The organism is Streptococcus sp. UBA632, from assembly GCF_002300045.1.
GTDB lineage: Bacteria > Bacillota > Bacilli > Lactobacillales > Streptococcaceae > Streptococcus > Streptococcus alactolyticus.
Genome location: NZ_DBPA01000028.1, coordinates 1 through 42336 on the forward strand (window position 1 = coordinate 1; position 42336 = coordinate 42336).

Below are 42336 nucleotides of genomic sequence, written 5' to 3' on the forward strand. Positions count from 1 at the left end.
TTAAATCATAAACTGCCTCAACCACGAAGGTTGGCCTATAATCGTCTATACTCAAATTCTTCTCCAACAAATATATTCTACTATTCATTTTACCATATTTGACAAAATATAGCGAATTGAAAAAGCTCTTACTATGAAATAGCAGAGCTCATTTGTAATTAATCATAAACAAATTCAAGTGTGCAATCCGGATATACTGATTGAAATAAATTATTATAGTAATTTTCAGCAGATTCTTGAATTGTTTCTTTATATTGTTTTAAATATTTTTTCTGTTGTTTATTAGATAATCCTTTAGTAGCTGCCTCCGCAGTATCTACATCTTTTGTAGAGTAACTAAGAATGCCGTTATCTTTACTGTAAAGTGTGTATGGCTTTTTAGAATCCAATTCTACTCCTATAACTTCGAATTTTGGTATATGAATTGTGAAACTATTCTCACCATTTTCTTGAATTGAAACAGGTTGCTTAATTCCCAGTTTTGCTGAATAGTTTAAAATAATGATTGCCTTTTTTTCAGAATATGGAATTTCCCAACCAAACTTTTTTTGAACATTTGAGATAGTATCCACCTTTTGAATTCCTACATTCAAGAATACAACCTGATTCACCTTTTCAATGTATTTTACCATTGAATATGATTCTGTGGTTTGATTTCCTTTAGAATTACTATTTGAAACTCCAAGAAAGTAAGCTCCAATAAAAACAAGAATAGCAATTGCTATTGCCCATACATAAACGGTGAATTTGAAACCAAATATCTTTTTCAAAATCTTCATCTTATTCTCCTATTTCTTCAAATACCAAATAAGCAACGCCACAACAAGTATTGCTAAATAAGGATTTAGGAATAATAATACTATAGCGACAATAACAGCCAAAGAAGTTACTAACTTTTTCATATCCTACCTACTTTTACTATTGTAATATAGAATGTAATTTGATCTTAAAATAGTATATATTCAAGTCTTTTGCTTGTCAATCGCTTCTGTACATTTTTTGAAAATCCATCAAAAAAAGAGTGACAAAGCACTCTAAAAAATTAATTTTCTTTACCATCAACAACTCTAAATAGGATAATCAATTCAATAACAGCTAAGACAAGCAAAATGATAAAAGCATTTCGTGACCCTCTAGCCGTTGCTTCTGCATAGCTGATACTTGTGTTTGATTGACTGAGCGCAACAACCAAGGATGCAACGGTCGTTCCAACTGCGCCAGCAAATTGTTGCAAAGTATTAAAGATAGCATTGGCATCTGCTCGTTTGTCTGAAGTTACTTGTTTTTGACCATTTGTCATGATATTACCAAAGGCAATTCCAGTACCTGCCATTGATAGAATATAGATAACAGTTAACCAAGTATTCGGTAAATGCAAAGCCAAAATGCTAAAGAGACAAAGAGCAAAGGCAAGCAGACTAACTCCAAAAATAATTGGCTTTTTAGCACCTAAACGATCTAAAATTCTGCCGCTAAATGGTGCAAAGCAGGCACCAATAATTGCTCCTGGAAAGACTAAAAGACCTGCGACAGTTGAACTTGAATGATTTACTAACTGAATATAATTCGGGATAATAAAAGACATTCCTAGATTGACAATTTGAAACAGGAAGAAAGCAATAACATGTCCAGCAAATTTACCATTTTTAAGAATAGATAAGTTAACAATTGGCTGTTCTAGATGTGAAGAACGTTTTACCAAGACAAGAAGACCAGCAATTCCAACTGCCAATCCTCCTAAAACAGGCACACTAAAGAAATCATATTCAGCCAAATTATTAATTCCTAAAATCAACCCAACAAATAAGCAAAGAATAGCTATAACGCTAATTAAATCCAAACTTTCACGCGCCACTTTATTTTTTTGTTCAATAGATATTACCCCTAAAATTAAAGAGATTAACAAAAGCGGGGTAAGCAAGACAAAGATAAAACGCCATCCAAAATGTGATGAAACAAATCCACCAAATGTTGGTCCAACCGCTGGAGCAACAGCGGTAATCAAAGTTCCAACACCCATCATCGTACCGATTTTACTCATTGGAACTTGGTCCAAAATAATATTAAACATCAAAGGAAGCGCAATTCCGACTCCAATCCCTTGAATGACACGCCCGACCAAAAGCAAAGCAAAACTTGGCGCAATGCTATCAATTAACACGCCCAAAATAAACAGTAAGTTAGCTGTCAAAAAGACTGATTTTGTCTTAAATGAACGCTTCAAATACGCTGATAAAGGCACTACTGACGCCACTACCAAAAGGTAGATTGTCGTCATCCATTGAACAGTTGAGGTGGTGATTCCAAACTCTTTCATAAGAGTTGGAAAGGTGATGTTCATCGCTGTTTCAACGACCACCCCACAAAAGGATAACATTCCAGCAGCAATAACTGCTCGAATCACTTTAGGTGAAATTTTTTCTTCTGACATGTTTCCTCCTACTTCTTCTTAACATAATAATCTAAAATCTTCTCAAAAATGGCAATTTCGTCTTCTGAAAAGCGTTCTTCCAACTCTTTTTCTTGGAGTTGAAAATACGAACGACATTCTGCTACTAAATCTTGCGCTTTTTGAGTCAGATGCACCGATTTTTGGCGGGCATCTTTTTGCGAAACTTGGCGGTAAATCAACTCTTTTTTCTCCATGCGCTGTAAAAGCACGGTTGTTGTTGAACGTTGAATATTGAATTCCTTTTCAATGTCTTGTTGAAAATACTCTTCCTTTAATCCATAACTGATAAAGTCAATGATTGACATTTGCATTCCCGTTAGATCAAAGGGTTTTGCAAACTGGTCAAATTCCCGCCCTAGTTGGTTACTGGCTTTTTTAACCAAACGTCCAATATTTTTTTCCATAACAGCACCCCTTTCGTTAGCTAGCTAACTGTTAGGAAGCTAACGAAATATATTGTACTCTTGTTTTGAAAACCTGTCAAGAGATGAAAACAAAAAAGTTAAGGTTTTCCTTAACTTTTCACGTTTTATTCATAGTGCGCCATTGCTTGCGAACCATAAACAAATCACGTAGGGATAGCATTAGCACGGCGACAAGAATGAGAAACATTCCCGTAAAATCAATGGAGTAGAAGATTTCATGCATCACCATTACCGAGAAGAAGACTGAGGATACTGGCTCTATGGCTGCCAACAAACTGCCCTTGACCGCACCGATGATAGCACTGCCTTTAAGGAAAAAGGTGTAAGCAAAGACCGTCCCAACAATAATAATGCCAAATAAGGCAAGCAGGTTGTCAGGCGTCAAAACCAAGGGGTATTGCCAAGAGCGCGTCAAGATGGGAAAAACCACTCCGCCCATGAGCATACCAAGACCAACTACCGTAAAACTCCCAAATTCACGAATCAATTTTGCAGGGAGAACAATGTAAAAAGAATAAGTCACCGCTGAAAAAAGTCCCCAGAAAAATCCCTTGGGTGTTATGGCTAAACCGTCAAAACGGCCATGCGTGGCAATGATAAAGGTGCCCAAAATAGCTAAAAGAATAGCCACACTTTCAGACAAATCTGGCAGCTGCCTCTTTTTAGCAGACACATAAGCCAAAATCAAAATCGGTGCTACGTATTGCAAAACCGTCGCCGTTCCTGCATTGGTGTACTGAATAGCCATCAAATAAGCATATTGGTTCATCAAAAGCCCAATCAAAGCAAAGACTGCAATTTTAGCAAGCACCCTTTTTTGTCGAATGGCCAGTGAGAAGTGCTGGGGCTGATAGACCATGGCCATGACTGTCAATAAAAGACCTGACACAATCAAACGCAAGCTGCTTAGCAAATTGATATTCATGCCGTTTGCCATGAGGTATTGCCCAGAAATTCCTGAAATCCCCCAGGTAATACCTGCTACCAGCACCATGATTGTTCCCTTGATATTTTTATCCATCTCAGCTCCACTCCACAAAAAGTCATTTCGGCTATCAGTATAGCACAATTCCTGCCAAGGCGATATCCCTTTTCTGACAATACTTGTTAAAAAAGGGTAAAAAAAAGCCCAAAATAATTGGACTTTTTGCCCCTTAGTCTTCTTTTAGTTTTACCAATTCTTGTGCCAAGAGTTTAAGGGCAACTTGTGGGTTGGCTTTTCCTTTTGTGGCTTTCATCAAGAATCCTGTAAAAGCTTTGTCGGCATTGCGTTTGCCTGACTTAAAGTCCGCAACCGCAGCTTCATTGTCTTCAAAGACTTGGTGGATAATTGGAATGAGCACAGCTGGATCAGAAATTTGCACCAAACCGGCTTCTTCAACGTATGCACGTGCTGAACCACCGTTTTTAGCCAAATGAACAAAGACTTTTTTGGCGATTTTTGATGAAATGGTACCATCTGCAATGATAGCCAACATTTCAACAAGGTTTTCAGGGGTCAATGAAATCTCTGAAAGGGTTTTGTTTTCGCTGTTTAAGAATTGAGCGACTTCCCCTTGTAGCCAGTTAGACACTTGTTTAGCATCACCGCCAAGAGCCACGGCACTTTCAAAGAAATCAGACGTTTGTTTTGTTGCTGTTAATTGCGCCGCATCGTAGGCACTCAAGCCAAAGGTATTGATGTATTTGGCACGACGGTCTTTTGGAAATTCTGGCAAGGTGCCACGAACAGTATCAATCCACTCATCTGAAATTTCAAAAAGAGGTAGGTCTGGCTCTGGGAAGTAACGGTAATCTGATGACCCCTCCTTGACACGCATCAAAATGGTTTCCCCAGTCGCTTCATCATAACGACGGGTTTCTTGTTGGATTTCACCACCTGAACGCAAGACTTGGGCTTGGCGTTTTTGCTCGTAAATAAGCCCTTTACGCACGTTATTAAATGAGTTCAAGTTCTTCAATTCGGTTTTGACACCAAAAGCCTCTTGACCGTAAGGGCGAAGAGAGATATTGGCATCCACACGCATCGAACCTTCTTCCATTTTCACATCAGAAATGCCTGTGTATTGGATAACTTCTTTCAAGGCGGTCAAATAAGCATAGGCTTCTTCTGGCGAACGCATATCAGCTTCTGACACGATTTCAATCAATGGCACACCTTGACGGTTGAGGTCAACGTAAGAATAACCGTCTGTTCCGTGCGTGTTTTTACCAGCATCTTCTTCCAAGTGCGCACGTTCGATACGGATTTTCTTGGTTGAGCCGTCTTCTAATTCAATCTCAATCCAACCGTTGTAGCCAATTGGTTCATCAAATTGTGAAATTTGGTAGGCTTTTGGATTATCAGGATAGAAATAGTTTTTGCGGTCAAAGTGCATATTTTGGTGAATATCCATGTTCAGAGCCAAAGCAGCCTTGATACCAGCATCAATTACCCCTTTATTCATCACTGGCAAGACCCCAGGGAATGACCAGTCGATAACATTGGTGTTGGCATTTTGCTCATTACCAAAGTGGGCTGAGGTTGGTGAAAAAATCTTTGAATTGGTATTTAACTCAACGTGGACTTCAAGTCCAATGACAGTTTCAAAGTTCATTAGTCCTCACCTCCAAAAATAACAGGTTGTTGTTTGTGATAATCTGTTGTTGCTTCAAAGGCCGCAGCAGCTTGATAAATAGTTTCTTCACTGTATTTTGGACCGATTAATTGCATACCAACCGGAAGGCCGTGGGCAAAACCAGCAGGAATTGAAATACCTGGAAGCCCTGCTAAGTTGACAGGAATTGTTAAAATATCTGCCAAATACATAGCAACAGGGTCATGGTTTAAACTATCCAAATCAAAGGCAACGCTTGGAGAAGTTGGCCCCAAAATCAAATCGTAATCCGCAAAAATATTGTCAAAATCACGGATAATCAAGGTACGCACTTGACCCGCTTTTTTGAAATAAGCGTCGTAGTAACCTGATGACAAGCTAAAAGTACCAAGCATGATACGGCGTTTTACTTCGTCACCAAAACCTTCGCTACGTGTGTTGACATAAATATCGTCAAGATTGTTGTAATTTTCAGTGCGGTAACCATAACGAATACCGTCAAAACGTTGCAAGTTTGATGAAGCTTCTGATGAAGCGATGATGTAGTATACCGCAACACCGTACTTGCTATGTGGCAAGCTCACTTCTTCAACCGTCGCACCCAGTTTTTCAAAGTGTTTCGCAGCGTTAAGAATAGTTTCTTTCACTTCAGGGTCGATACCTTCACCAAGGTATTCTTTTGGCAAGGCAATTTTCATGCCCTTGATGTCTTGACCAATTTTAGCTGTAAAGTCAGCTACTTCACGGTTTGATGATGTTGAATCTTTAACATCGTTTCCAGCGATGACATTCAACAATTGGGCATTTTCTTTGACAGTTGGAGCAAATGGTCCGATTTGGTCGAGCGAGCTACCAAAAGCAATCAAGCCAAAACGTGACACGCGTCCATAGGTTGGTTTCAATCCAACAACACCATTGAAGGCAGCGGGTTGGCGGATAGAACCACCTGTATCAGATCCAAGTGACAAACGCACTTGACCTGAAGCAACTGCAGTAGCAGAACCACCTGATGAACCACCTGGCACCTTGCTGTGATCCCAAGCATTTTTAGTCTTTTTAAAATAAGAAGTTTCGGTTGAACCACCCATGGCAAATTCGTCCATGTTAGTCTTACCGATGACAATCATGTCTTTTCCGTAAACTTTTTCAACAGCTGTCGCATCAAAAATAGGTTCGTAGTTGTAAAGCATTTTAGACGCAGCCGTTGTCAAGATACCGCGTGTTGAAATATTATCTTTGACCGCCAAAGGAATTCCTGACATCACGTTATCAGCGTCAATTCCTTTTTCGTCAATCGCTGCAGCTTGTGCAAGGGCAGATTCTTCCGCCACCGTAATGAACGAATCAACTGCTGATTCGCGTTCTTTAATATCGTCTAGGGTTGCTTTGGTCAATTCAACCGCTGAGATTTCTTTGTTGACAAGAAGATTGTGCAACTCGTCAATTGATTTGCTATTAAATGACATTAAGCATCTCCTCCGTCTTCCAAGATAGCAGGAACTTTAATGTAGTAGTTCTCTGATTGAGGCACATTTTTAAAGAGTTCATCGCGGTCATCACCAGCCACCGCCACATCTTCACGCATAACGGTTTTACGATCCGCCATTGTTGTCGTGACAGGAACCCCATCTGTATCCACTTCGTTTAAGAGTTCTACCATATCGACAATTTTAGACAACGTTGTCGCAAATTCTGATGTTTCTGCTTCAGAAAAGGACAATTTTGACAATTCAGCCACATGACGAACTTCTTCTTCAGAAATTTTCATCTCTTTTCTCCTTGATCAATTAGAATCATAACCTAAATGACAATACAGTCCTTAAAATTATACCATAATTTAAGGTGCTTTTACATGAAAAAAGAAGTGCCTTCCCACTTCTTTCCTTGTTTTAAATCACTTTTGCACCCAAAACATTCTTAAAATGGTTGAGGGCAAACTGATGGTTTTCTTCCGTTAGACTAGCTACGGCATCCGCATAAACTTCGATGTCATACCCCAAATTATAGGCATCAATAGCCGTATGAAGCACACAAATATCCGTCAAAACACCTGTCAAAGCAAGGGTTTTAACCCCGCGTTCGCGCAAACGAATATCCAAATCCGTCCCAGAAAAGGCAGAATAATGACGTTTGTCCATCCAAAAGACACGGCTGTCTTCTTTGATGGTTGCATACACATTGGCTAATTGACCGTATAAATCACGCCCATCGGTTCCCTTGATATTGTGTGGTGGGAACAACTTGGTTTCTGGGTGAAAGACATCACCTTCATCGTGCCCATCAATGGCAAAAAAGATATAATCCCCTGCCTCATAGGCTTCCTTGGTGATGCGAGCAATAGCTTCTTCAATGGCTTGAGCAGGCTTTCCTGCCGTCAATTTTCCATCATCAGCGACAAAGTCTTTCGTGTAATCAATCGAAATTAAGGCTCTTGTCATTAATAGTTATACTCCTTTAATTTGTCAAAAATACCTTCATTGATGACTTTGAGATAAGTTCCCTTCATTCCCAATGAACGGCTTTCAATGATACCTGCAGACTCTAGCTTACGCAAGGCATTTACAATAACAGAACGGGTAATACCAATACGGTCTGCAATGACTGACGCCGTCAAACGACCTTCTGTACCATCCAATTCACCCAAAATGGCTGAAACAGCTTTCATTTCAGAATAAGATAAGGTGTTAATCGCCATGTTGATAGCGGTTTGTTTACGAATCGTTTCTTCTAGATTTTCTGTTTGAAGGTTGAGCAATTGAACCCCCACTACGGTTGAGGCAATTTCGACAAGAATCAAATCATCTTCTAAGAATTCTTTATCGTTACGCCAAATAATTAGCGTTCCAAGGCGCATACCGCCTCCGTATATTGGTGCAATGGTGGTTAGACCATCTGGGTAAATATCTTTTGATTCAACCGGGAAAATCGTTAATTCGTTATCGACAGATAGGTTTGCTTCTGTATCATAGACACGACTCGCCGCTTTTACATAGCCTTCTGGAAATTGTTTGGTTTCAAAAAATTCCTCAACACGGTCAGTATTGGTTTTATACTTCATTGCATAACCAAGAAGGGTTCCTCCTCCGTTGATGATACAAGCATTACAATCAATAATATCAGCTAATTTAGATGCCATAGGATTATAAGGTAATTCAGCATCAAAATGGTCCACTGACCGTTGTAGAATTGATGTAATTTTACGTGTTTTTTCTAATAAATTCGGCATGTTTTACTTCCTTTGCTTTAGTTGCGTTACAATTATATCAGAGGTGTTCTTATTTTGCAAATAATTATCTGAAAATTCCTTTATCTTCTGACTCTTCTCTTTTTTCTCAGCTTTTAAACCGCAAAAAATAAGGTTTTCTCCTCATAATTAAGGAAAAAACCTATACTTTTATTAGCGTCGGTATTGACTTAAGACGCGGGTTAATTTGGCTTGAACTTCTGCTAATTCTTCCACTCGTGGCAAATAAACGATACGGAAATGGTCAGGTTCGGTCCAGTTAAAGCCTTTACCTGGCACGAGCATGACTTTTTCTTGTTTGAGCAATTCCAAGCAGAATTGTTCGTCGTCATCGATGCGGTACATCTCGCGGTCAATTTTAGGGAAAATGTAGAGTCCAGCAGTTGGTTTGACCGCAGACAAGCCTGGAACTTCGTTGACAGCCTTGTAAATAAAGTTGCGTTGTTCGTAGATACGACCACCTGGCATCAATAATTCATCCACTGACTGATAACCGCCGAGTGACGTTTGCACCACGTGTTGCCCAAGAACATTGGCACATAGACGCATATTGGCTAACATATTAAGCCCTTCGATATAACCGCGTACATTGGCTTTTGGTCCTGAGAGCACCATCCACCCCACACGGAAACCACAGATGCGGTGTGATTTTGACAAACCATTCATTGAAACACAGAAAACATCTGGTGCCAAGCTAGCAATAGCCGTGTGTTTTTGCCCGTCCATCACAAGACGATCATAGATTTCATCCGCGAAAATAATCAAATCATTTTGGCGAGCAATTTCCACAATCTCTTTCAACAAGTCCTCAGAATACAAGGCTCCTGTTGGGTTGTTTGGGTTGATGACAACAATGGCTTTGGTATTTGATGTGATTTTTAATTTGATATCATCAATATCAGGATACCAATCGGCTTGTTCGTCACAACGGTAATGAACGGCATTTCCACCCGCCAAACTAATGCAAGCTGTCCACAAAGGGTAATCAGGCATTGGCACCAAGACCTCATCACCATCGTCCAAAAGAGCTTGTAAAGAGATGGAAATCATTTCAGAAACCCCATTGCCTAGGTAAATATCATCGATATCCACATGTGGAAAACCTTTTAGCTGACAGTATTGCATAATGGCTTTACGTGCCGAGAAAATCCCTTTACTGTCTGAATAGGCTTCACTATTACGGGCATTGGCAATTAAATCGCGAATGACCTCGTCAGGGGCTGTAAATCCAAATTCTGCTGGGTTCCCTGTGTTTAGACGGAGAATTTTTTCGCCATTTGCCATCATGCGATTGGCTTCGTCTAAAATGGGACCGCGAATATCATAAGCAACGTGTTCTAGCTTTGAAGATTTGTCAAATGTTTTCATAGAATTTACCTCGTTGCCAATATTATAAACTTTCCGCCTTAAATTTTCAATTCTCTAACGATTCTAAAGGTAAATTTTCTTGTGTGAAAAAGGCTCTGATAAACTCTGCTTTTTCTGAATGGTTTTCTGTTAAGGTAAAAAGAATTCAGAAAAATACTCAAATGCTTTCAATTTCACATGAAAAGGAGTATAATGAACGTGAGGATATTCATAGTTTAGGCCATTTAGGTGCCTATTGTCCTGCATATCATTTTATATCTCATAGGAATGAGGGAAATGTTACCTTTTCATTCTTTGGTTAACATAATTAAGGAGGCAGTTATGTCACAACATTATGAACGAATTATGATTGCGGTTGATGGTTCTTACGAATCTGAGTTAGCTTTTGAAAAAGGGGTAAACGTTGCTTTGCGTAACAAGGCTGAATTGATCTTGACACACGTCATTGACACACGTGCCCTACAAAGCATTGCGACCTTTGACACTTACATCTACGAACAATTAGAAGAAGAAGCTAAGGGTGTTTTGGAAGGTTTTGAAAAGAAAGCCCATGAAAGAGGGGTTGAAAAAGTCAAACAAGTCATTGAATTTGGTAATCCTAAGACCCTTCTTGCTCGTGATATTCCTGATAAAGAAAAGGTGGATTTGATTATGGTAGGGGCGACTGGTCTTAATACCTTTGAACGCTTGCTTATCGGTTCATCATCAGAATACATCATGCGCCATGCTAAAGTGGACTTGTTGGTCGTGCGTGATAGCCAAAAGACTTTCTAAAAGGACAACTGAACTCGGCCTAGTTTTTGCGACTAGGTCTTTTTGCATACGAAAAAACCAAGCTTAGGATGTCTTAGCTTGGTTATTTTTTTGGCGCTGAAAAGCGTGTTGAATTTGTCGATTTAATTTCCGATGAATGGTTGGTTCTGGTGCAAAACGTTCTTCCCAATCATCTGGTTTTAAAATTTTATGAGTGATAGGGTCAAAATGCGCCTTGCCGTCAGGGAAAACTTTGCCCATATTAGCCTCATGAACCGCGTCAAATAACGGTTTAGGGTCAACACCCATCAATACAAATGAACCATAGGTCAAATACAGCAAATCCGTCAAGGCATCCACTTGCCCAACCAAAGGCGTTTCAGGGTGTTCCTTGCTTTCTACCTTGCGTGCCGCCTTGTCAATAGCCGCGTGCAATTTGACCAGCGAATCGTTAAAGATAGCCTCATCTCCATGACTAGCCGCATAGAGAAATTCCACGATTTCTTCGACCTTGAAATCCGAACGGTGATTAGCCTCTTCATTTTCATAGACTCTTGGCATTTCGCAGGTTGTGCCATCCATGACCTTGTGGAACATTTTCACCTTGTTGAAATTTTCGTCTTGGCTATCAAAACTTTCTTCTTGCTCTAGATGAATCAAGCCAAAGTGAGCCAAAGCTTTTGAGATACCGTCGTTATTGTTGGTTTCTGTGGTGTAATGGGCAATGTCTTTGAGAGAAGCTTCCGCATTTCCCATCGCGACACCGATACCAACACCCGATAGCATTTCCTTATCATTGTCAGAATCGCCAAAGGCCATTACCTCAGACAAATCAAAGCCAAATTGATTGCCTAAACGCTCGATGCCGTGTATTTTGGATTGGTTGTAAGAAATCAAATCCGCTGAATAAGGGCTGCTGCGCGTTACCTTAATCTGTGGAAAACGGTTCTGAATGTTTTCCGTTTCGTCCTCGGTCGCAATCAAAACCACCTGATAAATGGGCCGGCGCATCAAGGTCAGCAAGCCATTGACATTTTGCGGTTTGAAACGACGAATGAGGTGTTTAAAACTACGCTCGACTGCTTTTGCCCATTGCTTGGGAACAACCGAACTCACCACTTGCCCAAAACGGCTAGTCCCCATGTCAATAATACGCGAGCCAACCAAGCCCGAAGCTGTCCCCAAAGAAATCTCGCGACGCTTGGCATTGGCATAACGGATAATGCGGTAAACAGTGGACACAGACAAAGGATTTTGGTAAACCACCACATCACGCGTGAAAATATACTGCCCATTATAAGTCACTGCAAAATCCAAGCCCAGATTTTCAAGGTAAGGCTGCACAAAACTTGGTCCCCGACCTGTTGCCACGCCGACAAAAATTCCTTGTTCTTTTAAATTGTTAATGGCTTTTTTTGTGGATTGTTGGACGTTTTTTCGGTCGTTTAACAGGGTGCCATCAATATCAAAAAAGACTGCTTTTATCGCCAAATCAGTTTCTCGCTCTCCATCTTTATGTTAAAATAGATTATAACACATTTTTGAAGGAAGTTTTAGAACAATGAAAAAAATCCTTGTCTTGCACACAGGCGGTACAATTTCCATGCATGCTGATCAAGCGGGTAATGTTCGACCAGATACGGATAATCCTATGAATCATATTGGTGTCAGTCTTGATAACATCGAAGTGACAGCAATTGATTTTTTTAATATCCCAAGCCCACACATCACCCCTAAACACATGCTCCAGCTTTATCAAGAAATCAAGCAAAAAGCTGCGGATTTTGACGGAGTGGTCATTACCCACGGTACAGACACCTTGGAAGAAACGGCTTATTTCCTAGATACCATGGAAATTCCTAATATTCCTATCGTTATCACAGGCGCCATGCGCTCGTCAAACGAACTAGGAAGTGACGGGGTGTACAACTACCTCAGCGCCCTTCGTGTAGCCAGCCATGACGATGCTATTGGCAAGGGGGTACTGGTCGTGATGAACGATGAAATTCACGCTGCTAAATACGTGACCAAGACACACACGACCAACGTATCAACCTTCCAAACACCTATCCACGGCCCACTTGGCATTATCATGAAACACGATATTGTATTCTTTAAAATGGCCGATACGCGTGTTCGCTTTGATTTGACTGATATTTCAGGAACTGTGCCAATTGTCAAGGCCTATGCAGGGATGGGGGGAGATGGTATCATCAGTTTCCTTAACCCTGACAATGTTTGTGGAGTCGTGATTGAAGCCTTGGGAGCTGGTAATGTGCCACCACGCGCTGCCCAAGAAATCGTGCACCTCATCGAGCAAGATGTCCCAGTTGTCTTGGTATCACGTTGTTTCAATGGGATTGCGGAGCCTGTTTATGCCTACGAAGGCGGTGGCGTCCAACTCGCCCAAGCAGGGGTTATGTTTGTCAAGGAATTAAACGCTCAAAAAGCGCGCTTAAAACTCCTTATCGCTCTAAACGCTGGTTTGAAAGGGCAAGCCCTCAAAGACTACATTGAAGGTTAGGCCGCTTATCTTTTCAAAAAGACACTCAAAAAAGCTCAGCTTAAATCAAGCTGAGCTTTTTGCCATTCCATGGGCTTTGGTGTCTTATCATGGGTGTTGTTTTTCCGCTGCCCTTGTCATGTCAAAAAGGAGAGGTCAGCAACTCACCGACCGTAAGCAGGTCTAGGATGAATGGTTTTAGCAAAATATTTGTGATAAGTGACTCTTACTGTCATAAGCCTTCCCCCTCACTTCATTTGATGGTTTTATTATAAGGGAAAAAACTTAAGCATGGCTTGCAAAAAACTTGCACAAAGCTTAATCAAAGGTGTCCTTGTCTTTGAGATGGTCGGAAATCACCTGCCACCTAGCGTCTTTTTGCCAATTATCTTCCGCCACAATCTGGCTTGCCACCCGTCTGGCTTCCTCTAAAATGGGATAATCTTCCACGATATCCGCCACTTGAAATTCGGGAATACCTGATTGGCGAGTGCCAAAGATTTCACCTGAACCGCGCATTTTGAGGTCAGCTTCTGCTAATACAAAACCGTCCGTGGTTTCTGTCATGATTGTCATGCGCTCTTTTCCTGTGTCTGTTTTGGGATTGGCCACTAAGATGGCATAAGATTGCTTATCCCCACGGCCCACTCGTCCGCGTAGCTGGTGCAATTGGCTAAGCCCAAAACGGTCAGCATCCATAATCAACATGATAGTTGCATTGGGCACATTGACACCAACTTCAATGACGGTGGTTGACACCAAAATCTGACTTTTTTGCTGCTTGAAGTCTTGCATGATAGCATCCTTTTCTTCGTTTTTCATGCGACCATGCATGAGGGCAACTGTCGCAGTTCCTGCGAAATATTGGGACAATTCGTCGTGCAAAGCAACTGCATTTTTCAAATCCAAGGCCTCAGATTCTTCAATGAGAGGTGACACCACATAGGCTTGGGCACCTTTGGCTAACTCCTTTTTCATCCAATCCAAGACAGTAGGCAACTGCTCATGCTTGACCCAACGTGTGATAATAGGCTTTCGCCCCGCAGGCAATTCATCAATAATGGAAACGTCCATTTCCCCAAAAGCCGTAATAGCCAGCGTTCTGGGAATAGGCGTCGCGGTCATCATCAAAACGTCAGGGTTATTGCCTTTTTCACGGAAAATACGACGCTGATTGACACCAAAGCGGTGCTGCTCATCTGTAATAACCAAACCCAAGCGGTGATAGGTCACTGCGTCTTGAATCAAGGCGTGTGTTCCCACGACCATATCAATCGAGCCATCCGCCAACGCCGCGAGGGCTGTTTTTTTCGCAGCCGCCTTCATGCCTGACGTTAAAATCGCGATCGATAAGTCTGGAAACAATTGACGCAAACTTTCAAAATGTTGTTCCGCTAAAATTTCCGTGGGCACCATCAAGGCTGACTGAAAACCTGCGGTGTAGGCGGCATACATGGCAAGACTAGCCACAACAGTCTTTCCTGACCCCACGTCCCCTTGCAAAAGGCGATTCATGTGAGCACCTGAACGCATATCGGCTAAAATGGCCTCCAAACTGCGTTTTTGCCCACCTGTCAAGGCAAATGGCAGAGTAGCAATCTTTTTAGCCACTTTTTGAGCATCATAGGCAATCACCTGACCGTTGCTTTCTGCCTTATTATCCGCCTTTAGAACCTGCAAATTCATCTGAAAATAAAACAGTTCCTCAAACTTGATGCGGCGCAGGGCCTGTTTGTATTCGGCGATGTCTTTTGGAAAATGCATGGCAGCGGTGGCTTGAGCACGTCCTAACAGACGGTATTTGTCCAGAAGGACTTGGGGGAGATTTTCAGGTAACCAATTCAAAGCCCCCATATCAAAGGCTGACTGGATAGCCTTGACCAGTGTTTTTTGTGAAATGCCTTGAGCCACGCGGTAAACAGGTTGCATATCATCTGTGACCTGAGCCAAAATTTTCATTCCAGTCACCGTTGCTTTCAGGGCATCCCATTTTCCAAAAATAGCAATATCACTGCCCAAGGTCACCTTATCCGCTAAATAAGGTTGATTGAAAAAAGAAACAGCAACAACTGCTTCGCCCTGCCGAATTTTAAAGGACAGGCGATTACGTTTATATCCATAATACTGCACGTTCGCTGGTGTCACAACTGTTCCGACGATAACCGAACGCTCCCCGTCAACCAACTCAGAAATGCGTTTGCTTTTAAAATCCTCATAACGAAAAGGGTAGTAGAGCAACAAGTCCTCAATCGTATAAATACCTAATTGCTGGCATTTTTCGGCTGTTTTGGCACCGATACCTTTTATTTCCACAATGGGTGATTGTAAGTTCATAAAACCTCACTTTGCTGCTTAATAGCAAAAAGAGATTCTAAATCGCTGCTTTTTCGTCACAGCGAAGTAGAATCCAATTTATTTTGAATACACACGAGGCACACGGTCACTTAATAGACAAAGCACTTCATAATTGATGGTGCCACGTTTTTGGGCTAAATCCGTCGCAGTGATAACTTGGTCGCCGTCTTGTCCAATCAAAGTCACCTTGGTACCAATTGGAAGTTTTTCTGGCAAGCGAATAGTGATTTGGTCCATTGACACACGCCCAACGATTTCACACCATTCCCCATTGACCAACACATAAAAGCCTTGCAAATCACGGGTCCAGCCATCTGCATAACCAATCGGAACCGTCGCAATGTATTCATCTCCTTGAGCCACGTAAGTAGCCCCATAACCAACAGAATCACCAGCTGAAATTTGCTTCACATGTACCAAAGAAGATTCCAAGCTGAGAGCAGGTTTGATCGGATAAGGCAAGGCTAATTCCGTACCGCTTGGGTTAAGGCCGTACATCACAATGCCTAAACGCACCATGTTAAAAATGGTTTCGCTATGCCACAGACTCGTTGCCGAATTGCTGGCGTGAACAAGGGCTGGCGTTTCGCTCAAATGCGTAATCAAGTCTGTGAAAAAGGCTAGCTGTTGATTGAATTTAGTGTCGTCAGCTTCATCAGCCGTTGCAAAATGCGTGAAAATTCCTGCCACATGAGCGCCAGCTTTTTTCAAATCCGCCAACAAATGCTCTGCCTCATCCAGACTTCTCACACCAATCCGACCCATGCCAGAATCGACTTTCAAATGAACATCCAAGTCCGCCAAAGAAATGCCTTGCGCCAAGGCCATGTCCAACCATTCCTGACTAGCCACCGTCAAGGTCAAATGATGCTCGCGCGCTATTTCCACTTCTTCTGGCATAATAACTCCCAGAATCAAAATGGTCTTGTCAATGCCAGCTTCACGCAACTCCAGCGCTTCATCAATATTGGACACGCAAAAGCCATCCACCAAATGCGAAATCGCCTGCGCCACTTGCTTAGACCCATGCCCATAAGCATTAGCCTTTACCACCGCAAAAGTCTGCTTCCCTTGAGGGATATTAGCTTGCACACTTTCAATATTTTGGCAAATCGCTTCTAAATCAATTAAGGCCTTAGTCGGTCTATGTAAACTCGAAATCATGTCATTCCTCCAAAGATAATCATTTATGAGAAGTCGTCTAATGTGTGATTTCTAATCCTTTCAACCAGAATCATCCTCTAAGATAACACTGGCTTGGGCATAATCTCCCGAGTGAGAGATGGAAATAAAAGTCCTTCCCGAAAAAGGAGAGCGGGTAATCACCGGCGCTCCTTGGGAATTATTTAAAATTTCGATATCCTGAAATCGCAGTTTTCCAATGCCCGTCCCCATTGCCTTAGCAAAGGCTTCCTTTCCAGCCCAACGCCCTGCCAAAAAGGCCATTTGGCGTTTTAAGTTGGTATGTTCTGAAAAGCGCCTAAACTCCGCTTCTGTTAAAATGCGTTGAGCAAATTTGGGGTTCTTCTCATAAGCTTGTTGAATTGCGGAAATGTCTTGTAAATCAATACCATGCCCAATAATCATGTGACTCCCTTACCTCAGCTTATCCGCACCTGCTAACTCTCCTCAAAACTAAGGAGCTGAGAGAAATCCCCAGCTCCATTATATGTTAGTGATTAGAAGAGCAAGTCCTCATAGGAATCATGTCGCAATGTTTCATGAATTTCACGGATTAATTGTTCAGTTTTATCCCAGCCCAAACATGGGTCAGTGATGGATTTTCCAAAGACTTCTGGCGTGTCTTGACGACCGTCCTCAAGGTAAGACTCAATCATGAATCCACGCACATAAGCTTTGATTTTCTCATTCCAATCTCGATTGATTAGGGTTTGACGAACAATACGCACTTGTTCTAGGTAATTTTTCCCTGAATTGTCGTGGTTGGTGTCAATCACGATAAATGGATTTTGAAGTCCCATTTTTTCGTACAAGCTGATCGCTTTGAGCAAATCATCGTAGTAATAATTTGGCTCATTTTCACCGTGTTCGTTGGTTGCCCCGCGCAAGATAGCATGAGCTAACGGATTGCCGTCCGTTTCCACTTCAGCATTTTGGTAAATGAAATTTTGCACATTTTGCGCGGCATAAATACCATTAAACATAACCTGTAAGTTACCAGACGTTGGGTTTTTCATACCTGTCGCCGCATCAATTCCTGATGCTACAAAGCGGTGTTCTTGGTCTTCAACCGAACGCGCCCCAATAGCGTGGTAAGAAACCAAATCATCTACTAGCGGTAAATTAGCAGGGTAAAGCATTTCATCAGCCGTAGTCAAACCTGTTTCAGTAATCACGCGATAATGCAAGTGACGAACGGCTGCCACTCCATTAATCAAATCAGGTAATTTTGAGGTATCTGGCTGGTGCATCAAGCCCTTATAGCCGTCACCATTGGTACGTGGCTTAGCGGTATAAACACGCATCACAATAAAGATGCTATCTTTAACTTCTTCTTGCAATTTTGCCAGGCGGCGAGCGTATTCCAAAACAGCCTCTTCATTATCTGACGAACAAGGACCAATCACAAGAAGCAGGCGCTCATCTTCACCTCTGATGATACGAGCCAATTCCTCGTCACGCGCCTCTTTCTTTGCAAGAAAGTCTCCTTCTAATTTTGAGATGGCCTTAACTTTTGCAATGTCAAGCGTTGCACTTTTTTGATGTATTCCCATAATTATTTTCCTAATGTGCCGTAAATTTCACGGATTAATTGTTCCGTGTTGTCCCAACCAAGACAAGGGTCAGTGATTGATTTTCCGAAGATTTCTGGCGTATCTTGACGACCATCTTCAAGATAAGATTCAATCATGAAACCACGCACGTATTGCTTAATTTTAGCATTCCAATCACGATTGATTAGGGTTTGACGGACAATACGCACTTGTTCCAAATATTGCTTGCCTGAGTTGTCATGGTTTGTGTCAATCACGATGAATGGGTTTTTAAGCCCTAATTTTTCATAGTGTTCGATGGTTTCAAGGACATTGTCATAGTAATAATTTGGGACGTTTTTACCATATTCGTTGGTTGCTCCTCGAAGAATAGCGTGTGCCATGGCATTTCCTGACGTTTCCACTTCTTCACCGTTGAATAGGAAAGATTGTTTGTTTTGAGCAGCGTAGATACCGTTGAACATAACGTTCAAATTACCAGATGTTGGGTTTTTCATTCCTGTTGGAACATCGATACCAGATGCTACAAAACGGTGTTGTTGGTCTTCAACAGAGCGTGCTCCAATCGCGATATAAGACACCAAGTCATCCACCAATGGAAGGTTTTCAGGATAAAGCATTTCATCAGCAGTTGTCAAGCCTGTTTCTGAAATCACGCGGTAGTGCAAGTTACGTACCGCTTTGATACCGTTAATCAAGCTTGGTGATTCTGATGTATCAGGTTGGTGCATCAAGCCTTTATAGCCATCCCCATTGGTACGTGGTTTGGCAGTATAGACACGCATCACCATAAAGACGCGGTCTTTCACTTCTTCTTGAAGTTTTGCCAAACGATGAGCGTATTCGAGAACAGCCTCTTCGTTATCTGATGAGCAAGGACCGATGACCAAAAGAACACGGTCATCTTCGCCTTTCATGATCGCTTCTAATTCGTGGTCACGCGCTTCTTTTCTCGCCAAAGCCTCACCAGTTAAGGCAGATTCTTCCTTTAGCGCATCGAAATCGATTTTTTTACTTGTTGCTTTAAATGACATGAATCATCCCCCTTAGTATCGAAAAGTTTAGATTTTTTCTATTATATCACTTTTGGCTCTGTTTTCAATCAACTTTTCTGAATTTTCAGTAGACAGTCTAAAATTGTTTGCGACCGTGACAGTTTTTGAATTTCTTACCTGAACCACATGGGCAAGGATCGTTACGTTTAACGTGAGAGAAATCAATATCTTGTGTCGCTTGGTTTGGTGTTTGCGCCGCAATATTCTTTTCAGCCATTGTTGTGGCGTTTTGTGACGCACGTTCACGTTCTTGTTGGTGAATTTGTGCTTTCATCATGGTTCTTGTTACATCAAATTCAATCGCACCAATCATAGCTTGGAACATACGGAAACCTTCAGATTGATATTCCACCACAGGGTTATTTTGGGCATAACCACGCAAACCAACAGATTGACGCAATTGATCCAAAGCATCAATATGGTCTGTCCATTTATTGTCAACAACCATCAAAATAAGCACTTTTTGGAATTCTTTGACGGCATCAGGTGTTTTCAATTTAGCCATTTGCGCATCGTAAACGACCATCGCACGGTTAAAGAGTTCTTCTTTGATTTCATCAAAGCTCAAGTTTTCCAAATCAGATTGTTGGATAGATTGCTCATCAACTAGGTTGTTCTTAGCAAAATTCAAAATAGCGGCAAGTGCTTCGTCACGATCTGAATGGCTGTGTGCCTCAACAGTACGTTTGATGGTGCGTTTAATCATCGCTTTGATTTCAGGACCTAAATCACGGTCAGCTGTAATCACGTCACGACGTTCTGCATAAATGATTTCACGTTGTTCACGCATAACATCATCGTATTGCAAGACTTGTTTACGTGTATCGTAGTTGTTCCCTTCAACACGTTTTTGGGCAGATTCCACTTGACGTGTCAACATACGCGAACGAATAACCGCATCTTCTTCATCAAGATTCATACGGTCAAGGAAGGCCTTAATACGGTCTGAACCGAAACGACGCATCAAATCATCTTCAAGTGACAAGTAAAATTGTGATTCACCTGGGTCACCTTGACGTCCTGAACGTCCACGAAGCTGGTTATCAATACGACGGCTTTCATGACGTTCTGTTCCGATAACGCACAAACCACCCAATTCACGCACACCTTCACCAAGTTTAATATCGGTACCACGACCAGCCATGTTGGTTGCGATAGTGACTGCACCACGTTGACCAGCGTTCATGATGATTTGAGCTTCTTTAAAGTGGTTTTTCGCATTCAAAACTTCGTGTGGAATGCCTGCATCCACCAAGCGTTTTGAAATAATATCAGATGTTTCAACGGCAACTGTACCAACAAGAACAGGTTGTCCTTTAGCATGACGTGCCTTAACATCTTCAACCACTGCTTTGAACTTAGATTCCAAAGTTGGGTACAAGAGGTCTGGATGGTCAATACGAGCAACTGGTTTGTTCGTTGGTATCGGAATGATACGCATGTTGTACACTTCACGGAACTCTTCTTCTTCCGTTTTAGCGGTACCAGTCATTCCTGCCAATTTCTTATACATACGGAACATATTTTGGTAAGTAATTGAGGCACTTGTTTTTGATTCTTCTTGAATGCGGACGCCTTCTTTAGCTTCGATGGCTTGGTGCAATCCATCAGAGAAACGACGACCTTCCATCGTACGACCTGTAAATTGGTCAACGATTAGAATTTCACCTTCTTGGCTAACCACATAGTCAATATCCAAAATCATGATGTAGTTAGCGCGAAGAGCATTGTCGATATAGTGCGTCAAGGCAACATTTTCCAAATCGTAAAGATTGTCTAAGTGGAAGTATTCTTCTGCCTTGTCAATCCCGTAATCCGTCAAGCTAATGGTCTTAGTTGGCACATCGATGATGTAGTCTGTGCTTGTCAAAGTTTTAACAAAACGGTCCGCACGAATGTACAACTGACTCGTTTCTGAGCTAACTTGACCAGACACAATCAATGGTGTTCTAGCTTCGTCAATCAATACTGAGTCCACCTCGTCAATCAAGGCGAAGTTTAGCGGACGTTGTACCATGTCTTCCTGACGAACAACCATATTATCACGCAAGTAGTCAAAACCAACTTCTGAGTTGGTTGAATAAGTGATGTCACAGTTGTAAGCTTCACGTTTTTCAGATGATGATTTCGCTGACAAGTTGATACCAACAGAGAGTCCTAGCCAGCTGTACACTTCACCCATTTCTGTCGCGTCACGCGTTGATAGGTATTCGTTAACCGTAATAACGTGCACCCCTTCGCCAGAAATGGCGTTAAGGTAAACTGGCATAGTCGCTGTCAAGGTTTTCCCTTCACCAGTACGCATTTCAGGAACATCACCATTGTGCATCACGATACCACCCATAATTTGCACACGGTAAGGGAACAAGCCCAATACACGTTTGGCTGCTTCACGCACAACCGCGAAAGCTTCTGGCAACATCTGGTCGAGGGTTTCGCCGTCCTTGTAACGTTGTTTAAATTCAGGAGTCTTTGCTTTCAATTCGTCGTCTGACAAAGCTGCCATAGCGTCAGCATAAGACTCAACCTTTTTTGCTATTCTTTCTAATTTTCTTATTTCACCTTTATCGTTTTCGATAACAGTCCGTAGAATATTTGCCATTCCAATTCCTTTCGATAAACTTGTCAACCCATTCTATCATAAAAACCCTTTAAATTCAAGAATTCAGCGTACTAGCATCTGCTCAACTGAGGGTGTTAGAAGCGTTTTCCAAACACGCAAAAAGACTGAGGTAACGGCCCTCAGTCCTAACATTCTTATAAGAAATTAACGTTCTGATACTTTCTTAGCCAAAGCAAAATTACCTAGGGTTGCTGAGCCATTTTCGGCTACACCTGGTGTAACAATGTACTCTGCAACATCTGGAACAGGAACATAGCCATTTAACAGGGCGCTAAATTTATTACGAACGCGATGCAGCATATGCTCTTGTGCCATAACACCACCACCAAACACAATGACTTGTGGGCGATAAAGTAAAGTTGCTTGAACAGCCGCTTGGGCGATGTAGTAAGCTTGGACATCCCAAACTTCAGAATTGAGCTCAATCAATTCACCGCGAATACCTGTACGCCCTTCAAGCGAAGGACCTGCTGCCATACCTTCCAAACAGCCCTTGTGGAAAGGACAAGAACCTGTGTAGTCATTAGCAACATCTTGTGGGTGTGGCGCCACATAAACGTGACCCGCTTCGGTGTGTCCGATTCCACCAACAAATTCACCATTTTGGATAGCACCCGCTCCAATTCCTGTACCGATAGTGTAGTAAACAAGGCTCTTAACCCCTTTACGAACAAGGGTTTCACCATATGCAGAGCTGTTAACATCGGTTGTAAAGTAAAAAGGTACTCTAAAATGTTTTGAAATCAATCCAACCAAGTCCACATTTGCCCAATGAGGTTTTGGCGTAGTCGTAATGTAGCCATAGGTTTCTGAATTTTCATCCACATCAATCGGACCAAAAGACCCAATAGCGACACCTGCTAAGTCTTCCTCAAAGCGCTTGAAAAAGGCAACCACTTTGTCAATGGTTTCATAAGGTGTAGTCGTTGGAAATTGCGCCTTTTCCACTACTTGAAATTGCTCATCACCGACAGCACAAACAAATTTCGTCCCGCCAGCTTCTACGCTACCGTATAATTTTGTCATGTTTTTTACCTCAATATATTATATTTTTTCGATTTGTCAGTGAAAGAGAGGTGACAATCACCTCTCTACTGAATCGTTTTTATTTAACGTCTAGCAAGTTATCCCCTTCACGGACGCTACCATCAGCGACTGGTGTTACTTCAGAGTAGTCAGCTGTATTTGTGATGATAATCATAGTCGTATCATCAAGTCCCGCGTCAGCGATTGCTTTTCTATCAAATGTTCCAAGAACATCGCCTTTTTTCACTTTTTGGTTAGCTGATACTTTTTTAGTAAAGCCTTTACCTTCCATTGACACGGTGTCAATACCAATGTGAATCAAAACTTCTGCTCCGTCGTCAGATTTAAGGCCGTAAGCATGACCTGTTTCAAAGGCAATTTGAACCGTACCATCAACTGGTGAGTAAACTGTGTCACCACTTGGTTTAACAGCAATCCCTTGACCCATTGCCCCAGATGAGAATACAGGGTCGTTAACAGATGCCAAGGCAACTGTTTCACCAGCTAATGGGCTAACAATTGTTTCTGCTACTGCTTGAGTGGTAGGAGCTTGACTTGGTGCTGCAGTTGTTGTTTCTGCTTGTTTAGCAGATTCTTGAGCCGCTTGTTCTGCAACTGCTTCTGCTTCGAAAAGACCTGCTTCTCTTGTTTTACCGTAGATGTAAGTCAAAGCAAAGGCAATGGCGAAGCTGATAAGTTCACAAAGAATGTAGAATGGAATAGATGTTGCGTTGATTGAAAGGAATCCAAGGAAACCTGCTGAACCAAGTGATACGGCAACAACTTTAAGCAATCCTGCTACTGCAGCTGCTACCCCTGAACCAATCAAGGCACAGAAGAATGGGAAACGGTATTTCAAGTTAACCCCGAACAAAGCAGGTTCGGTAATACCTAGAAGGGCTGATACCCCTGCAGATGAAGCAAGACCTTTTGTTTTAGAATTTTTCGTTAAGAACCAGATGGCAAATGTCGCCGCACCTTGGGCAACGTTGGCCATAGAAGCTACTACGAAGACGAAATCTCCGTATCCAATACCTTCACGCCAAGCTGAAAGCAATTGTGTTTCGATAGCTGGGAAGGATTGGTGCAGACCTGTCATAACAATCAATGAGTAAGTACCACCAAAGATACCCATACCAATGAATCCAGTTGTGTTATACAACCATACAATCCCATCTGTGATTGCATTTGACAACATCAACATCACTGGACCAATGACTGTGAAGGTTACAAAACCTGTAATCATCACAGACAAGAGTGGTGTGAAGGTAAAGTCAACTGATGATGGCAAACGTTTGTGGAAGAATTTTTCTAAGACTGAAAGCAACCAAACTGCTGCCAAAACTGGAATAACTTGGTAAGCGTAGTTGGTTTGTGCTACATGGTAACCAAAGACATTCCAATATTCGCTAGCCCCACCAAGGTCTGGTGTGGTCATAATCATACCAATGGCAGCCCCTAGGAATTGGTTAGCACCAAAGCGTTTCGCAGCTGAGATTCCGACCAAGATAGGCAAGAACATAAATGGTGCAGCTGACATCAATTGAATCATTGCTGAGATACCCTCAATAGCAGGGTACATCTCTTCAAGTGATTTTGGTCCAAATAAGTCTGGTGAGGTTAAGAAGTTGCGCAATGCCATCAACAAACCACCTGCAACCAGGGCAGGAATAATTGGAACAAAAATGTCTGACAACAACTTAATCAAAGCCATGATTGGGTTAAATCGCCCATTGTTGTTAGCAATTTGTTTTAAATCATCTGTAGAAACTTCTGACAAACCTGTCTTTTTAATCAATTCGTCATACACGAAGTTGACATCCCCAGCACCGATGATAACTTGGTACTGACCGTCAATTTTGAAAGTTCCTTTAACATCTGGATTTTCATCCAATGCTTTTTGATCGACTTTGGTATCGTCTTTCAATACAAGACGAAGACGAGTCGCACAGTGGGCAGCTGCAACAAGATTATCTTTTCCGACCGCTGCAATAACGTCAGAAGCTACTTTTCCATAATCCATTACATTAACTCCTTTTGTCTATTTATTAAGTGTGTGAAAGCGTTTCACTTGTTTACGTTTACATTCTACCACATCTGTCAAAAATATGTCAAGCGTTTGATATATTTTTTTATTTTTTGCCAAAAACAATTGATTTTTAAATAGAAAACGTTTACTATATAGGTATAGATGGATTACTAAAAGGAGAAAGACCCCTATGGATTTACCTAAAGAAATACGATACCGAGCGTATTCCGACTGGAGTACCGAAGAAAGAGCTGCTATTGCAGAAAATGTCAACAAGTCACCTTGGCATGTCACTTATCACATTGAGCCAAAAACAGGCTTATTAAACGACCCAAACGGCTTTTCTTTTTTTAACGGCAAATACACCCTCTTCTACCAAAATTGGCCATTTGGCGCGGCTCATGGCTTGAAAGAATGGGTTCATACCGAGTCAGAAGATTTGGTGCATTTCCATACAACTGGCGCAGAATTGCTGCCTGACACCAAGCACGATAGCCACGGGGCTTATTCAGGTTCAGCCTACGAAATCGACGGCAAATTATTCCTATTTTACACAGGAAATGTCCGTGATAAAAACTGGGTACGTGACCCTTTGCAAATCGGGGCTTGGATGGACAAAGACCACAAGATCACCAAATGCAAAGACGTGCTTATTCAGCAGCCTAGCGACGTGACTGAACACTTCCGTGACCCACAAATTTTCAAATACGATGACCAATTTTATGCTATTGTTGGAGCTCAAAGTCCTGAAAAATCAGGCTTTATCAAGCTTTACAAAGCCCTTGACAACAACGTTGAAAACTGGGAAGAAGTGGGTAATCTTGACTTTGGCGGAACAGGGTCAGAATACATGATTGAATGTCCAAACCTTGTTTTTGTGGATGGAAAACCAGTCCTACTTTACTGTCCACAAGGTCTGGATAAGGCAGAATTGGATTACCAAAACATTTACCCAAATACCTACAAAGTGTGTCAAACGTTTGATACAAAGATCCCTAAATTGGTTGATCCATCAACAATCAACAACTTGGATTATGGATTTGAAGCTTACGCAACACAAGGGTTCAATGCGCCTGATGGACGTGCTTTGATTGTGAGTTGGATTGGATTGCCAGATATTGATTACCCAACTGACCAATACGACTACCAAGGGGCACTTAGCTTGGTCAAAGAATTGTCTATCAAAGACGGCAAACTCTACCAATACCCTGTCGAAGCCATTACAAGCCTGCGTTCAAGCTCAGAACCGCTTGCTGACAAAGCCGAAACAGCAAACATTTACGAATTAGAAGTTACTTTTGCTGCTGACCAAGTATCAGAATTATTACTATTCGCTGACGACAAAGGAAACGGCCTACGTTTGACTGTGGATACTGCCAACGGAAAAGTCATCCTTGATCGTAGCAAAGCTGGCGTGCAATACGCAACTGATTTTGGTCAAACCCGTGAATGTGACATTGAACCAACAGAAACCACTGCCAACATCTTCGTCGATCGTTCAATTGTTGAAATTTTCATTAACAAAGGAGAAAAAGTATTTACCAGCCGCGTCTTCCCAGAAGCAGGGCAAAGCGGTATTCAACTCACAGCTGGGGAAACGACTGGAACATACTTTGAGTTAACAAAGTAACATGGTAGCAAAATTAACAGATGTCGCTGAATTAGCTGGTGTTAGTCCAACCACCGTGTCGCGTGTCATCAATAACAAAGGGTATTTATCTGAAAAAACCAAAAGCAAGGTTCAAAAAGCCATGCAAACCTTGGGTTACAAGCCCAACAACCTCGCTAGAGGTCTGCAAGGCAAGTCAGCCAAATTGATTGGGCTCATCTTTCCAAATATCAGCAATATTTTTTATGCCGAACTCATCGAACATTTGGAAATCGAGCTTTTCAAACGTGGTTACAAGACCATTATTTGCAACAGTCAAAACGACCCTGCAAAAGAAAAAGAATACCTCGAAATGCTTGAGGCTAATCAGGTAGACGGGATTATTTCATCTAGCCACAATCTTGGCATCAAGGACTACAATCGTGTTGAGGCACCCATTGTTTCTTTTGACCGCAATCTCGCGCCAAATATCCCGATTGTATCCTCTGATAATTTCGAGGGAGGAAAAATGGCCGCTAAAACCTTGCAAAAGAACGGTTGCCAGCAAATCATTATGATTACAGGAAATGACAATACGGACTCACCAACAGGACTGCGTGCCCTTGGCTTTTCTTTCCAAATTCCACAAGGAAAAATCTTCAAAGTGCCAAACAACCTCTCTAACATTCGCCGTGAAATGGAAATCAAGTCCATTATCGCCAACAACAAACCTGATGGGGTCTTCGTTTCTGATGATTTGACTGCAATTTTGACCATGAAAATTGCCAAGCAACTCAAACTTCAAGTACCTGAAGATTTGAAAATCATTGGCTATGACGGCACGACTTTCACCGAAAATTTCATTCCTGAACTTACCACGATTAAACAACCGATTGACGAAATTGCTAATTTAATTGTTGATGTTCTGATCAAAAAAATAAAGGGAGAAAAGACCAGCAAAGACTATGTTTTGCCGATTTCTTTACTCCCTGGTGGCAGTATTTAAAAAGCAAAAAAACAAGCTGAACAATCAGCTTGTTTTTTTACATTGTAATAAACTGGCTTAGCAAACCATTGACAAATTTTGCAGATGTGTTATCTGAATATTTCTTAGCAATTTCAATGATTTCATTGACAGCCACGCGACCTGGTGTTTCGTCAAAATACTTGATTTCAAACAAACCTAGGCGCAACAAAGTTTTATCCGTTAGGGTCAAGCGTTCCAAAGACCAACCTGCTTTTAAATGCTCTTCAATTTGCTGGTCAATGTCTGCTTGAAAGTCTTGCACACCTTTGACAAGGCTAAGGAGAAAGACAGGAATATCAACTGTCACTCCTTCATCATCAAGCATGGGTTTGTCGTAAATGTAGGCAAACTCCGCAGCTGACAAGACATCTCCCCCAAATTCTAGGCTAAACAGGGCTTGGAAAGCACGCTCACGAAGGTCACGTCTGGAATTGGTAAAATTATTAGTCATCCAAAAAATCCTCATCAAACAATGCTTTTAAGTCTGGTTTAGGAGTCTTTTCAGGAACAATGCCTTCTACATGAATGTTTACAGATGAGATGGTTACTTCTGCCATGTCATAAACGGCTGCTTTTACCGCTTTTTGGATAGCAATAGAAACAGCAGGGACATTGACACCGTATTGTAAATAGACATAAATATCCGCATTAACTGTTCCATCTTCTTCTGTTTTGAGATAGACACCTTTGCCCAAAACGGTTTTGCTAAAGCTATCTGTCACCGCTTTGTTACGAAGGGAGTGAACACCATCAACCTTAGTTGCAGCAATACCTGTAATGACTTCCAGTACACGTGGTGAAATGACGATATCACCAATATTTTCAGTTGTCATAAGCATTCCTTTCTAAATACATAAAGGTAAAAAAGTAAAGAGTACAAACTGCCTCTCTACTTACTTTACTGGCTATTACGCACGTGATACGTAAGTACCTTCTTGAGTGTTGATGACTAATTTTTGACCAACTTCAATAAAGTCTGGCACGTTAACCACAAGACCTGTTTCAAGAGTGGCTGGTTTACCTGAACCTGTAACAGTTGCTCCTTTGATTGAAGGTTGTGTGTCAGTAACGGTCAATTCAACAGTTGTTGGAACAGTTACACCGATAACTTCTGTACCGTAGAATTGAATTTTAACTTCTGAGTTTTCAAGGATGTAAAGCAATTCTTCTTCAACGTTGGCTACTGGAATTTCGTATTGTTCGTAGCTTTCAGTATCCATGAAGTATGCGGTGTCATCCATTTTGTAAAGGTATTGGGCAGCACGCGTTTCAATGATTGCTTGTTCAAATTTTTCTTCTGGGCGGTAAGTCGTATCAAAAGTTGAACCAGAACGAACGTCGCGGAGTTTCATACGCATAACAGTGTTCCCTTTACCTGGTTTGTGGTGGCTTGCTTCAAGAACTTTGATAAGTTTGCCATCTGATGTTACGAAAGTCATACCTGCTCTAAGCTTACTTGCTTCAATCATTTATTCATTACCTCTTATAAATTAGTTATCGTCTTATTTTACCATAAAATAGAGCATGGCTCAAATGTTTTATAGGGGAATGTCTAGTCAAGGGCTTTAAGCATCTTTTCCCAAATGCACTTCTGGGACGTCATGCTGCACATAAGCCACGCCTTTTTGCTCCATCAGTTCAATGGCAAACGGATGCATGCGGTAAGCCGTCTTGTAGGTGATTTTCTTGATACCTGCTTGTAACAAGGCTTTGGTGCAGTTGATGCACGGAAAATGGGTCACATAGATTTCGGTACCTTTTGTAGAAATGCCTTCTTTGGCACATTGGATGAGGGCATTCATTTCGGCATGAACCGTGCGAATACAGTGCCCGTCCTCCATCTTATGCCCAACCTCATTGCAGTTATCAGTAGCAGACACCCCACCGTTGTATCCTGTGGCGATGATGCGGTTATCCTTGACCAATACAGCCCCAACAAAAGCACGGTCACAGGTGGAACGCTTGGAAATCAGCTCCGCATTTGCCATAAAATAATCTTGCCAAGAAAGTCTATTTGTCATCGTTTCTTCCTCTTATGCTTATCTAACGCTTGTACAGGATCGTTTAAGGTAAGACAATCAATTCTTTTGGTGCCAAGGTCAAGACTTCGCAACCCTCTTCTGTGACGATAAGGTCATCTTCGATACGGACACCAAATGCATTGTCCAAATAAATGCCTGGCTCGTCTGTAATCACCATACCTGCTTCAACCACTTCTTCTGATTGACCAAAGTAAGGAATTTCATGGATATCCAGTCCGATACCATGACCAATACCGTGCGTGAAATAATCACCGTAACCCGCATTGGCAATCACATTACGCGCTGCCTTGTCGTAATCTTTACGAACCATACCTGCCTTAACCGAATCAATCACAGCTTGGTTCGCTTCCAAAACCAACTGGTAAACCTCACGCTCCTTGTCGCTAATGTCACCGATGTGAATGGTGCGTGTCATATCGCTAACGTAATGATTGTAGTAGCAACCAAAATCAAGCGTCAGCATATCGCCAGATTCAATGACCTTGTCACTCGCTACACCGTGTGGCATAGCAGATCGTTTACCTGACGCTACGATGGTTTCAAAGGAAATACCTGATGCCCCATATTCACGCATCCGAAAATCAAGGAAATTGGCGACTTGCAATTCTGTCGTTTGCCCTGCCTTGATAAAGTCCAGCACATCTGTAAAGGCACGGTCAGAAATGGAACAAGCCTTACGGATGGTTGCCATTTCAGAAGCATCTTTAATCATGCGCAATGCTTCCATGAAGTTGGTTTGGGCTTGCAGATGATAACCTGCAAATACCGCTTGCAGATTTTGATAGTAGGCAAAAGACACTTGACTATCAAAGCCAATTCTTTCCAACTTATCTGCTTGGATAACCTTGGCAATCTCTTGCAGAGGGTCACGGCTTTCAATGATGTCAAATCCTTGTACGGATTGTTTCACAATCAAGGTATAGCGGGCATCTGTCACAAACAAACAGCGTGTTTTAGAAATAAAAACCGTCGCTGACGTCCCCCAAAAACCAGTCATGTAGTAAATATTGTTTTGACCAGTCACCAAAAAACCATCAATACCAACTTTGTCCAACTTTTCTTCAAAACGTTTCAATCTTGTCAACATAGGACTCTCCTTTGCAAGTCTTTTCCCCATTATATCAAAATAAGTTAAAAGCAGATACAAGATTTCGGCATATCACGGAAAAAGCCTCTCCAAATGGCATATACCTTGGAAAAGCTTTCTTGATATTATGATAATTTGTCTTTCAAATATTGTCCTGTGTAAGAACCTTTGACTTTGTCGACTTCTTCAGGCGTACCTGTGGCAACGATTTGACCCCCGCCGACACCACCTTCTGGACCAAGGTCAATCAAGTAATCCGCCGTTTTAATGACATCTAAATTGTGTTCAATCACGATGACGGTATTGCCATCATCCACAAAACGTTGGAGAACTTGAAGCAAGCGTGCAATATCATCCGTATGTAAACCCGTGGTTGGCTCATCAAGAACATACAAACTCTTACCTGTTGAACGTTTGTGCAATTCACTTGCCAACTTCATGCGTTGGGCTTCCCCACCTGATAAAGTGGTTGCCGATTGTCCCAAAGTGATGTAGCCAAGCCCCACGTCTTTAATCGTTTGCAGTTTCCGAGCAATTTTAGGAATGGCTGCAAAGAATTCTACCGCGTCATTGACTGTCATTTCAAGAACTTCGGCAATATTTTTATCCTTGTAACGAACTTCTAGGGTTTCACTGTTGTAACGTGTCCCATGACAAACCTCACAAGGCACGTAAACATCAGGCAAGAAGTGCATTTCAATCTTGATAATCCCATCACCCGAGCAGGCTTCACAACGTCCACCCTTGATATTAAATGAGAACCGTCCTTTTTTGTAACCACGAATTTTGGCTTCGTTGGTTTGGGCAAATAAATCGCGAATATCATCAAATACACCTGTATAAGTAGCTGGGTTTGACCGCGGTGTTCTTCCGATAGGGCTTTGGTCAATGTCAATCAAGCGGTCAACGTATTCCACACCTTCTAGGGCACGGTGTTTGCCAGGTTTGGCAGCATTACGATTTAATTTTTGGGCGACAGCTTTTTTCAAAATGCCATTTACCAAGGTCGATTTTCCAGAACCTGACACACCTGTCACGGCAATAAAGGTTCCCAAAGGAAAATCAACGTCAATGTTTTTCAGGTTATTTTCACTAGCTCCCTTGATAGACAAGAAACGCCCATTGCCTTGACGGCGTTCTGTCGGCACAGGAATAGCTTTTTTCCCTGACAAATACAAGCCCGTGATGGAATTGGGGTCCTTGGCCACTTCTTCTGGGGTACCTGAAGCAACGATTTCACCGCCAAAGGCTCCTGCTCCTGGCCCCACATCAATCAACCAATCCGCCTGACGCATGGTGTCCTCATCGTGTTCCACAACAATCAAGGTATTGCCCAAATCACGCATTTTCTTCAAACTAGAAATCAAGCGGTCATTGTCCCTTTGGTGCAAGCCAATTGAAGGCTCGTCAAGAACGTAAAGAACACCAGAAAGGTTGGAACCAATTTGCGTTGCTAGGCGAATGCGTTGGCTTTCCCCACCAGACAAAGTCCCTGCCGAACGTGACAAGGTCAAATAATTCAAACCAACATTGTTTAAGAAAGTCAAACGGTCTTTGATTTCTTTTAAGATAGGTTTGGCAATGACACTTTCATTTTCAGAAAGTTCCAAGTGTTTCAAGTGTTCCAAATGGTCAGACACAGACAAATCAGACACTTGCCCAATGTTCAAGCCATCTTCACCACCCACGCGTACACTGAGGGCTTGCGGGTTCAAACGGTAACCATGACAAGCTGCACAGGTCAATTCGTTCATGTATTCTTTCATGACCTTGCGGGTGAAGTCACTATTGGTTTCATGGTAACGGCGGTTAACATTGTTGACAACCCCTTCAAAAGGAATATCAATGTTGCGTTCGCCACCAAAATCATTGACATAGTGAAAATGAAATTCACGCTCACCTGAACCATATAAGACAAGGTTCTGGTCGTCCTCGCTCAAATCCTCAAAAGGCGTATCCATATCCACGCCAAAGGCTTCCATAGCCTGCTCCAACATGGTTGGGTAATATTGTGACGAAATGGGATTCCACGGAGCGAGTGCCCCTTCACGCAGCGTCTTGTGACGGTCAGGAACCACCAAATCCACATCCACTTCTAATTTAATTCCTAAGCCATCACAGGTCGGACATGACCCAAAAGGCGCATTAAATGAAAAGAGGCGAGGTTCCAATTCTGGAACGGTAAACCCACAAACAGGGCAGGAATAATGTTCTGAAAAGAGCAATTCATTGCCATCCATGGTGTCAATGATGACATAACCATCAGCCAAACGAAGGGCTGATTCGACCGAATCAAACAAACGCGACCGAATGCCTTCTTTGTTAATCAAGCGATCCACAATGATTTCGATATTATGTTGCTTGTTCTTAGACAACTCAGGGACTTCTGAGACCTCGTAAACATCTCCATCGACTCTAGCACGCACATAACCATCCTTTTGAATGCGACTAAAAATGGTCTTGTGTTGCCCTTTTTTACGACGAACAATAGGTGCCAAAATCTGCATCCGTGTCCGCTCAGGCAAGGCTAGGACTTGATCCACGATTTGCTCAACAGACGAAGCCTTAATCGGTCCATGCCCATTGATACAATAAGGCGTCCCTACACGCGCGTACAACAAACGCAAATAATCATTGATTTCCGTTGTCGTTCCCACCGTTGAACGAGGGTTTTTACTGGTAGTTTTTTGGTCAATGGAAATGGCAGGGCTAAGCCCCTCAATCGAATCCACATCTGGTTTTTCCATGTTACCAAGAAACATACGGGCATAAGCTGACAAGCTTTCCACATAGCGGCGTTGCCCTTCTGCGTAAATCGTATCAAATGCCAAACTCGACTTTCCCGATCCAGACAAGCCTGTCACCACAACCAGCTTATCCCTAGGAATATCCACATTAACATTTTTCAAATTGTGGGCACGCGCCCCACGAATCGTTAGTTTTTCTTGCATATTTCTCAACCAGCAGTTCCAGTCCGCCGCCATATCTCAATAGTAGCGCACCTCTAATAAGAACTGATAATCCTTTCTAATTAGGCATTTCCACATGTTCCACCTTCATTATAACAAATTTTCTGTGACTTACTTTCCCAAAAAACTCCGAATTGTAGTATAATAGGAGAGTATGTAAATTTTCCTTTTTTCGTTATGAAAAACAGTGTCTTTTTACAGGCTAAAAATTTAGAACACGATTTGGCTGATAGTGAAAGAAATGCCAAATCCTGTATCTCAGGTAAAAAGGAGGGGTTGTTTTTATGGAACAAATGTTTCTATCAACAGCGTTAGAATTTAAAGAAATCAATACATTCGAGCCAGGCGCTTGGATTAACTTGGTTAACCCCTCCCAGGAAGAATCAGTGAGGCTGTCTGAACAGTTCAACATTGATATCACTGACCTACGTGCACCACTTGACCTCGAAGAAACCTCACGTATTGCCGTTGAGGACAACTACACTCTCATCATCGTTGACGTACCGACCTATGAAGAGAGGAACAACAAAAGTTACTACGTCACCATTCCTTTGGGAATTATCGTGACAGAAAATGCCGTTATTACGACTTGTCTGCAAGAGTTGACCCTTTTTGACAACTTTTTCAATCGCCGTGTGAAAAATTTCTACACTTTCATGAAAACACGCTTTGTTTTCCAATTGCTTTATCGCAATGCTGAGCTTTTCCTAACTGCTCTTCGTTCTATCGACCGCCAAAGCGACCGTATCGAAGCCGAACTGGAAAATGCCACACGCAATGAGCAACTCATCGACATGATGGAGTTGGAAAAATCTATCGTGTACTTGAAAGCGTCTCTAAAATTCAACGAGCGTATTGTCAAGAAACTCTCAAGCAGCAACAGTTCTTTGAAAAAGTACATTGAAGACGAAGATTTGCTGGAAGACACCTTGATTGAAACGCAACAGGCCATCGAAATGGCTGGCATTTACGAAAATGTCTTGAATGCCATGACCGAAACAACAGCCTCTATCATCAACAACAACCAGAACACCATCATGAAGACACTCGCCCTCATGACCATGATTTTGGATATTCCAACCGTAATCTTCTCAGCTTATGGTATGAACTTCCAAAACGACTGGCTACCGCTAAACGGTTTACCTCATGCCTTTTGGTACATCGTCTTTATCGCCGCTTCTATGAGTGCCGCTGTCGTGATTTACTTCTTTAGAAAGAAGTGGTTCTAATGAATGAATTGCTCCACACCCTCTTGTTAAATCCTAATCATTTGACGCAGGGTGTTTACTAGTTAGAGAAAGTAAATCATTTGTTTTCTCTCACTAGTAATTTCTCTTGATGTAAAGACATTACTGGATACACTTAATCATTTGTTATTTCAAAAAACAGGAGAATAGACCTAATGGATCTCAATCAGCTTACTAAAAAGAATCAAGAATTCATTCACATTGCTACCAATCAGTTGATTCGTGATGGCAAATCAGACGAGGAAATCAAAGCTATTTTAGCAGATGTTTTACCAACCATCGTTGAAAATCAGAAAAAAGGGATTACCGCCCGTTCACTTCTTGGCGCACCAACAACTTGGGCTGCTTCTTTCACAACACAAGAATCAGAAACCCAAGACGCTAACAAAAAGAAAAACGATAACCCTTGGTTGATGTGGTTGGATACATCACTATTATTCATCGGCGTCGTAGCCCTTTTAAATGCTGTTATGGCTTTCTTTAGCACGTCAGCAACAAGCTTTGGTTTGCTCTCACTTATCGCCCTTGGTTTTGGTGGTGGGGCTGCTATGTATGTCACTTACTACTTTATTTACCGCCACGCTGGCAAACCAAAAAGCGAGCGTCCTGGCTTTGGTAAAACCATCCTTGTTATCGGACTTTCAATGATGGCTTGGGTATTGGTTTACACGGCAACAGCCTTCTTACCACTTGCCCTCAACCCACAATTGCCAGCAGTTGTCATGCTTATCATCGGAGCTGCTGCTCTACTTGGACGTCATTATCTTCAAAAACGCTACAACATCCTTAGCGCTATGACGCCACAAGCTTAACAGTCAAACCCCTCACTTTTAAAAAGTGAGAGGTTTTTTTGATGCTTTTGATCATACAAAAAACGACTTCACAAGGAAGTCGTTTTTAGCGTCATCGCAACGAATTAGTCTTCGTTTACGAATGGCATAAGAGCCATAACGCGAGCGCGTTTGATAGCTGTTGTTACTTTACGTTGGTTTTTAGCTGATGTTCCAGTAACACGACGTGGAAGAATTTTACCACGTTCTGATACGAAACGGCTAAGAAGCTCAGTATCTTTGTAATCAACATATTCAATTTTGTTAGCTGCGATGTAATCAACTTTTTTACGGCGTTTGAATCCGCCACGACGTTGTTGAGCCATGTGTATTCTCCTTTATATTATAGTGTTTCAAGTCCGATAAACTTGGTCATTCCATACTTTAGAATGGAAGGTCGTCGTCTGAAATGTCCATTGGGTTTGAATTGCCAAATGGGCTTTCGTCGCGACCAAAATTTGGTGTTTGTTGTGAAGGTTGTGATGAAAAACCACTATCATGTGAATTATCCCCAAATGATGGTTGGTTATTGTAACCAGAATTGTAAGAACCACCTGATTGGCCTTCACGTGTAGCACGACTTTCCAAGATTTGGAAATTATCTGCAATTACTTCTGTTACGTAAACGCGTTGACCTTGTTGGTTTTCATAGTGACGGGTTTGAATACGTCCTGTGATACCAACCAATGTGCCTTTTTTAGCCCAGTTAGACAGGTTTTCTGCTTGCTGACGCCAAATCACACAGTTGATAAAGTCAGCTTCGCGTTCACCATTTTGGTTTTTAAAGTTGCGGTTTACCGCTAGGGTAAAAGTCGCAACAGCTTGATTTGATGGGGTGTAACGAAGTTCTGCATCGCGGGTCATACGACCAACAAGTACTACATTATTTATCATAACACACCTTCTTACGCGTCAAGTTTAACAATCATGTGACGAAGAATGTCGCCGTTGATTTTTGAAAGACGGTCAAACTCGTTAAGAGCTTCAGCGTTTTCAGCTTCAACGTTGACAATGTGGTAAAGTCCTTCACGGAAATCTTTGATTTCGTATGCAAGACGACGTTTTTCCCAGTCTTTTGATTCTACAACAGTCGCACCGTTGTCAGTCAAGATAGAGTCAAAACGTGCTACCAAAGCATTTTTAGCTTCTTCTTCAATGTTTGGACGAATAATATAAAGAATTTCGTATTTAGCCATTGATATTTCCTCCTTTTGGTCTAATGACTCGCATCCTTGGACACGAGTAAGTGAGGCATACTCACAATAAATAATTATACTATATTATCCTAGAATGTGCAAGAGATTTATCTAGAAGTTCTGAAATCTCCCTCATCATAGATGGAACGGTTGCTTTCATACAACTCTGTGGCACAATCAAGGCTTTTGCGTAATTGCACCGCTTCGTCACGGCTAGTAAAAATCCGTTGTGTTTGGACATATTATTGACCGCTCCGCCAATACAATTTCTGAACAACCCACATAGCGCTACCTCGCTTTTTTGCTAAACATAAGGTTCATTATGGCATATAGAGATAGGCTATTTAGCTTTGTTTTTTGTTTTTAATCAAATCGTCATGCTTGTTGCCGATTTGTAAGAAAAAAGGCGAACAATATGATGATGGTTACATTTTTTATTTGGTTTTGTCGTCATCATCGAACAATTCTTTGAATCGGTTGCGCATAGCTTGGTATGGGCTTTGTTTTTGTTTTTTCGTTTGAATGCCCACGCTGTTAAGGTAATCAGAGATGCGATGATCACGGCGACGGTAAGCCTTACTTGTCACTACAAAAAAGTAAATCACCAGCACCACACAAATTGGAACACCAATAAACGGCGCAATGTAGATTGGATCTAGCTGTAGTGCATCTGAAACTGTGCTGGCTGAACCATCCGCATTGGCAATACGATGCCCTCTGACCAGCAAACGATGGGTATTGACCCCATAAGGTGTACATGTCACCAAGGTCATGTAATCTTGATTGGGATCAATCGTCAAATCACTCAAATCCGTTGGATCCACCACACGAATTTGGTCCACCTCGTAGGTCAAGGTTTCATTCAAAATATGGACAGTAAAGGTATCGCCAACATGGAGTTTGTCTAAGTCTGAAAACAACTTAGCCGAAGGCAAGCCACGGTGCCCTGACAAGACACTATGGGACCCAACACCACCAACAGGCAAAGACGTCCCCGCCAAATGCCCGATAGACTTTTGCAAAACAGACTCGTCTGTGCCATGGTAGATGGTTAATTTGACATCGATTTTGGGAATGTCGATATACCCCATTGAGCCATCATGGTTAAAGTTTAATTCGGCATTATACTTGGCGTCATCTTCATCTGACATATGCCAATTCATACTGGCCAATGATTGGTTATACTCTTTTGCACTCTTTAAAATGTCCTCGTACTCATCATCTGACATCTTGGAAACACTGTCTGAGTACTTCATGATGGCTTCTGATTGGTGGAAAGAATTCCAATAATCACTGACAGAAGGATAGGCTAACAGACCAAATCCCAATAAAAAGATACTAGCTAATATTAGTGAGATTTTATGTTTTTTAACCCACTCTTTCATGTTCTTCTCCTCAATATTCTTGACTAATGTCATCTATCATAACACATTTCCAAGACTTCTCAACCAGATATTTCAAAATACGCCTGTTTAGAAAGAAATATCTCCGGAAAGGAGCCTAGATGGACTTTCCGAAGATGATTTTCTTATTTTTTTCAGTCAAGCTTTAGCCTTTTTTCACGCGACGGCTAGCCACCACGTAGATAAGGACACCAGCAACTAAGACAGTTCCAAGAACGTAGAAGATTGTTGTTCCGTAAGAACCTGTTGAAGGTAACTCAGTACCAGCGTTGTTAACAACTTTAGCTTTGGCGCTGTTATCAGCTTTGATTGTAACAGCTTGACGTTCTGTCAAGATATTGTATCCTTCTGGCGCTTTTGTTTCTTCAAGGTAGTAAGTTGCGTCAGCAGCAAGACCTTTGACAGTTACTGAACCAGCTTCGATTTCAACACCATCCTCACCGTCTTCAGCGACACGGTAAACACCGTCTCCAACTTTCACGACTTTGATTTCGTTGCCACCTGTTTCAGCATCGTAAAGTTTGAAAGTTGCACCAGTCAATTGGTTATCACTACCGTCCATTTTAGTAAGTGTGAATGAGTGAGTCGTAATAAGCGTTGGGTATTCTGGTTCGTCTGGATCGATTGGGTTTTCACCATCTTCTGTTGTGTACTTGATACTCGCTTTGTTATTTGCTTTCCCATCTTGAGCATCTTTTGTAACAGTAGCGTTATAAGTGATAACAACTTCAGATGGAGAAGCGTAGATGCTTGTATCATTGTCAGCCCAAGGTAATGTCAATGTCATCACGCCAGTTGCATCATCAAATGATTTAGTGTAGTTGTTGATAGTAGTACCAGCAACAGTTACAGCTACAGAATCTTCATCGATTTTAACGTTTGTTGGTGTATCGACGACTGTGTATTGAGTGATAAGTTTTGAGGTAACGTTATCACCAGTACCTTCTGTTACGTGGTTAGTTGCTTCAAATTTGATTTGGTAAGTAACTGTTTCACCGATTTTAACTGATGATTCTGTTACGGTTTGACCATTTACGATGATGGTTTTACCACCGCCATCCATGTCATCTGGAATGATAGGTTTTGTTTCATTTTTATCTTTCAATGTAGCGTTAGGGGTAGTACTATCTACTGTGATTGTTCCGCCAAGTGAAGATTGAACATAGTAGTAACCATAAGTCAAACCAGTGAATACAATTTTGTTATTTTCAGCAGTTGCAGTTGCTACTTGTGAACCAAAGCTTGCAGCCCAAGTCTTGAAGGCTTCACTTGATACGTCAATGTTTTCTTTAGCACTGACATTTCCTTGACTATTAACACTGAAATAATCGTTTTCTCCTAATGTCTTGCCGCTAGGGACAGTGTAGGCAATTTCACCGTTTGCACCAACTGTTGCATCAAACAATTTATAAAGGGTGTAATCTTTACCTTGTGATGCGTTTTCAATTGTAATCGTTGCGCTACCACCACCTGACGTATCCACATTTTGAGCACTCACAACCGTCCCTGTAACGAAAATTACTGTGAGTAATGAAATAATTTTAACAAAAATACTTTTCGCTTTCATAATATTCTCCTTTACCTAATAAACAGAATCAATGATTACAAAACATCATTACTATTTATATTTTTTAATATAAACCAAATGAATGAGAATCCCATCAATAGTAAACCTACTAGCACATACCAATAAGTACCAGGGCCACCAGTGTTTGGTAAAGCCGTACCCGCTTGGTTAGCAATTTTGATGCGATGGCTATAAGTTGTTGTACTTTCTTCTAATTGCGCTCTACCGTCAGCGTCCGTCAAGGTTACCGTGTAGCTTTCAGCCACAGGATTATCCTCATCATCGCTAGTGGTTTCTTTGGCAATATTGAAGTAAATCGCTTCTTCTAAGACAACATAGCCATCTGGTGCTGCTGTCTCTTGGATACGGTATTGACCTTCTGTTAAGCCTATTGGTATCGTGACACCGTCGCTTGAAGTAATCGTTAATTCGCCTACTCCTTCAAGGGCTTCCCAGTTTTGGCCGCCCTCATTCCAACGGCTGATGGTAAATTGACCGCCAGATAAAGGTTCCCACTGTGAAGTCGTTTTTTGAATATTTAGCGTTGGAAGAACTTGTAATAAGCCATATTCCGTTTGCACGTCATAGTTAGAAAGTTTCGTATCGTTAAGCGCATTATCAACTTTGTACGTAAATGTGTTTTCTGAAGCTCCGACAGCTGTTTGGCTGCCCGTGAAATCATAGATGAGGATGAGGCCATCAAGTGGGACAAAACCTTCACCTGTGTCCTTATTGAACTCAGTCGCCGTCACTGTTTCAGCTGTTAGGGCAGTGCCATCAAATCCTTTTTGAGCCGAATCTGATGTCAAGACAACGCGACGTTTCTTGATTTCTAAGCTTCCGTTGCTCACCTCCATTTGAACATCGAAGTTCTTATTATTATTGACAAACCTATCTTTTAGGATCAGGTCATAATGTCCAGCGTCTTTTTGGGTGATTTCTTTTGCTTCACCCGTAAAGGCAAGGTCACTTTCTTGGTATTTACCACTTGGGTCATTGATCTTGACCGTGTAAGTAATAGTTTCTGCGACACCGTCATAGAATTTTTCTTTTTGGTCACCATCAATATAAACCTCAACTTTGGCCTGATTAACCGTCAATGTACCTGATGCATAAGAGATATGGTAATAATCCGTATGGTCTTTTCCGTTCTTATCGACAATCGTGACGTCACTTGGTAAGCTGTTACTTGTACCAGCTTCTGTCTGACTACCGTCATAAGTCACAGAAGTAATCGTATCACCTTCAGCTAGGTAAACTGCATAATCTGAAACCAAGTCATCTACACCATCAGATGTCAAAGCCTCACCGTCATAGGTTTTTTCTTTTGATTTGGCTGTAAGAATGAGATCTTTTTGGTAGTAGAGGTTTAGCACGTGACTACCACCATCTTTGATGAAGTAACTACCATCAACATCGTTACCGTCTACATCGTTAGCATTATGGAAGGTGTAACCTGAAATCTCTGTTTCATCAACAGCATATGAGAATGGAACCGTATGAGTTATCACTTCAGCGTCTTTACCTGGGATTGGATTACCATCCATATCTAAGTAATTCACCGTGAGTGTTGCACTGTCATAGGAGTGGTAGAGGAAGGTGATAACGTTGTTTTCAGCTTTAGAAGTCAGAACAAGGGTCTGTACCACTTCTTCTGGGTAATACTTCTGAGCCAACATATCATCTGTCACACCATCTTGCGTCTTCATATGGTCTTTATCGACTTCGACGGCCAATTCTTTGGCGTTAATTTGGCTACCTTCAACGGTTTTTGTCTCAGATGGTGCTACTTCAATGTTTTGGTTATCTGCAAGAAGATACTTAACGGTGTAGTCAACGGTTGCTGCTTTTGCAGTATAGTAGAAGATAATCTCGTTATTGTCATAATCGAGGGTAATGGTCTTGTGGTGTTCATCTGGGCGGTAACCAGTGATTGCAAGGGCTGATACTGTCAATTCTTGCCCTTCTACTAGAGATGGACTTTCGACAGTCTTGCTTGGAGCTAATTCTTTGTCTTGATTATCCGCATCGAGGTATTTTATTGTGTAACTGAGGACTTCTGGTACCCAGTGGGCCGTCAAAGTGATATCCTCAGTGACAGGCTTAGACCAGTCGTAACGTTTGCCGTCAGCAGTGTACCAGCCAGCAAAGATATGGTGCTCTTTCGTTGGGGTATCTGGTACGGTCGCTACCTTGTACTTTTCGATGCTTTGGC

37 protein-coding genes are annotated in these 42336 nt (G+C 41.8%); 6 read left to right on the plus strand and 31 right to left on the minus strand.

The features are described from left to right. Nucleotides 1–158: 158 nt before the first annotated feature. From B3473_RS03440 to B3473_RS03485, 10 genes are all read right to left on the minus strand, one after another. The gene (locus B3473_RS03440) at nt 159–779 is read right to left on the minus strand and encodes a DUF4230 domain-containing protein (protein ID WP_293652163.1); all 621 of its coding nucleotides are present in this window, start codon (nt 777–779) and stop codon (nt 159–161) included. Nucleotides 780–1042: 263 nt separating this feature from the next. Beyond that, complete coding sequence (locus B3473_RS03445; RefSeq protein ID WP_269725576.1) at nt 1043–2431, minus strand: DHA2 family efflux MFS transporter permease subunit; 1389 nt, start codon at nt 2429–2431, stop codon at nt 1043–1045. A gap of 8 nt (nt 2432–2439) precedes the next feature. After that, nucleotides 2440–2856, minus strand: a complete 417-nt coding sequence (locus B3473_RS03450) for a MarR family winged helix-turn-helix transcriptional regulator (RefSeq protein WP_269725577.1) — start codon at nt 2854–2856, stop codon at nt 2440–2442. A 118-nt stretch (nt 2857–2974) separates the two neighbouring features. Then, nucleotides 2975–3898 (minus strand): DMT family transporter, encoded by a 924-nt coding sequence (locus B3473_RS03455; RefSeq protein ID WP_235281170.1) that lies wholly within the window; start codon nt 3896–3898, stop codon nt 2975–2977. A gap of 133 nt (nt 3899–4031) precedes the next feature. Beyond that, nucleotides 4032–5474, minus strand: coding sequence for an Asp-tRNA(Asn)/Glu-tRNA(Gln) amidotransferase subunit GatB (gatB, locus tag B3473_RS03460; protein WP_154455167.1), 1443 nt, complete (start codon nt 5472–5474; stop codon nt 4032–4034). Then, on the minus strand, nt 5474–6940 hold the full coding sequence (gatA, locus tag B3473_RS03465) for an Asp-tRNA(Asn)/Glu-tRNA(Gln) amidotransferase subunit GatA (protein WP_168260383.1): 1467 nt from the start codon (nt 6938–6940) through the stop codon (nt 5474–5476). The genes gatB and gatA overlap by 1 nt, the downstream gene beginning before the upstream one ends. Then, nucleotides 6940–7242: an Asp-tRNA(Asn)/Glu-tRNA(Gln) amidotransferase subunit GatC gene (gene gatC / locus B3473_RS03470; RefSeq protein WP_154455169.1), complete on the minus strand. Its 303-nt coding sequence runs from the start codon at nt 7240–7242 to the stop codon at nt 6940–6942. Before gatC ends, gatA begins: the two co-directional genes overlap by 1 nt. 121 nt (nt 7243–7363) lie before the next feature. Further along, complete coding sequence (locus B3473_RS03475) at nt 7364–7912, minus strand: cysteine hydrolase family protein (protein ID WP_154455170.1); 549 nt, start codon at nt 7910–7912, stop codon at nt 7364–7366. After that, nucleotides 7912–8700: a GTP-sensing pleiotropic transcriptional regulator CodY gene (codY, locus tag B3473_RS03480; RefSeq protein ID WP_154455171.1), complete on the minus strand. Its 789-nt coding sequence runs from the start codon at nt 8698–8700 to the stop codon at nt 7912–7914. The genes B3473_RS03475 and codY overlap by 1 nt, the downstream gene beginning before the upstream one ends. Nucleotides 8701–8871: 171 nt before the next feature. Then, the gene (locus tag B3473_RS03485) at nt 8872–10086 is read right to left on the minus strand and encodes a pyridoxal phosphate-dependent aminotransferase (protein WP_154455172.1); all 1215 of its coding nucleotides are present in this window, start codon (nt 10084–10086) and stop codon (nt 8872–8874) included. Between the two features lie 321 nt (nt 10087–10407). On the opposite strand from B3473_RS03485, the gene B3473_RS03490 reads away from it, so the two are divergent. Next, nucleotides 10408–10860, plus strand: a complete 453-nt coding sequence (locus B3473_RS03490; RefSeq protein WP_154455174.1) for a universal stress protein — start codon at nt 10408–10410, stop codon at nt 10858–10860. A 63-nt stretch (nt 10861–10923) separates the two neighbouring features. On the opposite strand, the gene B3473_RS03495 is transcribed toward B3473_RS03490, so the two are convergent. Beyond that, entirely contained in the window at nt 10924–12330 is a 1407-nt protein-coding gene (locus tag B3473_RS03495; RefSeq protein ID WP_293652164.1) for a Cof-type HAD-IIB family hydrolase, read from the minus strand. Nucleotides 12331–12400: 70 nt separating this feature from the next. Here B3473_RS03495 and B3473_RS03500 point away from each other — a divergent pair, with 70 nt between their 5' ends. Then, nucleotides 12401–13363, plus strand: coding sequence for an asparaginase (locus tag B3473_RS03500; protein ID WP_154455176.1), 963 nt, complete (start codon nt 12401–12403; stop codon nt 13361–13363). Nucleotides 13364–13660: 297 nt separating this feature from the next. Here B3473_RS03500 and recG read toward each other — a convergent pair whose 3' ends face one another. From recG to B3473_RS03540, 8 genes are all read right to left on the minus strand, one after another. Beyond that, complete coding sequence (gene recG, locus B3473_RS03505) at nt 13661–15676, minus strand: ATP-dependent DNA helicase RecG (RefSeq protein ID WP_154455177.1); 2016 nt, start codon at nt 15674–15676, stop codon at nt 13661–13663. Nucleotides 15677–15754: 78 nt separating this feature from the next. Beyond that, nucleotides 15755–16861, minus strand: coding sequence for an alanine racemase (alr, locus tag B3473_RS03510; RefSeq protein WP_154455178.1), 1107 nt, complete (start codon nt 16859–16861; stop codon nt 15755–15757). Nucleotides 16862–16921: 60 nt separating this feature from the next. Continuing rightward, a complete protein-coding gene (gene acpS, locus B3473_RS03515) occupies nt 16922–17284 on the minus strand; it encodes a holo-ACP synthase (protein ID WP_154455179.1) in 363 nt (120 codons plus the stop codon). A 92-nt stretch (nt 17285–17376) separates the two neighbouring features. After that, nucleotides 17377–18432, minus strand: coding sequence for a 3-deoxy-7-phosphoheptulonate synthase (locus B3473_RS03520; RefSeq protein WP_154455180.1), 1056 nt, complete (start codon nt 18430–18432; stop codon nt 17377–17379). A gap of 2 nt (nt 18433–18434) precedes the next feature. After that, entirely contained in the window at nt 18435–19466 is a 1032-nt protein-coding gene (locus B3473_RS03525; RefSeq protein WP_154455181.1) for a 3-deoxy-7-phosphoheptulonate synthase, read from the minus strand. Nucleotides 19467–19563: 97 nt separating this feature from the next. After that, the gene (gene secA / locus B3473_RS03530; RefSeq protein WP_154455182.1) at nt 19564–22089 is read right to left on the minus strand and encodes a preprotein translocase subunit SecA; all 2526 of its coding nucleotides are present in this window, start codon (nt 22087–22089) and stop codon (nt 19564–19566) included. 165 nt (nt 22090–22254) lie between these two features. After that, nucleotides 22255–23136 (minus strand): fructokinase ScrK, encoded by an 882-nt coding sequence (gene scrK, locus B3473_RS03535; RefSeq protein ID WP_264879560.1) that lies wholly within the window; start codon nt 23134–23136, stop codon nt 22255–22257. A gap of 79 nt (nt 23137–23215) precedes the next feature. Beyond that, entirely contained in the window at nt 23216–25159 is a 1944-nt protein-coding gene (locus B3473_RS03540; protein WP_154455184.1) for a sucrose-specific PTS transporter subunit IIBC, read from the minus strand. A gap of 196 nt (nt 25160–25355) precedes the next feature. On the opposite strand from B3473_RS03540, the gene B3473_RS03545 reads away from it, so the two are divergent. Both B3473_RS03545 and B3473_RS03550 read left to right on the plus strand, forming a co-directional pair. After that, on the plus strand, nt 25356–26795 hold the full coding sequence (locus B3473_RS03545; RefSeq protein WP_154455185.1) for a sucrose-6-phosphate hydrolase: 1440 nt from the start codon (nt 25356–25358) through the stop codon (nt 26793–26795). Nucleotide 26796: 1 nt separating this feature from the next. Continuing rightward, nucleotides 26797–27759 (plus strand): LacI family DNA-binding transcriptional regulator, encoded by a 963-nt coding sequence (locus tag B3473_RS03550; RefSeq protein ID WP_264879559.1) that lies wholly within the window; start codon nt 26797–26799, stop codon nt 27757–27759. A 37-nt stretch (nt 27760–27796) separates the two neighbouring features. On the opposite strand, the gene nusB is transcribed toward B3473_RS03550, so the two are convergent. From nusB to uvrA, 6 genes are all read right to left on the minus strand, one after another. Next, nucleotides 27797–28231, minus strand: coding sequence for a transcription antitermination factor NusB (nusB, locus tag B3473_RS03555; protein WP_154454932.1), 435 nt, complete (start codon nt 28229–28231; stop codon nt 27797–27799). Continuing rightward, nucleotides 28224–28613 (minus strand): Asp23/Gls24 family envelope stress response protein, encoded by a 390-nt coding sequence (locus B3473_RS03560; RefSeq protein ID WP_154454933.1) that lies wholly within the window; start codon nt 28611–28613, stop codon nt 28224–28226. Before B3473_RS03560 ends, nusB begins: the two co-directional genes overlap by 8 nt. 75 nt (nt 28614–28688) lie before the next feature. After that, nucleotides 28689–29249, minus strand: coding sequence for an elongation factor P (gene efp / locus B3473_RS03565; RefSeq protein WP_154454934.1), 561 nt, complete (start codon nt 29247–29249; stop codon nt 28689–28691). A gap of 96 nt (nt 29250–29345) precedes the next feature. Continuing rightward, entirely contained in the window at nt 29346–29801 is a 456-nt protein-coding gene (locus B3473_RS03570; RefSeq protein ID WP_154454935.1) for a deoxycytidylate deaminase, read from the minus strand. A 43-nt stretch (nt 29802–29844) separates the two neighbouring features. Then, nucleotides 29845–30909, minus strand: coding sequence for a M24 family metallopeptidase (locus tag B3473_RS03575; RefSeq protein WP_154454936.1), 1065 nt, complete (start codon nt 30907–30909; stop codon nt 29845–29847). Between the two features lie 125 nt (nt 30910–31034). After that, nucleotides 31035–33860 carry an excinuclease ABC subunit UvrA gene (gene uvrA, locus B3473_RS03580; protein WP_154454937.1) on the minus strand — a complete coding sequence of 942 codons (2826 nt, stop codon included), beginning with the start codon at nt 33858–33860 and terminating at the stop codon, nt 31035–31037. 302 nt (nt 33861–34162) lie between these two features. On the opposite strand from uvrA, the gene B3473_RS03585 reads away from it, so the two are divergent. Together B3473_RS03585 and B3473_RS03590 are read left to right on the plus strand one after the other, a co-directional pair. Continuing rightward, entirely contained in the window at nt 34163–35107 is a 945-nt protein-coding gene (locus B3473_RS03585; protein ID WP_235280565.1) for a magnesium transporter CorA family protein, read from the plus strand. Nucleotides 35108–35280: 173 nt separating this feature from the next. Next, nucleotides 35281–35937: a DUF1129 domain-containing protein gene (locus B3473_RS03590; RefSeq protein ID WP_154454939.1), complete on the plus strand. Its 657-nt coding sequence runs from the start codon at nt 35281–35283 to the stop codon at nt 35935–35937. Between the two features lie 104 nt (nt 35938–36041). Here B3473_RS03590 and rpsR read toward each other — a convergent pair whose 3' ends face one another. The 6 genes from rpsR to B3473_RS03620 all read right to left on the minus strand — a co-directional run. Further along, nucleotides 36042–36281 carry a 30S ribosomal protein S18 gene (gene rpsR, locus B3473_RS03595; protein ID WP_000068664.1) on the minus strand — a complete coding sequence of 80 codons (240 nt, stop codon included), beginning with the start codon at nt 36279–36281 and terminating at the stop codon, nt 36042–36044. Between the two features lie 58 nt (nt 36282–36339). Further along, nucleotides 36340–36849, minus strand: coding sequence for a single-stranded DNA-binding protein (locus B3473_RS03600; protein WP_154454940.1), 510 nt, complete (start codon nt 36847–36849; stop codon nt 36340–36342). Nucleotides 36850–36860: 11 nt separating this feature from the next. Beyond that, complete coding sequence (rpsF, locus tag B3473_RS03605) at nt 36861–37151, minus strand: 30S ribosomal protein S6 (RefSeq protein WP_154454941.1); 291 nt, start codon at nt 37149–37151, stop codon at nt 36861–36863. Nucleotides 37152–37585: 434 nt separating this feature from the next. Further along, nucleotides 37586–38536, minus strand: a complete 951-nt coding sequence (locus tag B3473_RS03610) for a class C sortase (RefSeq protein WP_154454942.1) — start codon at nt 38534–38536, stop codon at nt 37586–37588. Between the two features lie 163 nt (nt 38537–38699). Next, entirely contained in the window at nt 38700–40121 is a 1422-nt protein-coding gene (locus B3473_RS03615) for a SpaH/EbpB family LPXTG-anchored major pilin (protein WP_293674857.1), read from the minus strand. Between the two features lie 35 nt (nt 40122–40156). Beyond that, nucleotides 40157–42336 (minus strand): SpaA isopeptide-forming pilin-related protein (locus B3473_RS03620; RefSeq protein WP_293674859.1); only part of this gene is annotated, 2180 nt, incomplete at its 5' end.

Bases quoted from the DNA above. Each gene is read 5' to 3' on its own strand.
- B3473_RS03440 (WP_293652163.1), bottom strand. From the start codon at position 779: ATGAAGATTTTGAAAAAGATATTTGGTTTCAAATTCACCGTTTATGTA.
- B3473_RS03445 (WP_269725576.1), bottom strand. From the start codon at position 2,431: ATGTCAGAAGAAAAAATTTCACCTAAAGTGATTCGAGCAGTTATTGCT.
- B3473_RS03450 (WP_269725577.1), bottom strand. From the start codon at position 2,856: ATGGAAAAAAATATTGGACGTTTGGTTAAAAAAGCCAGTAACCAACTA.
- B3473_RS03455 (WP_235281170.1), bottom strand. From the start codon at position 3,898: ATGGATAAAAATATCAAGGGAACAATCATGGTGCTGGTAGCAGGTATT.
- gatB (WP_154455167.1), bottom strand. From the start codon at position 5,474: ATGAACTTTGAAACTGTCATTGGACTTGAAGTCCACGTTGAGTTAAAT.
- gatA (WP_168260383.1), bottom strand. From the start codon at position 6,940: ATGTCATTTAATAGCAAATCAATTGACGAGTTGCACAATCTTCTTGTC.
- gatC (WP_154455169.1), bottom strand. From the start codon at position 7,242: ATGAAAATTTCTGAAGAAGAAGTTCGTCATGTGGCTGAATTGTCAAAA.
- B3473_RS03475 (WP_154455170.1), bottom strand. From the start codon at position 7,912: ATGACAAGAGCCTTAATTTCGATTGATTACACGAAAGACTTTGTCGCT.
- codY (WP_154455171.1), bottom strand. From the start codon at position 8,700: ATGCCGAATTTATTAGAAAAAACACGTAAAATTACATCAATTCTACAA.
- B3473_RS03485 (WP_154455172.1), bottom strand. From the start codon at position 10,086: ATGAAAACATTTGACAAATCTTCAAAGCTAGAACACGTTGCTTATGAT.
- B3473_RS03490 (WP_154455174.1), top strand. From the start codon at position 10,408: ATGTCACAACATTATGAACGAATTATGATTGCGGTTGATGGTTCTTAC.
- B3473_RS03500 (WP_154455176.1), top strand. From the start codon at position 12,401: ATGAAAAAAATCCTTGTCTTGCACACAGGCGGTACAATTTCCATGCAT.
- recG (WP_154455177.1), bottom strand. From the start codon at position 15,676: ATGAACTTACAATCACCCATTGTGGAAATAAAAGGTATCGGTGCCAAA.
- alr (WP_154455178.1), bottom strand. From the start codon at position 16,861: ATGATTTCGAGTTTACATAGACCGACTAAGGCCTTAATTGATTTAGAA.
- acpS (WP_154455179.1), bottom strand. From the start codon at position 17,284: ATGATTATTGGGCATGGTATTGATTTACAAGACATTTCCGCAATTCAA.
- B3473_RS03520 (WP_154455180.1), bottom strand. From the start codon at position 18,432: ATGGGAATACATCAAAAAAGTGCAACGCTTGACATTGCAAAAGTTAAG.
- B3473_RS03525 (WP_154455181.1), bottom strand. From the start codon at position 19,466: ATGTCATTTAAAGCAACAAGTAAAAAAATCGATTTCGATGCGCTAAAG.
- secA (WP_154455182.1), bottom strand. From the start codon at position 22,089: ATGGCAAATATTCTACGGACTGTTATCGAAAACGATAAAGGTGAAATA.
- scrK (WP_264879560.1), bottom strand. From the start codon at position 23,136: ATGACAAAATTATACGGTAGCGTAGAAGCTGGCGGGACGAAATTTGTT.
- B3473_RS03540 (WP_154455184.1), bottom strand. From the start codon at position 25,159: ATGGATTATGGAAAAGTAGCTTCTGACGTTATTGCAGCGGTCGGAAAA.
- B3473_RS03545 (WP_154455185.1), top strand. From the start codon at position 25,356: ATGGATTTACCTAAAGAAATACGATACCGAGCGTATTCCGACTGGAGT.
- B3473_RS03550 (WP_264879559.1), top strand. From the start codon at position 26,797: ATGGTAGCAAAATTAACAGATGTCGCTGAATTAGCTGGTGTTAGTCCA.
- nusB (WP_154454932.1), bottom strand. From the start codon at position 28,231: ATGACTAATAATTTTACCAATTCCAGACGTGACCTTCGTGAGCGTGCT.
- B3473_RS03560 (WP_154454933.1), bottom strand. From the start codon at position 28,613: ATGACAACTGAAAATATTGGTGATATCGTCATTTCACCACGTGTACTG.
- efp (WP_154454934.1), bottom strand. From the start codon at position 29,249: ATGATTGAAGCAAGTAAGCTTAGAGCAGGTATGACTTTCGTAACATCA.
- B3473_RS03570 (WP_154454935.1), bottom strand. From the start codon at position 29,801: ATGACAAATAGACTTTCTTGGCAAGATTATTTTATGGCAAATGCGGAG.
- B3473_RS03575 (WP_154454936.1), bottom strand. From the start codon at position 30,909: ATGTTGACAAGATTGAAACGTTTTGAAGAAAAGTTGGACAAAGTTGGT.
- uvrA (WP_154454937.1), bottom strand. From the start codon at position 33,860: ATGCAAGAAAAACTAACGATTCGTGGGGCGCGTGCCCACAATTTGAAA.
- B3473_RS03585 (WP_235280565.1), top strand. From the start codon at position 34,163: ATGGAACAAATGTTTCTATCAACAGCGTTAGAATTTAAAGAAATCAAT.
- B3473_RS03590 (WP_154454939.1), top strand. From the start codon at position 35,281: ATGGATCTCAATCAGCTTACTAAAAAGAATCAAGAATTCATTCACATT.
- rpsR (WP_000068664.1), bottom strand. From the start codon at position 36,281: ATGGCTCAACAACGTCGTGGCGGATTCAAACGCCGTAAAAAAGTTGAT.
- B3473_RS03600 (WP_154454940.1), bottom strand. From the start codon at position 36,849: ATGATAAATAATGTAGTACTTGTTGGTCGTATGACCCGCGATGCAGAA.
- rpsF (WP_154454941.1), bottom strand. From the start codon at position 37,151: ATGGCTAAATACGAAATTCTTTATATTATTCGTCCAAACATTGAAGAA.
- B3473_RS03610 (WP_154454942.1), bottom strand. From the start codon at position 38,536: ATGAAAGAGTGGGTTAAAAAACATAAAATCTCACTAATATTAGCTAGT.
- B3473_RS03615 (WP_293674857.1), bottom strand. From the start codon at position 40,121: ATGAAAGCGAAAAGTATTTTTGTTAAAATTATTTCATTACTCACAGTA.